Consider the following 56,956-nt stretch of genomic DNA (forward strand, 5'->3'; position numbering starts at 1 on the left):
TGAAGGTAGACCTCGTACGGCTGGTCCCCGCCGCCGTGTTCGGCGTCGTACGGCAGACCGAGCAGACCTGATGCGGACAGCAGAGTGAAGATCTCGCGCGGGAAGTGCCCGGCGTCCTCCTCGGCCGCCGCCTGGGGCGCGATCTCCCGCTGGATCATGTCTCGCACGAGTGCGAGCAGATCCCGGGACTCCTCCGTGGGCAGCTGACGTTCCACCGTCTCCGGGGCGCGGTCGGGCATTGCGGCGCTCTCCTCCCTGTCGGGCACTGCGGCGGTCGCGCGCGCAGGGTGTGGCGGCGCCGCCGGGTCTCGCTGCCGGGCCGCCTTCGCGCCCTCCGGATCACGGAAGTCGCTGGCCAGCGGCTGTGGCGGGATGAGTATGCCCGATGGAAGGGCTCCCGTCACGGGGTGGCGGGCGGCGCCGGGCAGCTTGGCTCCAGTTCCTCGATCGTACGAAGAGTGCCGCGCAGCAGCCGTATGAGCAGCTCGCGCACTTCGTCCCTTTCCAGCTCCTGATGCCCCAGCCAGTCCAGCGTGACCCCTTCGACGCCGGTCATCCAGCCGATCAGCGCCAAGCGGGCGACAAGTGGGATGTCGCGGCGGCCGTACGCCCCCTCCGCGATGGTGGCGATCAGCTCCTCGCGCACCGCGTCGCGTATCGCCTGGACCTGGCTGTCGAAGCCGACGCCGCCCGTGACGATCGTGCGGTACGCAGCCTGGTGGTGCTGGGCGTAGCGCAGGTAGCCGTCCATGGTGCGCTGGACGCGCTCGGTGCGCGGGAGGTCGGTGTCGCTGCCGGCGCGCGCGACGAGGTCGGCCACGGACTCCTCGATGATGGCGAGGTAGTAGCCGCGCTTGCTCTTGAAGTAGTAGTAGATCAAGCCCTTGGCGACGCCCGCGTGCCGGGCGATGTCGTCCATCGACAGTGCGTCGTACGACGTGTCGGCGAACAACTTCCGTCCGGTCGCGATGAGTTCGGCGCGGCGCACCTGCGAACGCTCGGTGGAACCGCGCTGTTGACTAATATTCAAATTCGGCCCTAGTCTCCAACTGCCACAGGATCTCCGCAGTATGGCAGACCTGCGCCAACTCCCTTTCTGCGCCGTCCTGAAGGTGCTCTGCCACGCACTTCCCCTGCGCACGGACGACGTACGGGAGGAACGAAAAAATGAGCGCAGCCAACAGCGCAGCCAAGAAGCCGACTGCTGGGGTCGAAGGCAGAACGGCATGGAAGAAGACCGCGGTCGTCGCGATGCCGGCGGTCCTCGCCGTCGGGATGATGGCCGCCATGATGGGCGAGGGCGCCCTGGCCGCGTCGTTCGCCGTGTCCGGCACGAGTTTCCAGGTGTCGTCGGGGAAGCTGACCAGCCAGGGCCTGTCCAGTTACGTACAGACGGACCGGTCGGCGGACGGCAAGGGCCATCCCGTCGCTCTGCTTGGCATCGGGGACGCACGGCTCAGCGACATCTGCCAGGCCGCCGAGATCGGCACCCCGGTCGGGAAGGTCGTCTTCAAGCTGACGGCGGGCGGCAAGGCCGGTGAGGTGACGGCCAGCAGTCTGGTCATCGACGCCGAGGACCTGGTCGGCGACGCCCGCTTCGGCACGGCGCAGATCGGCCGGGACGCCTCGACCCTCGACCAGGTGCCGGGCGTCAAGGGCGAGACCGGGAAGTTCGGGCTCCAGGCCGGGGACATCGAGGTCTCGGGCGTGAAGTCGCACGCCTGGTCCGCGACCGGCGGGAACTTCCGGCTGAAGGGGCTCAGCATCGATGTGAGCCTGGACGGCAAGAAGTGCTTCTGACCCATCCGGCCAGGGGATGGCTGGACGACCGGCTGCCGTACCCGGACGGGCGGCGCAGGCTTCGCGCCTGGCGGCGGACCCGCCCGTTCTGGGGCGGGCTGCTGCTGATGCTGGGCGGCGCCGAGCTGCTGCTCATCCCGCTGTCGCCGCTGACCGTGCTGGTGAGTCTCGGGCTCGGCGGGCTCGCGGCGATCGGGATCGGGCTCGCGCTGATCGCCGCGGGGCTGTTCCTGTGGTTCCTGCCGCACACCCGGCATTACGTCAGCATCAACGCGCTGATCCTGTCCGTACTGTCCTTCGCCGCGACCAACCTGGGCGGCTTCCTGGTCGGCATGGGCCTCGGGATCGCGGGCAGTGCGATGGGCTTCGGCTGGACGCCCGTACGGGACGAGGAGGCCGAGCAGGGGGTGCCGATGCGGGACGGGCACGGGCCGCGCACGCTCGCGGCCGCGCTGCCCGTGGTGCTGCTGGCCGCGACGTTCGGCGGGACGCCGGTCGGGAAGGCACCGGCGCCTGGCCCGATCGTCGCGCCCCGGACGCCGCCGACCGTGACCACCACGCTTTTCGCCCCCGAGGGCTTTCTGATCGCGGGGGTACGGGAGGTGCCGACGGCCGACGGGCCCGTGAAGGCGATGGTGCTCAAGATGCGGTCGGCGTCCCTCACCGACTACCGCCTCAGGACCCGCGACGGCCGCGACGAACTGGCCCTCGGCGCGGACACCCTGGACCTGAGCGGCAACGTCACCCTCTACCTCACCAAGTTCAGCGGTTGCCTGCAGGGGGTGCTCTGCCTCACCTTCACCCCGGACGGCCTGCCCGTGCCCCCCGTGGTGCCGCCCTTCGTCTTCATGACCGACGTCAGCGCCGAGCAGGCCCTCGTCACATCGGACGTGATCGTCACGGACGGACTGACCCTGGAGGCGTCGTGATCCAGATCCAGGCGGCGCTCTTCTGGGCGTACGCGGTCGGGGCCACCTTCGCACTGTCGGCGGGCCGCCAGCTCCAGTGGTGGGAGCGGTCGGTACAGGGCGAGGGCGTACGGACACGCAGTCGCGCGGCCGATCCGTATCTCGCACTCACGCTGCTCTTCGCGTCGGTCCTGATGGTGCCGTCCGGGCTCTTCCTGCTCTGGCAGAACCCGTCCTGGGCGACCATGCACGTGGCGCGCGGGCACGACGGCCTGTGGGCCGGCTTCGTGCTGTTCTACGCCGGCGGGATCGTCGTCGCCACGCTGCTCGGATTCCTGGCGGCCCGGGTCTTCGTGCTGGTGGGGGCGGGGTACTGGGCGTACCTGCAGGCCGTGGGCGGCTACTTCCTGCTCTTCGGCACGCTGATCCACGGCTGGGACGGGAACGGCTACCGGCGGCTGCTGACCACCGGCGCGGGCGCATACACCGACTGGCCCCGCGAGAGCGTCGTCAACAACGTCCTGGACTTCCTGACGTCGGGGACGTTCCTCGCGCTGCTGGTCCTGGGTACGGCCGTCATCGGGACCATGCTGCTCACCGAGATCGGCTGGCTGGTGGAGGGGTGGCGGCTGCCGGGCGCGGACGAGGACCGCAAGGTGCCGCGCGTCGTGGCCGTCGCCGTGGCGGCCGCCGGGGTCTACGGCCTGCCGTTCGCCGGGGCGCTGGCCGCGAGTCTGCTCGTACGTGCGCTGGGGTGGGCGGCCGGGCTGGGGCTCTTCGCAGTGCTGGCGGGTGTGGTGCTGCTGCCGGGGCGGGGGCCGGTGCGGGTGCTGTACGGCCTGGTGGGGGTCCCGGGCCGGCACTGGAGGGCCGACGCACCGTGCGTCAGCTGATGCCCACCGCTTCGAGTGCGCGTTGCTGGGTGGTTGTGGGCTGGGCGGGCCAGTAGATGTAGCAGACGCCGCCCGTTCCGGGCACCACCTTCCCGTTCGCGTTGTGGCGCTTCGTACGGAGCCAGATGTTCTCCCACTCCCGGCGCTTGTAGACGCGGCGCACTGCCTCGTTGCTCGGCGACGCCGGATCGTTCGCGATCACATCGCCCTCGGGGGTGAAGCCGATGACCGTCATGATGTGACCGGCCGTGCCGTAGCCCGCGCCCGTCAGCTCCTCCTTGAGGAAGGACTGCGACGTGATGGCAGGGATGCCCGCGCGGATCAGCGTCTCCAGGTCGTCGAGCGAGTGCAAGCGGGTGACGACAGAGCTCATGCCCTCGTACGTCGCGGCGTACGCGGCGTTGAAGGGCCAGTTCCCGCACCCCTCGTACTGGTAGTCGAACGTGAAGCGGGCAGCATGGCAGACCTGGGGGTCGTCGAAGGCCGGATTGACCCAGGCCAGGTCCTGGGCGGTGGGTTTCCGCCCCCAGTACTCGATGATCATCTGGGAGGAGGTGGGGCTGCACCAGGCCTCGCCGCCGTTGTCGTACTCCGGGTACTGACCGATGTGCGTGTTCTGCGAGTAGCGCGGAACCACGAGCTCCCTGGCCACCTGCGGCTGTGACGCCGGCACCGTGAAGCGGTCCGGCACGTCCGAGGCCATGGCGCCGAGGCGCCAGACGGTGGGGGTGAGCGTCGTGCCGGGGCTGCGGTACAGCGTCAGGCGCAGCTGGTACGAAGCCAGGCGCAGGCTGCCTGCCGAGGCATTGACGGCGACGGTGTCGGTCCAGACGGCGCTGCGGCCGTCGGTCTGCTTGTCGACGGAGGTGCGCCTGATGTCGCCGTCGCCCGCCGCCCAGCGGCCCATCACGTACCAGGGCGTCGTGCCGCCGTCCGAGTACGTGCCGGAGAGCTCGACCGCCAGCCAGGTGCCCGCCGGGGTGTCGGCGTTCCAGGACGCGATGACCTCGGACGCCGGGACCGCCGAACGGTGGACCGGCGAGGTCCAGGTCGCGTACTCCCAGGTGGAGGTCTTGCCGGTGTGCGGGTCCCGGTAGTCGGTGCGCCCGTTCGGCGCACCGATGACGAGCCCGGGCCGTTGGCCTGCCACGGCCTCGGTGCCGTCCGCGGTGCCGGAGCGCCAGTCGGTGTAGGAGGACCAGAAGCGGTTGTCGACGAACTGGGGCGCGGCAGACGTGCCGGACGCGTCCGAGGCGGCGGAGGCGGGTGCGGCAGCGGCGGCCGGAGTCGTGGCTGATGCGGCGGTCGTGCCTGCGGCTGCCGCGATCGCGGCGGTCAGGACGGTGCGGCGCGAAGCGGGTCTGGTCATGATCACGGCCCTCCAGTCGGATGCGGATGGCACAGGCAGGTACACGACGGTGCGCCAACTATGTCCGGTCCCGGCCGGCTCCTGCCAGCACTTCGGACCGCGTCGCACCGGGAATATTGGTGCAGACCACTGACGCAGACCAGGGCGTGACCTGCGGACCCTTGCGAGGGTGGGGAGCCGCGGGGATCTAGGGTTGGCGGAATGGAACGCCTCGACCTGCTCGCCGCCTCCCTCCGCGCCCTGCCGCCCTCCTGCGGCCCCGTGCGTCTGATCGCGGTCGACGGGCACGCGGGCTCCGGCAAGAGCACCTTCGCCGCACGGCTCGCAGCGGCGCTCGGCGGCGCACCCGTACTGCACCTCGACGACCTGGCGACCCACGACGAGCTCTTCGAGTGGACAGGACGGCTGCGCGAACAGGTGACGGGCCCGCTCTCCCGGGGCGAGACCGCGCAGTACGCCTCGTACGACTGGACCCTGCGCCGCTTCGGCCCGCCCCGGCCGCTGGCCCCCGCACCCGTCGTGATCATCGAGGGGGTGGGGGCCGGGCGCAGCGCCGTACGCCCCGATCTCGCGCGGCTGCTCTGGATGGACCTGGACGCGCCCCGGGCGTGGGCGCGGGGACGGCGCAGGGACGGAACGGCTCAGTCCGGTTTCTGGGACGGATGGACAACGGCGGAGATGCGCCATTTCGCCGAGGACCCCTCGCGGCCCTACGCAGATCTGCTGGTAGAGCAGTGTCAGGAGGGGTACCTGTGGCGCCCGGGGCCTGCCGCGACCTCACGGCCGGACCAATCTGTCACCGCGCGTGACCACCTGCCCCCACCCTCCGAAACGGCCTGAAAACCTCCCCCGCGAGTGCCTCAACTCCGCTTGACCCAGGGGGCGTACAGGTCTTACGTTCTCAATGTGCGGCTTACCGAAGCCGTCGCAGACGCGAAGCCCCCGGTTGTTCCCCCGTGATCGGGGGCTTCGTTCTGCCCTCGCAGCCCTCTTCCGGGCGTCCGGCGATGCCATCCGCTCACCCTCGGTCACCGTCAGGGTCAGGCCTGCAGCACCCTTAGGTCCTGACCCTCTGCACAGGTACGATGCCCTACGGTGCGGTCAATTCCCGTCCGCGACAAGACGGTTCTGCGAACTGCCGACGGGCGCACGCCCGGCGGCACATCACGGGGGGCTCGGTCTGTGGGGGACGTGACGGACTTCGGCACGAGGGGCGTGAACGCCCCGGCCGACCTCGCCTGGCTGCGCGCCGTCGACGCATACACGATGGGCGCGTATCCGCAGGCCGAAGAGGAGTTCAGGGCCGCCGTACGGATGGACCCCGGCATGGCCGACGGCTGGCTCGGGCTGCACGCGCTGCGCATCGACACGACCACCGCACTCCTGCGCATGTACCGCCACCGCGACCGCTTCGGCGAGCAGCGCGCCCGGCACCGGCGGACCCTCAACTCCTGGTACTGGCTGGGCTGGTGGGTCCAGCCCGTCCTGGAAAAGCCGCGCGACCTGCTCCTCGCGCACGCCTCCCACTGGCTCGACGGCCGCCACGTTCCCGAGCTCGACCGCGCGCTGGCCGGGCTGCCGCCGGTGGACGCCGACCCGCAGGTGCGGTTCCTGCACGCCTGCCGGGCGTACCTGGTCAAGGACTGGGAACAGCTCGTACGCCATACGGACCCGCTCGTCGACGACCCCCTGCTCGGCATCGAGACCGGGCTCTTCGGCGGCATGGCCCGGGTGCGCCTGGAGATGTACGGGCAGGCCGAGCCGCTGCTCTCCGCCTCCCTCATGCGCTGCCGCAGCGAACAGCCGCAGCGCAAAGAGCTCCGCTACTGGCTGGCCCGCGCCCATGAGGGCACCGGGCGCAGCGCCGCCGCCCTGCCGCTCTACCGGGCCGTGCACCGGGTGGATCCGGCCTTCATGGACACCGCGGCGCGACTCGCGGCGATCGCCGAGGGCGACGGGTACGAGGACTCCGCCGATTTCGCCGCCGTGTCCTTGGGCGGGCTCGGCCAGGACACCGCGGACGGTGCGGGCGACGCCGAGAGCCTGACCGGGCCCGACGCGCCGGAGGGGCGCGACCTGCGGCTCGGCGACGGCGTTCAGACCCCGCTGGGAGGCACTGTGCCGCCGGTCGCCCAGAGCGGCGTACGGGAGAAGGCGGCCGTACCGCGCAGGCCGGAGTCCCAGCCGTTTCCGGCGGGCCCCTCGGATCCCGCGCTGCTCGCCGAGGCGCTGGCGGAGCTGGAGCGGATGGTGGGCCTGGAGCCGGTGAAGCGCCAGGTCAAGGCGCTGTCCGCGCAGCTGAACATGGCCAGGTTACGAGCCGGGCAGGGCCTGCCCGTCCAGCCGCCGAAACGTCACTTTGTCTTCTCGGGCCCCTCCGGCACCGGCAAGACTACCGTCGCCCGCATTCTGGGGCGGGTCTTCTACGCACTCGGGCTGCTCGGCGGCGACCATTTGGTGGAGGCCCAACGGGCCGATCTGGTGGGTGAGTTCCTCGGTCAGACCGCGGTCAAGGCCAATGAGCTGATCGACTCGGCGATCGGCGGGGTGCTCTTCGTCGACGAGGCGTACAGCCTCTCCAACTCCGGTTACAGCAAGGGCGACGCGTACGGCGACGAGGCCCTCCAGGTGCTCCTCAAGCGCGCCGAGGACAACCGCGACCACCTGGTCGTCATCCTGGCCGGCTACCCGGAGGGCATGGACCGTCTGCTGGCCGTCAACCCCGGCCTCTCGTCCCGCTTCACCACCCGGGTCGACTTCCCCAGCTACCGGCCGCTGGAGCTCACCGCCATCGGCGAGGTGCTGGCCGCCGAGAACGGCGACGCCTGGGACGAGGAGGCCCTGGACGAGCTGCGCAGCATCAGCGGGCACGTCGTCGACCAGGGGTGGATCGACGAGCTGGGCAACGGCCGCTTCCTGCGCACGCTGTACGAGAAGAGCTGTGCGTACCGGGACCTCAGGCTCTCCGGTTACGCCGCCACTCCCACGCGCGACGACCTGGCGACGCTGCGGCTGGCAGACCTGATGCAGGCGTACGGCGAGGTCCTCTCGGGCCGCGGCCCCGCGAGCCGGGGCCCGCAGGAACCGCCCGCACTCTGACCCCGGTCACCCCACCAGCGCCGCCGTTCCCGACGCGTCGTCGGCCGCTGTCCTGCCCAGTGCCGGGGAGGCCCCACGGGGCAGCCGCGGCACCACCACCCGGTGCGCGGGGTCGCGTACCTCGCCGACCAGCATCTCCAGTACGTCCTCCAGGGCGACCAGGCCGAGCACCCGGCCGGCCCCGTCCGCGACCTGTGCCAGATGTGTCGCGGCGCGGCGCATCACGGTCAGGGCGTCGTCCAGCGGAAGCTCGGCGCTCAGCGTCGCCATCGGGCGCCAGACCTGCTGGGGCACGGCCCGCTCTCGCTCCTCCTGGTCGAGTACGTCCTTGACGTGCAGGTAGCCCATGAAGGCCCCGCCGTCGGCGCCGCACACGGGGAAGCGCGAGTAGCCGGTCTGCACCGTCAGCTCCTCGATCTCGCGCGGCGTGACCGAGGGCTTCACGGTGACCAGGGAGGCCCGGTCGAGCAGGACGTCGGTGACCGGGCGGCTGCCCAGCCCCAGCGCGTCCCCGAGGCGCTCGCGCTCCCCCGGCTCCAGCAGTCCGGCCTGGCCGGAGTCCTCGACGAGACGGTTGAGCTGCTCGCTGGTGAAGACCGCCTCGACCTCGTCCCTCGGCTCGACCCGGAACAGCCGCAGTACGAGCCGCGCACAGGCACCGAGCGCCGCCGTCACCGGGCGGCACAGCCGCGCGAAGCCGACCAGGCCCGGGCTGAGCCACAGCGCGGTCTTCTCGGGGGCGGCCATGGCGAGGTTCTTCGGCAGCATCTCGCCGACGACGAGGTGCAGGAAGACGACCACGGCGAGCGCGATCATGAACCCCAGCGGGTGGATCAGTCCCTCCGGCATGTGTACCGCGTGGAAGACGGGCTCCAGGAGATGCGCGACGGTCGGCTCCGCCACCGCGCCGAGCGTCAGCGAGCAGACGGTGATCCCGAACTGCGCCGCGGCCATCATCTGCGGCAGGTTCTCCAGTCCGTGCAGCACCTGCCTGGCCCGGGCCGAGCCGTTGGCCGCGAGCGGCTCGATCTGGCTGCGGCGTACGGAGACGAGTGCGAACTCGGCGCCGACGAAGAAGCCGTTCGCCAGCACGAGCAGCAGTGCGAAGAGAAGGTGGAGAACGCTCATCGCACGGCCTCCAGGACCTTTGCGGTACTCGCGGTACGGACAAGTCGCACCCGTTCCGCCCGGTAGCGGTCCACCTGCCGTACGCAGAGCCGCCAGCCCGGCAGCTCGGCCCGGTCGCCCGGGGCCGGAATGCGCCCCAGCAGATCCGCGACGAGCCCGGCCACCGTCTCGTACGGCCCCTCGGGCACTTCGAGGCCGATGCGGCGCAGGGCGAGGACCCGGCAGCTGCCGTCCGCCTCCCAGGCCGGATTGCCGTCCTCGGCGGGGGCCACGGCCAGCTCCGGCCGCTCGGCGCCCTCGTCGTCGTGCTCATCCCTGACCTCTCCGACGAGCTCCTCGACGATGTCCTCCAGGGTGACGACCCCGGCCGTACCGCCGTACTCGTCGACGACGACGGCGATCGGCTGCTCACTGCGCAGCCGTTCGAGGAGCTGTTGTACGGGCAGGGTCTCGGGAACCATCAGCGGCGGCACGGCGACTCTGGCCAGGGAGGTCCGGTGCCGCTCGTGCACCGGCACGGCGAGCGCGTCCTTGAGGTGGACCATGCCCACGACCTCGTCGATGCGCTCCCGGTAGACGGGAAAACGCGAGAGGCCGGTGGCCCTGGTGAGGTTGAGGACGTCCGCCGCGGTCGCCGAGGACTGCAGCGCGCTGACCTTCACGCGCGGCGTCATGACGTGCTGCGCGGTGAGGCCGCCGAGCGAGAGGGTCCGTACGAACAGGTCGGCGGTGTCCTGTTCGAGGGTGCCCGCCCGCGCCGAGTGGCGGGCGAGCGAGACGAGCTCGCCCGGGGTGCGGGCGGAGGCCAGCTCCGCGGTCGGCTCGACCCCCAGCGCCCGTACGAGGTGGTTGGCGACGGAGTTCAGCAGGGAGATCACGGGCCGGAAGACGGTCGAGAACAGTTGCTGCGGTCCCGCGACGAAACGCGCGACCTGCAACGGCCTGGAGACCGCCCAGTTCTTCGGAACGAGCTCGCCGATCACCATCTGCACGGCAGAGGCGAGCAGCATGCCGACCACGACGGAGACGCCGGGGACGGCTGCTGCGGGTATGCCGATTGCGGTGAAGGGGCCGGCCAGCAGGTGGGCGAGCGCGGGCTCGGCGAGCATGCCGACCACCAGTGAGGTGATGGTGATGCCGAGCTGCGTTCCGGATAGCTGGAAGGACAGCTCCCGCAGTGCTTCGACGACGGTGCGGGCCCGCCGGTCGCCTTCGGCGGCGGCGCGCTCGGCGTCCTGCTTCTCCACGGTGACCAGGCCGAATTCGGCGGCTACGAAGAAGCCGTTGGCGAGGATCAGGAGGAAGGCTGCGGCGAGCAGCAAAAGGGGGATGGTCATGCCGCCGCCTCTGAAGAGAGGGCGGCGCAGGTATTACCGGACGATCCGTCCATTGCTGGAGGGAGTCACTCCTCGGGTCGCAGGTGCCCCGCGAGCCGTACTGAACCGGCTGTGCAATGCGAGGCGGCGCGCTCTTGGCGCACCGGTCAACAGAGTAATCAACAGTGCGCCGCGCACGGCAGGGGCTCAGCCGGTGTGTGTGCCTGTGCCGCGGGATTCCGCCAGAGCGCGCAACGCGCGGGCGTCGCGGATGGCCTGCTCCTTGGCGATGCCGGGCTGGATGCCGAGGGCGGGCAGGCTGGTGCCGTCACTGAGGTCGAGGAAGACCCAGGCGTCGCCGGGACGCAGATTGACCTGGAGGATCTGCGCCCACTCCAGCCGGCGTGTGGTCGTGAGGTTGACCACGGTGACGCCGGTTTCGTCGGCGACGACCTTGGGGCGGCTCAGCAGCAGGAGTACGCCGAAGAGCAGCACGGCGGTGAAGATGAAGGAGACCCGCTCGCCCGCGCTGAGGGTCTCCAGCATCAGGGCGACGGCGGTGATGACAGCGAACATCGCCACCCCGACGGTCAGGAGGACGGCCCGGGTACGGGTCGGCCGGAACGTGACCGGCAGGGCGGGGAGTTCGGACTGGGACACGGCGGTCGGATTCCTTCAGGCAGGGCGGGGGCTCAGGCGCGGGCGCGTCCGGCGGTCCGTCAGAGACGGCAGGCGTGGATGGCCGTGGTGAGGATGGCGCGGGCGCCGAGCTCGTACAGGTCGTCCATGACGCGCTGGGAGTCCTTGGCCGGGACCATCGAACGTACGGCGACCCAGCCCTCGTTGTGCAGCGGCGAGATGGTCGGCGACTCCAGGCCCGGGGTGAGGGCCACGGCCGCTTCGAGGTGCTCGGCGCGGCAGTCGTAGTCCATCATCACGTAGCTGCGGGCCACCAGGACGCCCTGGAGGCGGCGCAGGAACTGCTGCACCTTGGGGTCGGCCGCCTCCTCCGTGGAGATTCCCGAGCGGCGGATCACGACCGCCTCGGACTTCATGATCGGCTCGCCGATCACTTCGAGGCCCGCGTTGCGCAGGCTGGTGCCGGTCTCCACGACGTCGGCGATGACCTGGGCGACGCCCAGCTCGATGGCGGTCTCGACCGCGCCGTCCAGGTGGACGACGGCGGCGTTGATGCCTTCGTCGGCGAGGTGCTTGGCAACGATGCCCTCGTAGGAGGTGGCCACCGTCATGCCGCCGAAGTCCTTGACACCGGTCGCGGTGCCGGGCTTGGTGGCGTAGCGGAAGGTGGAGCGGGCGAAGCCGAGCTGGAGGATCTCCTCGGCGTTCGCCCCGGAGTCCAGCAGCAGGTCGCGCCCGGTGATGCCGATGTCGAGGCGGCCGGAGCTCACGTAGATCGCGATGTCCCGGGGCCGGAGGTAGAAGAACTCGACCTCGTTCTCGGGGTCGACGAGGCGGAGTTCCTTCGACTCCTTGCGCTGCTGGTAACCGGCCTCATGGAGCATCTCCGACGCAGGTCCGGAGAGGGAGCCCTTGTTGGGGATGGCGATGCGCAGCATGAGGTCAGGTCCTTCTGTGCGATGAGAGTCGTAGTCGTACGTGCGTTGCGTTGAAGCGTGCGGAGCTCAGAGGTGGGCGTAGACGTCGTCGAGGGAGATACCGCGGGCGACCATCATCACCTGGACGTGGTACAGCAGCTGCGAGATCTCCTCTGCGGCGGCTTCCTTGCCCTCGTACTCGGCGGCCATCCAGACTTCGGCGGCCTCCTCGACGACCTTCTTGCCGATGGCATGGACACCCTTGTCCACCAGCTCGGCGGTGCGGGAGGTCGAGGGGTCGCCGTTGGCGGCCTTGAGCTGGAGCTCGGTGAAGAGCTCTTCGAAGCTCTTGGGGGGTTTGTTCGCCATGATGGTCTAAGAGTACGGGGTGGCCTGCGGCCACTCAGCGCCAGGGCTCGGCAACCGTGCGCAGCGTGGTCGCGGTGGCGACGGCCGCGGTCACCGCCTCGTGGCCCTTGTCCTCGTTGGAGCCCTCGATGCCGGCCCGGTCGAGGGCCTGCTCCTCGGTGTCGCAGGTCAGCACGCCGAAGCCGACGGGTACGCCGGTGTCGACGGAGACCTGGACGAGGCCGTTGGTGACGCCCTGGCACACGTACTCGAAGTGTGGCGTTCCGCCGCGGATGACGACGCCCAGCGCGACGATCGCGTCGTAGCCGCGGCCCGCGAGGACCTTGGCGACGACGGGGAGCTCGAAGCTGCCGGGGACCCGCAGGACGGTCGGCTCGTCGATACCGAGCTCGTGCAGGGCGCGCAGGGCGCCGTTGACGAGGCCGTCCATGACCTTCTCGTGCCACTGGGCCGCGATCACCGCCACCCGCAGGTCGCCGCAGTTCTTCACGCTCAGTTCGGGTGCGCCCTTGCCGCTCACGCGTCTCTCCTGAAAGTTGTATTGGTGACTTTTTACTGGTTGCCGCAGGTGGAGGCGGGGGTGCCGTCCAGCCAGGGCAGGTCGTGTCCCATCCGGTCCCGCTTGGTCCGCAGGTACCGGAGATTGTGCTCGCCCGCCTTGACGGGCATGGGCTCGCGTCCGCTGACCTTCAGGCCGTGCCGTACGAGCGCCGCGGTCTTCTCGGGGTTGTTGGTCATCAGCCTGAGGCTGTGCACGCCGAGGTCTTCGAGGATCTGCGCCCCCGCCGCGTAGTCCCGCGCGTCGGCGGGCAGTCCCAGTTCCAGGTTGGCGTCGAGGGTGTCGCGGCCGAGCTCCTGGAGTTCGTACGCGCGCAGCTTGGACAGCAGCCCGATGCCGCGTCCCTCGTGGCCGCGCAGATACACGACGACGCCGCGGCCCGCGTCCGTGATGGCCTGCATGGACGCTTCCAGCTGGGGGCCGCAGTCGCAGCGCAGCGAGTGGAAGATGTCGCCGGTCAGGCACTCGGAGTGCATCCGCACGAGGACGTCTTCGCCGTCGCCGATCTCGCCGTGGACCAGGGCGACGTGTTCGACGCCGTCCACGGTGGAGCGGTAGCCGTACGCCGTGAACTCCCCGAAGGACGTGGGGAGATTGACGGTGGCCTCGCGGCGGACAGTGGGGTCGGAGGTGCGGCGGTAGGCGATCAGGTCCTCGATGGAGATGATCGTCAGGCCGTGCTTGCGGGCGAAGGGGATCAGCTCGGGCAGCCGCAGCATCACTCCGTCCTCGCCGGCGATCTCGACGATCGCGCCGGCCGGGCGCAGGCCCGCGAGCCTGGCGAGGTCCACGGCGGCCTCGGTGTGGCCGTTGCGGACGAGCACGCCGCCGGGCTTGGCGCGCAGCGGGAAGATGTGGCCGGGCCGGACGAAGTCGCCCGCCGTGGACCCGCCGCTCGCCAGGAGCCGGAGGGTGGTGGCGCGGTCGGCGGCCGAGATGCCGGTGGTGACGCCGTGGGCCGCCGAGGCGTCGACGGAGACGGTGAAGGCCGTGCTCATCGACTCGGTGTTGTTCTCGACCATCTGGGGAAGGTCGAGCCGCTCCAGTTCGTCGCCCTCCATCGGGGCGCAGATCAGGCCGCGGCATTCGCTCATCATGAAGGCGACGATTTCGGGGGTCGCCTTCTCGGCGGCGATGACGAGGTCGCCCTCGTTCTCCCGGTTCTCGTCGTCGACGACGACGACGGGCCGCCCGGCCGCGATGTCGCGGATGGCTTGTTCGACGGGGTCGAGGGCGAGGTCCTCGACGTTGTCGGTGCTGTACCACGTGGGCAGGGCGCTCATGCTGCTGCTCCTTCCATGGCCGGCTTCACGCTCGTACGCGAGCGCTGCCACCAGTCGTAGGCACCCCAGAGGACGAGGGCGAAGTAGACGACGTACACAAGACCGGAGAAGGCCAGGCCGCTGCCGAAGGCGAGCGGTACGCCCACCAGGTCGACCAGCAGCCAGGCGAACCAGAACTCGACCAGGCCCCTGGCCTGGGCGACCATCGCGACGAGCGTGCCGACGAAGATGTACGCGTCGGCCCAGGGGCTCCAGGACAGCGACGGGTACAGCGTGAACAGCCCGCCGACGGCCAGCGTGCCCACCACGGCTCCGGCCAGCAGCAGTCCGCGCTCGCTCCAGGTGGCGAAGCGGACGGCGATCGAACCGTCCTGGGCCTGCTGCCTGCCGCGCTGCCACTGCCGCCAGCCCCACACCGCGACGCCGATGACCAGCAGCTGCTTGCCGACGCCGCCGCTCAGGTTCGCGGAGTAGTACGCGGCGACGAGGATGACGCCGGACAGGAGCTGGGCGGGCCACGTCCATATGGAGCGGCGCCAGCCGAGCGCGAGTGCGGCGAGACCGATGGTGTTGCCGATCATGTCCGACCACATGATGTGCTGGTCGAAGGCGGTGAAGGCCTCGCTGTTCAGCCAGGACACGGCGCTCACTTGGCGGACTCCTCGGCATTGGCGCCGAGCAGCCGCTCGACGTACTTGGCGATGACATCGACCTCAAGGTTGACCGGGTCGCCGGGCTGCTTGATGCCGAGCGTGGTCAGGGCGAGCGTGGTGGGGATGAGGCTGATGGTGAAGTAGTCGGGGCCCGCGTCGACGACCGTGAGGCTGACGCCGTCGACGGTGATGGAGCCCTTTTCGACGACGTACCGGGTGAGGGCTGCGGGGAGCGAGATCTTGACGATCTCCCAGTTCTCGGAGGGCTTGCGCTCGACGATGGTGCCGGTGCCGTCGACATGGCCCTGGACAATGTGTCCGCCGAGCCGTCCGCCGACCGCCATCGGTCGCTCCAGGTTGACCCGGGAGCCGGTGGTGAGGGCGCCGAGGCTGGAGCGGTCGAGCGTCTCGGCCATCACATCGGCGGTGAACTCGCCGTCGCCGAAGTCGACGACGGTGAGGCAGACGCCGTTGACGGCGATCGAGTCGCCGTGCTTCGCGCCTTCGGTGACGACGGGGCCGCGCAGTCGGAAGCGGGAGGAGTCGCCGAGGTTCTCGACGGCGGTGACTTCACCCAGTTCTTCGACGATTCCGGTGAACACTCAGTCCTCCTGCTGGACGTGCTGGACGGGTCGGACGTGCTGGACGGTGGCGGTGATGCGCAGATCGGGGCCGATACGGACGGCCTCGGTCATGTCGAGGCGCAACGCCCCGGACATGGTGGGGATTCCGGCGTCGGCGAGGGCATGGGGGCCTGCGCCGAGCAGTGCGGGGGCCAGGTAGCCGACGACGGTGTCGACGGCGCCTGCCGCGACGAAGGCTCCCGCGAGGGTCGGGCCGCCTTCGAGGAGCACGGAGCGGACGCCGCGTCCGTGCAGGTCGGCGAGGAGCGCGGGGATGTCGAGACCGCGCCCGGTCCTTGGCAGCCGTACGACATCGGTCCCGGGAAGGCTGGTCTCGGCGTCCTCGGCGACCGCGATCAGTGTGGGCGCGGCGTCGTCGAGGACGCGGGCGCCGGGCTTGACGGCGGTGGCCTCGGTGTCGACGACCACGCGCAGCGGCTGGACGACGCCTTCGATGCCGCGTACGGCGAGGTGCGGGTCGTCGGCGCGGGCGGTGCCCGAGCCGACCACGACCGCGTCCGCCTCGGCGCGCAGCCGGTGGACGTCGGCGCGGGACTCGGGCGAGGTGATCCAGCGGCTGGTGCCGTCGGCGGCGGCGATCCTGCCGTCGAGGGTGGCGGCGTACTTCCACAGGACGTACGGGCGTCCGAGGCGTACGGAGGTCAGCCAGGCGATGTTGCCCGCCTCGGCCTCGTCGGCCAGGAGCCCCTGCCCGATGTCGATCCCGGCTGACCGGAGGGTGTCCGCACCACCGGTGGCCTGCGGGTTCGGGTCGGCGACCGCGTACACGACACGGGCGATCCCGGCCTCGACGAGCGCCTGGGCGCAGGGGCCCGTACGGCCGGTGTGGTTGCAGGGTTCGAGGGTGACGTACGCCGTGCCGCCCCGGGCTTTTTCGCCCGCATCGCGCAGGGCGTGGACCTCGGCGTGCGGGCCGCCGGCGCGCTGGTGCCAGCCCTCGCCGACGGTCTGTCCGGAGGCGTCGCTGATGACGCACCCGACGACCGGGTTGGGGCTGGTGGAGCCGAGTCCGCGTGCGGCGAGCAGAATGGCTCGGCGCATGGCGTTTGCGTCGGCTGCGGTGGCCACCGGGTCCTCCTGCCTCTTCGGGCACGGACTCCGGGGCCTGTCAATGACGACAGAGAGCGGGGAAACACACCACGAGCACTGGGAACGCCGGGGCCGAAAGAGGGGTCGCCCAAGGGGGCGAGCCGGACTGCCGACAGCGGCGTACCAATGACCTGTGACGGCCCGCCGCGCACTGCCTCCCATCCGGACTTTCACCGTCGGTACAGGAATTTCACCTGTTCAACCGGCCACTGGAGGTGACCGGGTCGCGGACTATAACCGCCGGTTCGGAATTACACCGACCCCGGAGTGCGCTGCTGCTGGTACACGGTCAGTGTGCCACGCCTGATCGACGGTCATGCATGCGAGGCCTTGTGGTCCGGCTCACAAGAGGTTGGTCCATACCTATTGACGCTCTGATCTGGTCCTCTTAGCGTCTGCTCGCAACGCGAACCCAATCCCCAGTTCGCGGCCAGGCCGACCCTCCCCAGGAGGAACACACATCGGCGGGCCCTGGCAGGGGACTTGGCACGCGACACGACGGTGGTGGACGAAGAGAGAGGAGCCGGGTACCAACCGGTGAGTGGGGCGTCTGGCAGGACCTCGGAGCCTGCTGAGCCCAGTTGAACGCCCGGCGGCGGAGACCGGCCCTTCCCGCCGCCGGGTCCCTCTTTGTCAGTTCCGGGCTTTGTCAGTTCCGGGGTGCGGAAGGTGCGGACCTTCTCAGTTCCGAGGTGCGAATACGTCGTCCTGAGCCGCGTCCCGCGCGGTGAGCAGCGCACCCTGGAGCACCGCCCCGTCGCCCAGTTCCCCCGCACGTACCTCCGTGCGCAGCGGTGACAGGGCGGCCAGTCGGCCGGCGACGCGCTCGGCGAGGGCGGCGCCGCCGGTGTGGCCGGTTTCGCCGCCCAGGAGGACGCAGCCCGGGTCGAGGACCGCGGTGACGGCCGCCGCGCCTACGGCCAGATGCGTGGCCAGGGTGTCCAGGAAGGGTTCGCCGCGACGGCCCGCCGCAAGGGCCGCCCGTACACCGGCGGCGGCGGACGTGTCTCCGGCCGTCGCTATGCCGTGCCGGGCGGCGAGTTGGGTGATGGCCGCTCCGCCCACCAGCGAATGGAAGCCGCCGTCGCAGGCGGTCGCCGACGGCAGTCCCACGGTGCCGGGCACGGGCAGGAAGCCGATCTCGCCCGCGCCGCCCGACGCCCCCCGGCGCAGCTTGCCGTCGAGAACGAGCGCCGCGCCCACGCCGTGGCCGAGCCAGAGCAGCACGAAGGTGTCACGGTCGCGGGCCGCGCCGAGCCGCTGTTCCGCGACGGCGGCGAGGTTCGTCTCGTTCTCCACGAGCACTGTGGCGGGAAGACGTTCCTGCAGGGCGGCGACCAGTCGGCGGTGCCAGGCGGGCAGCCCTGTGGTCTGGCGGAGTTCGCCGGTGGCGGGGTCGATCAGGCCGGGTGCGCCGATCCCGACGCTGTGCAGCCGCTTTGCCCCGGCCTGGCGGGCGGTGCGTTCCAGCAGTGCCACCGCCTGCTCCACGGCGGGCTCGGTGCCCGTCGCGTCGCCGTCGATCGGCAGGGTCGCCTCGGCCAGGGTCGTACCGAGCAGGTCGGCCACGACGACGGAGACGCCCTGGGTACGTACGTCGAGCGCGGCGAGGTGTGCCCGGTCCGCGACGATCCCGTAGAGCCGGGCGTTGGGGCCGCGGCGCTGTGCCCCGGCCTCTCCGACCACGGTGATCAGCCCTGCTCCCTGCAGTCGTTCGACCAGGTCGGCGACGGAGGGCCGGGAGAGTCCGGTCAGCGTTTTCAGCTGCCCTGCCGTCAACGGGCCCTCTTCCTGAAGCAGCTTCAGAGCGAACCGGTCGTTGATGGCCCGGGCGGTGCTCGGTGATGCGGGCATGCCGCGGATCCTCTCAGATCTATTTATCAGGCAGGGTTCCTGATAGTTTACTCGGCACGTTGGACGCAGACCGAGGGTCCGGGGATCCGGGGAGGACGCGACGCATGTCGGGCGAAATGGTCTTCAGTCAGGGGCAATTGAGGCGAGCGCGCTACGCCGTGGCCGCCGTCTTCTGTGTGCACGGCGCGGTGACGGGCAGCTTCGCCACCCGCATCCCGTGGATCGCGGACCACGCCTCGGTCGGCGCGGGACAGCTCGGCCTCGCGCTGGCTTTCCCGGCGATCGGCGCTTCGGTGGCGATGCCGCTGGCCGGCGCGATCAGCCACCGTTTCGGCGCGCGGGGCGCGCTGCGGGGGCTGCTGACGCTGTGGACGCTCGCTCTCACACTGCCCGCCCTGGCGACGAATCTGGGCACTCTGTGCGCCGCGCTCTTCGTGTACGGCGCCACCGCGGGCATGTCGGACGTCGCAATGAACGCCCTTGGCGTCGAGACCGAGAACCGGCTCGACAAGTCGATCATGTCCGGGCTGCACGGCATGTGGAGCGCGGGCGCACTGATCGGCTCGGCCGCGGGAACGCTCGCCGCACACCTCGGCAGCGACGCCCGCCTGCACCACATGCTCGCCGCGGCCGCGCTCACCGTGCTCGGCCTGGCCGCATACCAGGGCGTACTCGACCTGCGCAGCGCCCCCGACGCGCAGGCCCCGCCGCGGTTCGCTCTGCCGCCCAAGTCGGCGCTGGTGATCGGCGCGATCGGGTTCTGCGCGGTGTTCGCGGAGGGGGCGAGCCTGGACTGGTCGGCGGTGTATCTGCGGGACGTACTGGATACGTCGCCGGGCCTCGCCGCGGCTTCAACCACCGCCTTCGCGCTGACGATGGCCGTGGCGCGGCTCGCCGGGGACAAGGTGGTCGACCGATTCGGTGCCGTGCGTACGGTCCGGGTGGGCGGGGTGGCGGCGACGGCCGGTGGCGTGCTGGTCGTGGTGGCGCCGCATCCGGCTGTCGCGATGGGCGGGTTCGCGCTGATCGGGCTCGGCGTCGCGGTCGTCGTCCCGCTGGCCTTCGCTGCGGCGGGCCGCAGCGGCCCGAACCCGAGCCAGGCGATCGCGGGCGTCGCGACCATTACGTACACCTCGGGCCTGATCGCCCCGTCGGCAATCGGCGCGGTCGCCGACGCTACGTCGCTGGTGGTGTCGTTCGGCCTGGTGACGGCGCTGGCGTTCGGGCTGGTGGCGGGGGCGGGCGTGCTGCGCGGGGCGGGCCGGGTGCCGGTGAGCGGGGGGAGTGGGGCGGTGGTGGGGGTGCGGGGGGTGGAGGAGTGACGCGGGGCTGCGGTGCGGGTGCGGTGCGGTGCGGTGCGGGCACGCTGCGCGGTGCGGGCACGGGCACGGTGCCGATGCGGCGGGTGCGGTGGGGCGCGGACACGGTGCCGGTGCGGCGCTTTGCGGGCACAGTGCGGTGCGGTGCGGGCACGGTGCAGTGCCGGCGCGGTGCCAGTGCCGGTGCGGCGGACGCGGCGCTGTACGGGTGCGGTGGGGTGCGGTGTGGTGTGGGTTGCCTGCGGCGCTTTCCCCTCCCCGCCCCTTCCCGATGCTCGTAAGTACGTGTTTTGAGGGAGCCCCGCCCGGTGTCTGGCCGAACGGGGCGTCTTGCTGACTACGGGGTGTGGATCACGTCGGGTGTGGGTCCAGCGCCGAGCTTTGCAGCGTCCTCGGGGCAGGCGTCGAGCGTCGTTCCGGGGCCGCTGGTGCTCTCGATCCAGCGGACGGCAACGGGGGCACCGGTGAGGTTGTGGCAGTGGCAGCAGAGCGCAATGGGACCGGGCGGGACTTCGGGGAACAGCTCGTCGGGGCTCATGCCGAGACCGCAGGGGGGAACGCGGACTGGGGGAACGGGGCTCCGTCGTAGGCGTAAGGGAGATCGACGCCCCGAGTGGCGAAGTAGAGCGCCCTGCGCCGCTCCTTCTGCTTCCAGCGGAGTTCTAGAGTGTCTTCCGATTGCTGACGGAGCAGCGCTCGGGCCTCTTCTTGGGTCGGGCTCGTCCACGGGCGGGACCAGGGGTTCACGGGGGCGGGCTCGGGCTGGTCGGCGATCGGAGTGGCGTCCGGGGCGGCGAGGGGCGAGGACGGAGAGCACCCGGGAAAGGGCGCGGGCGATACGATCACGCATAAGTCGGTCAGCTCCTTTGCAAGCTGTCTCGGCGAGCCCCGGCGGACCGGTCCTAAGCGGTCTTCCGGGGCGCTTTGCGTTGTTGAAGGTAGTAGGTCTGTACACCCCTGTCCGCCCCGAGGGGTCGACATGGGCCGCTGTGCGGCTGTGCTGAGGTGTGGGTAATGTCCGCTTGTGGAGTTCAACCCGAGGCGCCCAAAGTGGCAGCAGATTGTCGAAGAGATCACCCGCCGAATCGAGAGCGGGCAGTACCCGGCTGACTTTCAGCTCTCGGAAGTCCGGCTAGCGGATGAGTTCGGGGTGAACCGGGACACGCTGCGGAAGGCAACGCGGGAACTTCGGGAAACGGGCTGGATCACAACGACCCCCGGCATGGGGTCATTCGTCGCAGCGGGCAAAGCCGCCGATGATGAGCACCAGGACGGCGAGTAGCCCCGGCCAGCACACGGGGGAACGTGGCGACCGGGGCCCATGGCCCGCCGTGGTGGAAACAGCGGGAGTACCCCGCCCCTCCCGTGCGATCCGCCGTCAGCGCGGAAGGGGCGGAACCTGCCCGCTCCCGGTGCCCTGAGTCCCCACTGAGCACACCGGGAGCGGAGCCAGACCCGAACCCCGCTGGGGACCACTGCCGATCAGCGCAGCGGGGCCGGGAACCTACAAAGACGCGGACAGCACGAAGCCCACCACGGCTCACACTAGGAACTCAGCGGCATCGTCCCGAGGGCCAGCGCCACGGCGCGCAGACGGCTCACTGCCGCCCCTTCGCCGTGCACTCCGCGCCGGGGAACGCGCACGGGGGACGTGCGGCCCCCGGAGGTAGGTAGACAACTCCCGAGCGCGAGTCCAGCGCGCCGCCGTACTCGGTCCACCAGCCCTCGGGAGAGTCCGCGTACGGCCCATCAGGGTCATCTATCAACGAGACCAACTCCAGGGCGGGTAACTCCGCCTCGCGCCGTCTGCGGACCCGTGCGGGGGCACTCAACGCGGGCACTTGTCGGCGTGCCGGTACACGACTACGGGCCCGCCCGACTGACGTTCCAGTTGCCCCCTGCGCACACATTCAAGAGCCTTGATCGGCTTCATGCACGCGGGGCACGTCTCGCCAGCGGGAGCGTAGGTCGTGTACTCCCACTGGCTTGCATCCGTCTCGGTCTTCGTCGCCATCGCTGCCGTCCCCTCGGTGCTGTCGCGGTGATGACGACGCTAGGAGGCAGCTCGCTCAGGGCTCCACAATCTTGCATGAGCTTGCACGTCAATTTGCATGGCTTGATAGCGGTATTGACGCTGTCTCTGCTGTTCAGTGAAGCTCGTGCAAGCCCGAGCAAGCACCTAGACCAGGGAGCCAGCCATGGCCGTAGAGTTCGTCGGCATCGACCCCGACACCGACCGGGATCACTGCCCCACAGTGTGGGCGGACGCGGAAGCTCAGGAGATCTTGTTGCAGGGGTGGAAGCCAGACGCCGAAACTCAGGCGCAGTGCGAGGTAAGCAGCCCCGCGAACGGCCCGGTTCCCGACAGCGAAGCCATTGTCAGGATTCCAGCCCGGATGATTCCGTTGATCAGGGAGGCATGTGATGCCATCGAGCGTGCCCAGCTTCGCTGAGCTGCTTGGCCAGTGTGAGCGGTCCGCCGTCCACCTGGAGTTGCGCGACTCCTACGCCCCTACAGACCGGTTCGAGGCCTGGAAGCGTGGCGAACGGATCAACTGGGAGGACCGCAATACCTGGTGGCATCCCTACGACCAGTTGATCACGGACACCGTGGCTCGGGGTGTGGCGATCCGCCGGGCCCGAGTCGTCTCCGAGCCTGTATCGGAGTACATCCGGTGGGAGCACTACGTCACCCGCGCCAACATCATCGCGGGTGAGGAAGTTCGATGGCTGCCACGGCGACGGACCACGAATATCCCTCTGCCGGGGAACGACTTCTGGCTGTTCGATGGCGCGCTGCTCCGGGTGCACCACTTCTCGGGTGACGGCGCGGTGGTCGAGGACGAGATCACGGCGGACCCGGAGACCGTGAAACTGTGCTCCACTGCGTTCGAAGCGGTCTGGGAACAAGCGGTCCCGCATCATCTGTACGAGATCTGACGAAGGCCAGCTCCATGCCCCCACACCCCTCTTCGAGCGTTCAGAAGGCCCGCGAAGACCTAGCCGGCCGTCTGCGCGAAATCCGGAAAGACGCGGGGATCAGCGGGCGGGAGCTGGCCGTCAGGTGCGGTTGGTCGGAGTCGAAATCGTCCCGGATCGAGAACGCCAAGACGCCACCATCTGACGCCGACATCAGAGCATGGTGCCGAACTTGCGACGCCGACGATCAAGCCCCCGACTTGATCGCGGCGAACAGACAGTCCGCCGATGCTCATGTCCAGTGGAGGCGACTCCAGCGGAGCGGCCTCCGTCGCCTGCAAGAGTCCACAGGGAGCCTGTATCAGCGGACCCGCGTGTTCCGGGTCTACGTCTCCGACGTGATCCCCGGGTTCCTCCAGACGCCTGGATACGCCGCCGCTCTCCTGTCAGCCATCGCAGACTTCAGAGGAACCCCGGACGACGTGAGTGACGCCGTGACAGCCCGCATAAGGCGCAACGCGGTGCTGAGCAACGGAGCACACCGGTTCTCGTTCGTTCTAGAGGAGTCGGTCTTGCGGCACCGGCTGTGCAGCGCCGAGACCATGGCAGCACAGCTTGGCCACCTGCTCGGGGTTATGGATCTCCAGAACGTTGCCCTGGGTATCGTCCCGTTCTCGGCACAGCGGACCGTGTGGCCCATGCCAACCTTCACGATCTTCGACGACACCAGAGTGCACGCGGACACGCTGGATGCCGCTTCCACGCTTACCCAGCCCAGCCAAGTCGAGCTGTACGCCCGAGCCTTTGAACGGCTTTCGCAGGGAGCCGCACGGGGAGCTGCCGCACGTTCTCTTGTGGCTGGTGCGTTGGCGTCCCTGGACTAAGTGGCTGAGCAGAGTCGCAAGCCGGGATCGCACCCGGACTCGCCAATGCCCCCGATAGTGCGCAGAAATGACGAAGCCCCCGCACCCGTCGCCCTGGTGAGGGTGACGAGCACGGGGGCTCTGTGATGCGGTCAGCCGTTCAGTACGCCGGTAAGCCGTGCGGCAGCCTTGCCGCCAAACAGCGCGATACCGCAGTAGAAATCGATGCGAGTGCGATAGACCGGCTTGTCGTGCGCCTCGCCCAAGTCGGTTGCCTGCACACCTCCATTGGTCAGACCGGATACGCCTGCGTCCGCTTCGGAAGAGCCGTAGCGAACGGCATAGATGTCGCCGGTCGCCTTGCCGCCTGCGTCGGTCGTGAGCGGCAGAACATCCGTGCCGTCGAGCCTCTGTCCAGCATCCAGCAGCGGGATTCCGTTCCACATCGTGGCGCGCTTACCGGCGATTTCGCTGGTAAGGAGCTCTCCGCCACCGAGTCGGCGGAAGCCAGAAATTATCTTGGCTCGAATAGCGCCGTTCATGTAAAGCGCTCCATTCGACCCACTGATCCCCCGCACCTGCGCAGTCAGTACGTCCATGGCGTCGTAGAAGTCGTAGCCGCTCGCGACAGGGCCGACACCCTTCGCGTCGATCACCTGACTTCCGACAAGCCGCTTACGCAGACCGTCGAAACCCTTCGGGTTCACCCCGACGTCACCATTGAAGAACTGATCAGAAAAGTGGACTGAAGCAGCCTTGATCTTCATATGCGTCTGCACAGCCCGCTGATCGTTCAAGTTGCCTCGCGTCTGGACAATGAACTTGTCCAGGTCCGCGTCTCCGCCGAGAATGGCGAGTGTTTCCACGCGCTGATTCAGTGCACCGACGCTTTCCGGGTATGCCTCGTTCACGGCACGGAAGGCAACACCAGGCAAGGTGGATTCTTCGTTGTACTTGTATGCGCTGCCCTCAACGTGGATAAGCGGTAGGCGATCAAGGATCGGAGACTCCTGAATGAACGTCTCCACTACGCCACGCTGCAGCTGGTCAAGGGTGAGCTTCGCCGATTCGGCAAGGGTAAGAGCCATGGGTGTTCCTCCTGTTAATTCATTGAGTTACTGCGGTCCGGGGTTCAGTCCCAGATATCTGAGTCGCTGTCCTCGGATTCCGACTGGGTGATGGCACTGCGGGCACTCGGTGAGAGACCGAGTTCGCGGATGTAACGGGCCAGTTGGCTCCTGTATTGGGATGCAATGGTCGCGACACCGTTCTTGACCGTCCCGCGCTCGGCGGTCACCATCAGCCCGCGCTCGGACAGGTCGCGCTCCGCCTGGTCGATGCGGGCGACGCACACGCAGAGGTCTTTCACGGTGGTGTGGTCCACTTCGCCGATCCCGGCGGCAACTTCCAGAATGGGGGATGCGCCGCCACTCCTCGGAAGCGACTTCCCGGCAACGGGCATTCGCAGACTCAACAGCGGGATCGGGTGAGGACTTGAACACCTCTGACCAATCCGGCTCGGCGAGGACCGCGCGCGGCACGATCACCCCTTCTCGGATTTCGGTCTTTGAGGGATTACCCTCGCGTGCCCGCTGGATAGCGGCTTTGGGCCTGTATCTGTCGGCCATGCATTCTCACTTCCTGGCATCGAGCCCTTCCCGGGACTCCCAAAAACGTCCACAGCCCCGGCGCGAGTTTTTTGCCTCCCTGCCGTTCAATCTCGGGAGGGGGAGGGGGTCACCGCCTGGGGGGTGTCAGAACCGGCGAGGCTTGACGCGCTCGGAAGCCCATCCGCCCGGTTGATGCTTCGCGGTCTCTCGGTTGTGGCAGCTCGTACACAGCGGACGTAGATGCTCGAATGCGTCCGGATTGGCAACGCTGCGAGCGACCAACTGCCTGCGACTCAAAGGGAAGTGGTCTGCAACTGTCGCTGTAGCGCTGCACAGCAGACACCACGGATGCGCGTACAGGTAGCGCTTACGGATGCGCTGCCACTTGGTCCCGTATCCCTTGGCCGTGGTCGTCCCACGCTGTAGCTCCGCCTCACGCTCATGGACCGGACAGCGTCCACCCGTGGTGAGTTCCGGGCACCCGGGTACCGAGCAAGGGGGGCGGGGTCTGCGGGGCATAGGGGATCACCTCCCGGTCTGTCAAGGGGACTAGAGGCATGGCGCTTTGTCATGACAAGATCACCAGGCGTCGCTCGCTGACGGGTGCACGTGTCAACTCCTCTTCCATGAAGGGCATTTCATGCTTCTTTCAGTCACCGTCCCGCTCGGCCTTGGCATCGCCAGCGTCCTGGGCAGCCTCCTGGGCGCAATCCCCATCGGCTGACCGAGCACCCGCACGCCTGCCCCGTACGTGCCTCTCTCGGCCGTGCGGGGCATCGTGCTGTCTGGGCTCACAACGGTCACCAGGGGTCAGCTCCGGGGGCATCCGGGTACCGAGCAAGGGGGCGGGGCTTACGGGGCATGGGGGCACCTCAGAACAAGGGAGCGGGGGATCGTTTCTGTGCTCACGAACGGGTGAATCGCTGCGTATCGAAAGTAGGCATGGGCAGCCATGGCGGGGTCGACCAGCTTTAGGGAAAGGGATGTTCATGCGTCGCATCGCTACTGCACTGGGAACCATTGCTGCCGCCGCCACTCTCGCGCTCACTGTTCCCTGTTCCGCCTACGCAGCGGATGGAGTTTTGGTCGTCAACGACACGGCGTACGAGCAACCAAGCGGCTGCTACGACTCGGACCGTTGGCCGCTCTCTGTCAGCAACCACACCGACGCCGTTGCCTTCGTGTTTTCGGGGCCGGGATGTTCGGGAGAGGTCATCGAACTCGTGAACCCGGGAGACTCCGCCGTGTCGGAGTTCGGCGCCTCCGTTTACATCGACTGAGCAGTCTTCACCAAGGGGCGTGGGTTGCGTCAGGTCCCCACGGGTCTCACTGAGGAGATGGCCCCTATGCCCCGAACTCTGTCCGCGTCTTGAGCACGTGGCAGCTCCGGCATAGCGGCATAGCACTTGGATTGCTGTCTATGTCCTCGCCACCGAGGGTAAGCGGGACAGGCGGAATCGAACCGCCGCTACCGCCGTGTTCGGCCCTGGTGACTAGCAGGGCCTACTAGGGCAGGGTGCGCGCCTACACTGCGCCCCTTCCGTCCCCAGCGGCATGACCAGAGTTCATCGAGCGGACGATCGAATCGTCATCCTGTATGGGTGACGCTTGCATACCCGTTAGCGGGCTGGGGAAGATCGTCGGGCGACACTAGTCGACACACACGGTGTCCCAACTCAGCTTCAATCAAGGGGATTCTATGCTTGCTCCGCTCCAGACCGCAGTCGTGACCGCCCTCACCAGTGGACTCACCTCTGTCGTGACCGCACTCCTCGGCGGCTGATCGACCACCCGCATACCTGCCCCGTACGTGCCTTTCTCGGCCGTGCGGGGCATCGTGCTGTCTGGGCACACAACGGCGGTCCCGCCAAGGACTAGAACGGCGTGTTCACCGCCCCGAAATCCTCGCGCGTCTTGAGCTTGTGGCACGGACGGCAGAGCTGTTGAACGTTGCCGTCTGTGTCCTCGCCCCCTTGGGCAATGGGCGTGATGTGGTCCACGTCGATACCCGACGCGAGGACGTGCCGACCGCAGCGAGCGCACTTCCAGCGCCCCGACTTCCAGATGATCCGGCGGAGCCGAGCGGCAGCCGAGTTGCCCCGTGCGATCACTTCCCGACGATTCCGCCGAGCCCGGACCGAAGCCCGGTTCTCGTAAGCCTGGTGGCAGCCTTCGCAGCGTCCGCGGTGTGTGGCGGGCTCCGGGCAGTCGATACAGCGCATGGTCACCCCCTGGTGGTCGTCCTGGTGCTCGTCGTTGCGTGCCCACCCCCGGACTCGAACCGGGGAACACTGCCGATTGGTTACGGCGCACCTCTTGCCGTTGGGTCAGTGGGCCGGACACCCTCGCCGACGAACCGGACCGGGCAACGTGGGGGCCGTACGGGCTTCCAACCCCGTTCGGCGCACTCGCGGACGAGTGGGTTACTGATGGGCGATACAGCCCCCCTGGGTGCTCTGCGCTCACGTCGACACCAGGCCACCCCGAGTAACGCGGGGTGCGGTGCAGCACGGGCAGAGCCGGTGAGAGTCGGGCACTCGGTCCGCCGTGTTCCCCCTTGGGGTGGGTGCGCGGTAACCCCGCTCTCACTGTGTTGTAGAGAGCAGTGAATTCCCGGCACCCGCTCCCGGCGTGCTCAGGGTCCGTTCCGCTCCCTCACTGTGTAATGGGGAGCAACGAATTCCCGCACCCGTGGCGAAGCCGAGCCCGCCCCGGTCCGGTCACATGACGGGATGACGGTTCGGATGCCGGTTTGGTTTTCTCTCTATTTTTCTATGTGCATTCAAAAAAGTAGGTCTATCCGTCATACCGTCATGGGCTGCCCGCTGGTCCTGCTGCCGCTCGCAGAGCCCCCGAGCGTCCGTGTGCGGGCACAGGAACGCCCCGGCGGTCACGTGGACTGCCGGGGCTGTGCGGGTCGTACAGGGCTATGCGAGGACTAGCACCCGCTCGACGGCGGACTCGGGCTTTTCGCGTCCCGCTTCGGCGAGTACGTGCACCTGCTCGGGAACGGTCTCGTCGAGCCTGATCGTGCTGCCCGGTGCGGGGGGGGTACGTCGTTGCGTGCTTCCGCCGCGACGTCGTCGGTCACGGTGGCGGCTGCTGCGATAGCGGGGTCAAGGTCACCGACGATGGTGAACTCAACTCGGCGCATGTCGAGCGTTCGCCACCCGCCCTTGGTCCCGCGCTTCACTGTCAGACGGGCCCCGGTGTCCACCAGCATGGTTCGCTTCCCGGTTGTGTCGGCTGCGTTCCAGTCGTCGGCATAGGTACGTCCCGTGGGCACGACTTCCCGGCGCGGCTCGGTCTTCTCCCGCGTCTCCAGCTCGGCCAGTCGTGCGTCTAATGCGTCTGCGTGGCGCTGCCATGCGGCCATGCCCGCTTTGGACTTGCGCCGGTCCTTCTGCTTATCGTGCTCTTCCAACTCCGCTTCCGTCGCAGCGATTTCCGGGGCGGGGTCATAGCCGGGTATCTCGGTGACGCGAGTGATCTGCACCGATCCCGCAGCCCGCATGAACTCATCCGTTACATAGTCGTCCACCCATGAGCCCCGAACGGTGGCAGGGGCAGCGCAGTACGTCCCGTACTTGTAGGACGAACACCCGTAGCTACCAGTCGACTTGTTCAGGTACATACGACTTCCGCAACCGGCGCAGTGGATGACCCGCAGCAGCAGCGCAGTGGAATCCTTGCGCTCGGGTGCTTTCTCCGCAGCGGGCTTGGGGGCGAGCAGCGCGCCGACCTGGTCGAACTCCTCGCGCGTGAGAATCGGGGTCTCACTGGCCATGACCGGTGCGCCCTGGACGTCCCGGACCGGGTTGCCCTTGTGCATCTTCCACCCCATGAGAGCGGGGTTCGTCAGCATCTTCGTAATGGTCTGCGCACGCCACTGGGCACGGCGCCTCACCGACTCGGCAGGCTCGGCCGTGCTGTCGGCAATCTTGTTCTTCAAACGAGCCTTGAGGGCTGTCCAGTGCGCGGAAGGGGACAGCACCTTGTCCGTGTTGAGCATCTTGGCTATGCCGTGCGGGCTCATCCCGGACGCCAGCGCCGCAATGAGCCGCTCAATGAGGCGTACCGCGATGGGATCGGGGACGAGCGTCCAGCCAACCCCGCCATGCTCGACGGGCATGGGGGCGGGCATGTAGCCGAAGGGAGGAGCGCCGCCGCCCCGCCACCGAAGCGCCATCTTCCGCATAGCCGCTTGCGCCCCGATCACACGGTCGCTGATGCTCTGCGACTCCACCTGAGCGGCGAACGCCAACATGAGCATCATCAGCTCTGACATGGGGTCCATGGGATTGCGGAAGTCGAACACGAGCCGACCCCCGCCGACCCCCTCGGCGAACACCAACATTTTCCGGTGCTCGCGCGCCCACTCAGCGAGCTTGTGCATGTCGCCCATGGACCGGATAGCACGGTCAAACCGCCACCACACCAGCACATCGAACTCATCCGGACGCGCGAGCCACCCCCCGAGCTGCGGACGGTCAAACGGACCGATCTTCGACGCCGACACGTCCAGATCTACGGCTTCCCGCAGCGCATCGCCCTCACCGAAATCAATGCCGAGCGCTGCCGCCGCGATGTCGTCAGACTCACGCTGCCGCTCCGGGCTAGTGGTCTCATCCGTACGAACCGACAGTCGGACACACCGCACGCCCCGCAGAGTCTCGACAACCCCTGTACCGGCCGTGCTTGATCTTGCTGGTTTCGTCGTCATACAGGTTGTAGGGAGCGACGAATTCCCACGCGCCGTTAAGTATCTCTTGACCTGCGCAGATGCCACCATGGGCCGACCACTCCAGAACTGTCAGTCTGGAGCACCGGGGCTTCCCGAAACTGGGGCTCCGCCCCAGACCCCGGCCCTCGAATACCGGACGGCTGGAAGACCAGCCCGTCCGGCATTTGAGGACTTCGGGAAGGGGCGGGTAGCGGGTAGGGGACAGCCCGAGCCCGGGTCCCTAGCCGCCGGTCACCACGTCCGCCCACCGCCGCGCCACACCGCCCCACACCGACCGCAACGCCCCCTCCTCCCCCTCCACCTCGCGCATGATCTCGCCCGCGTCCAGGCCAAGTTCGCGCAACGGGACCGCGTCCTCGCGGCCCCAGTGCGCGATGTCCTCGGCCAGCACCTCCGGATGGAACTGCACCGCCCACACCCGGCGGCCCATCCGGTACGCCTGATGCGCGCAGCGCTCGCTCGTGAGGAGCGGTACCGCGCCGTCCGGCAGGACCGCGCTCTCCTCCCAGTGCCACTGCACCGCACACAGCGCCGCCCCGGAAGCCGCCGAAGGGCCGAACACGGCATCCTCCGCGCACTCCTGAAGTGGCGTCAGTCCGCAAAGCCCGACCTCCGGACGCGCGGCCCGCCCCGCCTTGCCGCCGCAGGCGACGGTGAGCAACTCCGCGCCCAGGCAGATCGCGAGGGTCGGCAGATCACGCGCCACGGCCTGCCGCAGCAGCCCCCGCACGCCCTCAAGCCACGGCGCCCGCTCATCCTCGTACGGGCCCATGGAGCCACCGAGGACCAGCAGCCCGTCGTACGCGTCGAGAGAGACGGGCACTTCCTCGCCCCGCCAGGGTCGGCACAGCTCCAGCGCCGGCCCCCGCTCCTCGATCCACTCCACCATCCTGGCGGGCCCGGTCCCGTCCTCGTGCTCGACGACGAGGATCACTTTGCCCGGCACACTCGACACCCCGGCACCTCCCGGCGCAGACCATTCGGCGGCCGCTCTTCGCGGCGAGGGAGCGACTCTATTCGCCCTTATCATTGCTCCGATCATTTCTGACCGAATCTGTACGGGAGCCACCATGAATCACGGGGTGCGCTGGACCCTGCACGGCGACGGGCGAACCCCCGCCCCCGGAGCCGTGGTACGCCCCGACGAGCGGCTGTCCTGGCCGCGTACGGCCGGCCTCGGCGCCCAGCACGTGGTGGCAATGTTCGGTGCGTCGTTCGTCGCACCGGTGCTCATGGGCCTGGATCCCAATCTGGCCATCATGATGTCGTGACGGCTACCACGTGCTCCGCGCCCTGGCTCCTGCCCACCTCAAGGACCAGGAGCCGCTGCTGGACGCGGGGACGTCGACGTACGACGCGGAGGAGACGCCCGCCGGGCGCTGAGCGCTGAGCCTAATCGCCCCGCGCCAGCTGATACGCGTAGTCCGGCGTAAACGTCCCCGCCGCTCCCTTGCAGCCGTCCGACTCCCCCGGCAGCTTGATCCACAAGTAGGCGTCCACCCGTGCCACCCCGGTACGGGTCGTCGGCGCCCGGCCGAGTGCGCGGCCCGCCGGGTCGCACCACTCCCCTGCCGGCGGCGGCCCGTTTCCGTTCCTGCTGGTGTCGATGACCGCGCCGAGCCGCGACGGGCCGCCCAGGGCCGCGAGTACGCGCCGGGCGTAGGCCGTCTCGTCGGCGGTGCGGTGGAAGTTCGAGACGTTGGTGAAGATGCCGTCGCCGCTCGTCGCGGCGCCCGCCGCCCGCAGCGCCGCGGCCTGCTTCCGGGCGGAGTGCCAGCCGGAATGGCCCGCATCGAAGTAGACCCTGGCCTTGGGGTTCGCGGCGTGCAGCGTACGGCCCGCGCGGGCCAACGATGCGAAACGGGCGGCCCTTTCGCCTCCCGACAGGCAGTCGGCGAGTGCGATCGAATCGGGCTCCAGAATCACGATCACCTGGCCACTGCCGAGCCCCGCGGCGAACTCCCCGATCCATTCGTCGTACGCGTCGAAGTCCGGCGCACCTCCCTGCGACGCCCCTCCGCAGTCCCGGTCGGGTGTCGCGTACGGCACCAGGACCGGCACCCGCCCCGCCGCCGCGGCTGCCGAAGTCACCGAGGCGACCTGCGCGGTGACGGCTCCCGGGTTGTACGCCGCGAACCAGACGGCGGCGGGCCGGTCGGCGATCCGCGACTCGATGAGCGCCTGCCTCGGGTCGCCGCGGTTCGCCCGTACCCAGTCCAGCACCTGGGACTCGGAGTGCCGGTAGAGCGCGCCGTTCACGGGAGCGACAGGAGCGGTCGGCGGCTGCGGCGTGGCCTTCTTCGTGGGCTTGGCCGACGGCTCCGGCAGCTGCGACGGCGACAGCGAGGCACTCGGTGAAGGTGCGGGTAAGGGCGACGGAGCAGAAGGCGTCGCCGTCGGGCTCGGCCGCGCCGGCAGCGGCGGTTGCAGCGTAGGCGTTCTCGTCAGCCGCGGCTCGGCGGTCGTCCTGTCCCGGCCGCCCTCGACCGCGGACATCATGCCCGTGACCGTACCGACGGCGACGACGGCCGAAGCCGCGACGACCATGACGGCCCGGCGCTTGGCACGCCTGCGCTCGATGCGTGCGATACGGCGCTGCGCACGAAAGCCCGACACCGTGAACTCCCCCCAGGCAAGCGGTCCCCCGGTGCCGCCGGGGCCGTTCTTTCCCCCGTTCTGGGGAAGCCCCGGCCGACGGCACCCGTCCGGAAGCCTAAGGCTGGGACGCTGCCCATATGGCGCAGATCGAGCACTTCCCAGCTCAGGCCGACCACTCCCGGACCTCGGTCGACACCATCGTGGCGCGGATGCGTGCCTTCCGCTCCGACTGGCCGACGGCCGACGGCCTCGCGGTCTTCAACCGGGTCTATCTGGCCGTCACTGAGGAGATCCGCCTGCGCATCGAGTGCGGCATCTTCCCCGACGCCCGCACCGCGGCCACCCTCGACGTGCTCTTCGCGGAGCGCTATCTGGCCGCGGTCGACGCCACGTCGGCGGGGCGGCGGCCGCCGGACTGCTGGCGGCCGCTTTTCCAGTACCGGCGCCATCCGGGCGTACGGCCACTGCAGTTCGCACTGGCCGGGATCAACGCACACATCGGGCACGATCTGGCGCTGGCGGTTGTCGACACCTGTCACGCGCTCGGCTGCCGGCCTGCCGACCTGGAGGGCGACTTCGACCGGGTGGGCGACACACTCGTGGCGCTGGAGGAGCGCATCCGCGAGGAGCTGATGCCGGGGCCCGATCTGCTGGAGATCGCCGATCCGCTGACCCATCTGCTCGGCTCGTGGAGCCTGGAGCGGGCCCGCGACACCGCCTGGTCGGCTGCCAGGCTGCTCTGGGGGCTGCGTCAACTGCCCGAATACGCGGAGGAGTTCAGGGAGCGCATGGACGCCGGAGTGGGGCTCGTCGGGCGGATGCTGCTGACTCCGCTGCCCGGTCGGCGACACGACCGATGAATCCCCGGTGAACAGCGTCCGTCGGACCGCCGGAGGCCTCTCCTCCGCCATGCACCCCGCCTACCCTGACCCGCACAAGTGCACGATCAAGGAGTGCACCGGCCGCTGGGCGAGGACACACGTGAAGTGGTTGAACCCCGAGAACGTGGTGGCGCTGCTCACCGCGGTGGTAGGTGTGGCGGCCGCTGTCGGCCCGTTCTGGTACGAGCGGCGGGTGCCCCGCCGCAAGCGGATCGGCTACCGCGTACAGATGGACACGCCGATAGGCGGCGACGCGCGCAACGGTCACGGCACCGTGAGGCTCGGCCTGTTCGACGACTCCCCGGACATGTCCGACGCCACGCTCGTGCTCATCCGTATCGAGAACGACGGCGCGCAGGGCATTTCGGCCGCCGACTACACCGGACCCGACACCCACGGCCTCACTGTCCACTTCACCGACCGTACGGTCCGCGGCCTGGCGGTCACCCAGACCAATCCCGAACACGCCCATCTGATGGCGCACTTCACCCCTGCCGCCGGGATGCGGCACGACCTGAACCGGATCCATCTCCCGAAGGTGCCCCTCAACCGGGGACAGCACTACAAACTCCTGGTCCTGCTCGGTGAGGGCGGCGTGGGCAGTCCGGTCCGGGTGACCGGCGGCCTCCAGGACGGCGACGTGATGCCCAACGAGAGCACCACCCCGGACGACAAGCCGCCCCTCTTCAGCAGACCGGCCCGCATGATCACCGTGGCGCTCGCCGTCTGCGTCGTCGCCCTGGCCACCCTCACCGTCCTGCGCGACAACGCGGCACCGCCGCCCATGGGCTGCGCCACCGGGAAGCTGACCGTCACGGGCTCCACCGCGTTCACCCCGGTCGCCGAGGAACTGGCCGAGAAGTACCAGCAGCAGTGCCCCGGTTCGGAGGTCACCGTGGACACGCACGGCAGCACGGCCGGGATCCGCGGCCTGGACGAGGAGGGCCGGGCCGCCCAGGGCGGATCGCCGCCGCTGATCGCCCTCTCCGACGGCCCCAAGTCGAACGGATACCCCGCGTTGCGCGAGAGCCGGGTGGCCGTTTCCGCCTTCGCCCTGGTGCTCAATGACCGCGTGCCGCTGAAGGGCCTGACCACCACGCAGGTACGGAGGCTGTACGCGGGCGACATCCGCAACTGGAAACAGCTCGGCGGCCCCAACCTGCCCGTCCGCCTGGTCAGCCGGGACGCCAACTCCGGGACCCGCCAGGTCTTCCAGCGCCGGATCCTGGGGCGGGGCGAGCCCGCCAACTCCTCCCAGGACTGTGTGGGCCCGGACGACTCCAGCAGCACGGTCATCCGCTGCGAACTGGACTCCACCGAACAGGTCCTGGCCAGAGTGGCCGCCCTCCCCGGCGCCATCGGCTACAGCGAACTCCGCTCCGGCACAGGCCCCCAAGGCCTGCACCGCCTGCGCCTGGACGGCCGGGAGCCGAGCATCGAGCACATCGGCGCCGACGGCTACCCGTACCACGAGATCGAGTACGCCTACACGTACGGCAGCCCGCCTGCCGACTCCCTGGTCTCCAGCTTCCTCGCGTACATGACGCGCGGCAGCGGCCAGGACATCATGCGCACCCACGGCCATCTGCCGTGCGCGGCGCCGGAGGCGGCGAAGCCCTGCGCGGGAGAGTGAGCGGGGCGGTTGAAGGCTGTCCGGGGCCGGCCGGATCGCGGCCGGCCCCGGACAGCACGTTTAGGGCGTGTCCGGCGGATCAGGCCTGGGCCGCGGGGTCTGGCACGCACATCTGCGGCGTTGTCGTCAGTCGGCGACGCTCCGCGTCGCCTCCCTCCTCCGCCTTGCAGCTGCACGCACCAGACCCCGCTCACCAGCTCTGAGATGGCGCCGCACCCTGAAGCCGGCCTGATCCGCCGGACACGCCCTAGTCCTCCGGCAGCTCGACCGGGGCGATCTCGTCGTAGAGGTCGCCGGGACCCGGGTTCGTCGGGTCGGTCGTACCGCCGAAGTGGTGCATCACGCCCCACACCGCGTTGAGCGCGGTCTGCACGGCGCCTTCGGCCCACCCGGCCGTCCAGGAGATGTCGTCGCCCGCGAGGAAGATTCCGCGCTTGTCCTCGGGGAGGCTGTCCTGCATGAAGTGGGTGAACAGGCGGCGCTGGTAGCGGTAGTGGCCGGGCAGGTTCGCCTTGAAGGCGCCCATGAAGTACGGCTCGTTCTCCCACGACACCGTGACCGGGTTGCCGATGATGTGCTTCCGGATGTCGACCTTCGGGTAGATCTCGCCGAGGGACTTGAGCATGACCTCCATCCGCTCGTTCGCGGACAGCGGCAGCCACTTGAGGCTGTCGTCGCACCAGGTGTACGAGAGGCAGATGGTGGCCGGCTTGTCCGGACCGTCGTCCAGCAGATACGTCCCGCGGGTCATCCGGTCGGTCAGCGTCATCGACATGACGTCCCGGCCCGTCTCCTCGTCCTTGTCCAGCCAGAACGGCCGGTCGACGGGCACGAACAGCTTGGACGACTCCATGTAGTGGGTGCGCTCCATCGCCGTCCAGTGGTCGATGGGGAACAGCGAGTCGTCGCACGCGATCTTGGAGAGCAGCATCCAGGACTGGGCGGTGAAGATCGCCGCCGGGTACGTCCGGATGTCGCCCGAGGCGTCGGTGACCGTGATCCGGTTGCCCGCGGTGCGGTGCAGCCGCGTCACGGCGGGCTTCGGCTCCCCGTCGTGGAGGGACTTCAGCGACGTACCGAGCGGCCAGTGCACGATCTTCTGCGGCTCGCGCTCCCAGAGCCTGACCGGGAGCTGCTGGCTGCCGCCGACGATGCCGCGGTGGTGGTCGTCCGCCTCGGTGTAGACGACACGCAGGATCTCCAGGATGGAGTTCGGGAAGTCGGTGTCCCAGCCGCCGGTGCCGAAGCCGACCTGGCCGAAGATCTCGCGGTGACGGAAGGACTTGAAGGCCTCCGACTCGCACAGGAAGCCGTAGAAGGTCTGGTTGTCGAGCTTCTCTACGAGCGTCGCCCAGATCTCGCGGATGCGCGGAACGTCGCGCTCGCGCATCGCCTGGTTCATGTCGGAGAAGTCGGCGCCCTCCTCCAGGCAGGCGTTCCACGCGTTCATGACGTCGCGGTAGACCTGCGGGAGGTCGTCGACGGTCACGGCGTAGTGGGACTCGCCCTTGAGGTCGACGATCGTCGAGGGGGTCTCGGGAGCCAGCGGGTTGGGGAACGCCTTCGTCTCCAGGCCCACCAGGTCGATGTAGTGCTGGAGCGCCGTGGAGGACGGCGGGAAGCGCATCGCGCCCATCTCGGCGGTCAGGGACTCGTCGCAGCCCTCGAAGCCGACGGTACGCAGCCGGCCGCCGATCTGGTCGGCCTCGTAGACAACGGGCTTGAGGCCCATCTTCATCAGCTCGTACGCGGCGATGATGCCGGAGAGTCCGCCGCCGATGACCGCGACCTCGGTGCCGTGCTCGGTCGCGGGTATCTGGCCGAGCCCTGCCGGGTTCGCGAGGAAGTCGTCGTACGCGTACGGGAAGTCCGGACCGAACATGGTGATCGGCGGCTGCGCGTCGGTGTGCTGGACAGCGGTGGGCACCGTTGACGTCATGGGGTACGGACTCCTTGCAAAGCGGCAGAAAGGTGTGAGGCGGGGAGGGCTCAGACCAGGGACGTGTACAGGGCGGGGCGGCGGCCCTGCAGATACGGATTGTTCTCGCGCGAGGCCCGCAGGAGCTCGGGGTCGGCGTCGCCGATGACCAGCTCGGGGTCGCGGCCGGCGCGGGCGCGGGCGACGCCGTCGGGTCCGGCGAGGCAGCTCAGGCCGACGAACTCGAACTCGCCCTCGGGGCCGGTCCTGTTGACGTACGCGATGTACATCTGGTTCTCGAAGGCCCGGACGGGGACGACCGATTCGGCGACGAACTCGGCCGGGTGCATCAGGGCGGTCGGCACCAGGAGAAGGTCGGTGCCCGCGAGCGCGTGGGCGCGGACGTTCTCCGGGAACTCCACGTCGTAACAGATCATGATGCCGACGCGGAGGCCGCCGAGCTCGGCCTGGACGACGGTGTCGTCGCCGGGCGTGAACCACTTCTCCTCGAAGCAGCCGAAGAGGTGGGTCTTGCGGTAGTTCCCGAGCCGCGCGCCGTCGGGGCCGATCAGCTGGGCGGAGTTGTAGACGACCTCGCCGTCGCGCTCCGGGTAGCCGTAGAGGACGGCGAGTCCGTGGCGTACGGCGATGTCGGCGACGGTGTCGGCCGCGTCGCCGTCGGCGGGCTCGGCCAGCCGGTGCACGTCCGCGTCGATGGCGTAGCCGGTCAGGAACATCTCGGGGCAGACCAGCAGCCCGGCACCTGCGGCCGCCGCACGGCCGGCGGCCGCGTCGAGAGCCCTGAGATTGTCGTCGACGGAGCCAGGACGGCCGGAGCTCTGGAGCAGGGCGGTGCGCAGCGGCGGCATGGCAGTCCTCGGGCAGGTGGGGCGGGGTGAGGGAGACGTTTAAAACGGTACGTTCCGCGCTCGTGCTCGGACAAGGCGCGACCGTTGCGGACCGACCGTCGATCTGTTGCGCAGTTCGGCGGAGCGGCGGTGATTCATTGCGCGAGCTCTCCTGCTGGGGAACGAGCCCGCCCCGCCGTGCGGCGGAGAGCCGTACCCGACTCTCGTGCGATGTGGCGGAAGGGGCGCCGGCGGAACAGTGGTGGGCGTCGGAACACCTGCTCGGAACACCTGCTCGGAACACCTACGGAGGGGCTGTCATGAACCGTCGTCTCACGCACCGCCGTACGAAGATCGCCGCGATCGCCGCCGTGCTCCTGATCACCACCGCCACGGCGGCAGGTTCCGCGGTGGCCGACGGAAAGGGCGGCCCGGCGAAGGAGCGCGAGGCAGCCGCCCTGACCGGCACGGCCAAGCTCCAGCGGCAGGCGGGCGACGACGTGACGATGTCCTTCGACGCCCACCTGGACGCGAAGGACAAGCAGAACCCGCTGGCCGCGCACGGCACCTTCCGCTTCAGCCACTACATGGGCGACTGGGGCGGCGCGACCGAGGCGAAGGTGGACTGCCTCATAACCGGCGGCAAGGTGGCCGTGGTGTCGGGCGTCATCACCAAGGCCGACCGGGACCTCAAGGACGCGGTGGGCAAGCGGGTCGGCATCACGGTCCACGACACGGGCAAGGTGGACGGGCTGGGCTACAGCTGGGCCGCACTCGGCCTGCCGCAGGAGTCGCCGGACGACTTCCCGAAGTGCGTGAGTTCGGCGCCGTTCGAGAAGACGAAGGCGGGCACGGGTGACCTGAAGGTCCTGCCGTGGAAGTTCGACCGCCCGGCGAACTAGCTCCGTCCGGGGATCTGGGGCTTGCCCCCTCACGCGGCGGAGCCGCAAATGTCACAGCCGGGAAGGGGCGGGGAGGGGAAACCGCCGCAGGCACCCGCACCCGCACCTACCGCCTACGCCGGCGCCCCCGAAGAGAACCGCCGCAACAGCGGCGAAAGCACCAGCACCGACTTCGTCCGCTCGACGAACGGCTCCCCCGCGATCCGCTCCAGCACCCGCTCGAAGTGCCGCATGTCGGAGGCGAAGATCTGGACGACGGCGTCCGCGTCGCCGGTGACGGTCGACGCGGACACCACCTCCGGGTAGCGCGACAGGCCACGACGGATGTCCTCGGGGGACGTGTTGTGACGGCAGTACATCTCGATGAAGCCCTCGGTCTCCCAGCCGAGCGCCGCCGGGTCCACCCGTACGGTGAACCCGGTGATCGCTCCCTCGGCGCGCAGCCGGTCCACCCGCCGTTTGACGGCGGGGGCGGAGAGTCCGACCTCGGATCCGATGTCCGCGTACGAGCGGCGGGCATCCTCAGCGAGGGCGTGGACGATGCGTTCGTCGAGATCGTTCAGTCGCACGGGCGGTGGATCACTTCTCTGTCGTGGCCTCTACGGCGGCGGCCTCTGCGGTGGCCAGGCTGGAGCGGCGCATGCCGTACAAGAAGTAGATCACGAGTCCGCCCACCATCCAGGCGGCGAAGACCGCCCAGGTGACGCCGGGCAGCTCGAACATCAGGTAACCGCAGAAGAGGAAGCCGAGGATCGGCGTGACCGGGAACAGCGCCACCTTGAAGGTGCGGTTCATGTCGGGGCGCTTGTAGCGCAGGATCACGACGGCCACGTTGACCAGGGCGAAGGCGAACAGCGTGCCGATGCTGGTGGCGTTGGCGAGCTGACCCAGCGGGATGCTGGCGGCCAGCACTCCGCAGAAGACGCAGACGATGATCGTGTTGATACGCGGGGTGCCGGTCTTCTTGTCGACCTTGGCGAAGACCTTGGGGATGAGCCCGTCTCGGGACATCGCGAAGAGGATGCGGGTCTGGCCGTAGAGCACGGCGAAGACGACGCTCGCGATGGCGACGACGGCACCGGCCGCGAGGACGACGCTCCAGAAGCTGTGCCCGGTGACGTCCTGCATGATCTGGGCGAGGGCGGCTTCGGTGCCCTCGAAGTCCTGCCACGGCATGGCGCCGACGGCGACGAACGCGACGAGGCAGTACAGCACGGTGACGATCAGCAGGGACAGCATGATCGCGCGCGGCAGGTCCCGCTTCGGGTTCTTCGCTTCCTCACCTGCGGTGGAGGCCGCGTCGAAGCCGATGTACGAGAAGAAGAGCAGGGACGCTGCGGAGCTGATGGCGGTGACGCCCAGCGGGGCGAGCGGGGTGTAGTTGCCGGCCTTGATGCCCATGAAGCCGATCACGATGAACAGCACCAGCGTCACGATCTTGACGCCCACCATGATCGAGTTCACGCGGGCGCTTTCCTTGGCGCCGCGGACCAGGAAGATCATGCAGAGCATCACCACGACGAGCGCGGGAAGGTTGATGTATCCGCCCTCGCCCATCGGCGCGGAGAAGGTCTCGGGGATGGTGAGCCCGACGGTCCCGTCGAGCAGTTCGTTGAGGTACTGGCCCCAGCCGACGGCGACGGCCGCGACGGAGACGCCGTACTCGAGGATCAGACACCAGCCGCAGATCCAGGCGACCAGCTCTCCCATGGTGGCGTAGGAGTACGAGTACGAGGAGCCGGAGACCGGAATGGATCCGGCCAGCTCCGCGTAGGAGAGCGCGGAGAAGAGGGCGGTCAGGCCCGCGACTATGAAGGCGATCCAGACGGCGGGGCCGGCGATCGGGGTGGCCTCGCCGAGCACGACGAAGATTCCGGTGCCGAGGGTCGCGCCGATGCTGAGCATCGTCAGCTGCCACATGCTGAGCGAGCGCTTGAGCGCGCCGCCGTCGCCCTGGCCGCCCTCGGCGACGAGCTGTTCGACGGGCTTGCGCCGCATCAGCCGGTTGCCGAGATGCGGACGCTCGGATTCCGGTTGGGGGGTGACGGGTGCCGCTGCGTCCAACACTGGGGTGGCTCCTTATCGCTGCCGATCGGGAAGGCGGCGACCGCGGCGGGCCCGCTCCGGGGGTGACTTGAAACACCCCGGAGCTCGGGAACCGCCGAGCAGGCGGTCCCCGCCACTCCACGTACAGCGTTGAACCCTACGAGCTGTGTGTTCAGATCCGTAATGCAGCAACCTTGCGCATCGGCGAACGATCATTGCGCACAAGCGCGACGGATGGCTCTTTGTTGCGCCTCACCTTTCGATTTCCCTTTTGTCCGGTTGACGTGCCGTCAGCTCTGGCGCATCCTGCGGCGCCCGTACGTCGGACAAAATGCGGAGGCAACCGATGCGGAGCCAACCGATGCGGAGGCCAGCAATGGGGAGGCAAGCGATGACGTGGCTCGACCCGAAGCCCTACCTGCGCGGCGTCGCCTGGTTCGACGGCGGACGAGCGGTCCGCGCGGACCCCGCCGACCTCGACCGGCTGCCGTGGGACATCCGGGAACGCTCCCGCGTCCCCGTCGGCGTCCGGCTGGAGTTCACCGCCCGGGGCGCCACCGCCGTCGACATCCACTACCGCGCCGCCCTGCCCGGCCCCACCAACGCGCTGCACGGCCTCGCCCACACCTTCGCCCTGTGGCACGACGACGCTCTCGTCCAGGAATTCACCCCGGACCCGGCGGAGGAGGCCGTCGTACGGATCCAACTCCCCGCCCTCCAGGGCAGTTTCACCGTCCATCCGCCCGAGAGCGTGTCCCCCGAGATCCTCGGCCTGCGCGCGGCCGGCGGCGCCATCGCCCCGGCCCCCCGCCGGCCGCGCTGGCTGGTCCACGGCGACTCGATCACCGAAGGCTGGTGGTCCACCCGCCCCGCCCACGCCTGGCCCGCACGGGCCGGCCGCGCGCTCGGCCTGGACGCCGTCAACCTCGGCTACGCGGGCGCCGCCAGGGGCGAGCTCGCCACCGCCGAGCAGCTCGCGGCCCTCCCGGCGGACCTCCTGACCCTCGCCTTCGGCACCAACTGCTGGTCCGGCGCCCCGTTCTCCGCGCCCCTGCTGTACGAGACGGTGCGGGCCTTCATCGGCCTCGTACGCCGGGGCCATCCCGATACCCCGCTACTCGTCCTCTCGCCCGTCCTGCGCCCGGACGCGGAGCGGACGGCCAACGCAGGGCCCGCCACCCTCGGCGACCTCCGTACGGCCCTGGAGGAGGCCACCAGGGCCCGTATCGCCGAGGGTGACACCCGGCTCGCCCTGCTCCCGGGCCGCGGCCTCCTGACCCCGGAACACCTGGCCGACGGCCTGCACCCGAACGACACGGGCCACGCCCTCATGGCGGATGCCGTCGCGGCCGCCTTGCGGGAGGCGGACTTCGTCGCCCGCTCCGGCCGGGACGCGTGTTCGCCCACGGCGTGACACCTGACGGGTCGTGAGGGGCCATGGGTTCGCGATGGCCGGGTATGCGAGCACGTGATGACTGAGGAACCGCCCATGGTGGTCCTGGATTCGCCTGTCCAGGATTCACCGCAGGGAGACAGCGCGAAGGCCCGGGAAGCCGCCGCCCATTACCTGGCGCAGCACTGCCCCTGGGCCGACCTCGACGCCGTGCTGCTCGTCGTCAGCGAGCTGGTGACCAACGCCGTCAGGCACACCCCGGGCTGGTGGCGGCTCAGGCTGCTCGCGGGCCTGGAGGAGCTGGTGGTCGAGATGGACGACTCCAGCGCACAGCCGCCCGTGCCCCGCGAGCCGGACTTCTCCGGCGGCGGCGGATTCGGCTGGCCCATGGTGCTCAGGCTGGCGGGCCGGGTCGAGATCCGGCCGCTGCCGCAGGGCAAGCGGGTACGGGCGACCTGGCCGCGACCGGCCCAGGCGTACTAGAGCATGTACAGAGCACCGCGGCCGGTCCCCGCGAAGCGGGAACCGGCCGGGGGTGACGGACGGCGGAGCGTCAGCTCCAGCTGGCGTGCAGCGGCTTGCCCTCGGCGTAACCGGCGGCGCTCTGCACACCGATGATCGCCTTCTCGGCGAACTCCTCCAGCGAGCTCGCACCGGCGTACGTGCACGAGGAACGGACGCCCGCGATGATCGAGTCGATCAGGTCCTCGACACCCGGACGGGCCGGGTCGAGGAACATGCGCGAGGTGGAGATGCCCTCCTCGAACAGCCCCTTGCGGGCCCTGTCGTACGCCGACTCCTCGCTCGTACGGTTACGGACGGCGCGCGCGGACGCCATGCCGAAGGACTCCTTGTAGGCGCGGCCGTCGGCGGAGTGCTGAAGGTCGCCGGGCGACTCGTACGTACCGGCGAACCAGGAGCCGACCATCACATTGGACGCACCGGCGGCGAGCGCCATGGCGACGTCGCGCGGGTGGCGGACACCGCCGTCGGCCCAGACGTGCTTGCCGAACTTCTTCGCCTCGGCGGCGCACTCCATCACGGCGGAGAACTGCGGGCGGCCCACGCCGGTCATCATGCGGGTGGTGCACATGGCGCCGGGGCCCACACCGACCTTGATGATGTCCGCGCCGGCCTCGATGAGGTCGCGCACACCCTCGGCGGCGACGATGTTGCCCGCGACGATCGGGACCTGCGGGTCGAGCGTGCGCACGGCCTTGACCGCGGCGATCATCGACTCCTGGTGGCCGTGCGCGGTGTCCACGACGAGCACGTCCACACCGGCGTCCAGCAGCTGCTTCGCCTTGCCCGCGACGTCGCCGTTGATGCCGACGGCGGCCGCGATGCGCAGCTTGCCGTCCGCGTCGGTGGCGGGCGTGTAGAGGGTCGCGCGCAGGGCGCCCTTGCGGGTCAGGACACCGGCGAGGCGGCCGTCCTTGTCGACGGCGGGCGCGTACTTGTGGTTGGCGGCGTCGAGCCGGTTGAAGGCCTCGCGCGGGTCGATGTCGGCGTCCAGGAGAACCAGGTCCCTGGTCATGACCTCGGACAGCTGCGTGAAGCGGTCGACGCCGGTCAGGTCGTGGTCGGTGACGACACCGATGGGACGGCGGTCCGCGTCCACGACGACGCCCGCGCCGTGTGCCCGCTTGGAGAGCAGCGACAGCGCGTCGGCGACGGTCTGCGTGGGGGCCAGGACGATCGGGGTGTCGAGCACCAGGTGGCGGGACTTCACCCAGGAGACGACATCGGTGACGACGTCTATCGGGATGTCCTGCGGAATGACGACGAGCCCGCCGCGACGGGCCACGGTCTCGGCCATCCGGCGGCCGGCGATCGCGGTCATGTTCGCGACGACCAGCGGGATGGTGGTGCCGGTTCCGTCGGGCGCTGCGAGGTCCACGCCCTGGCGGGAACCGACGGCCGAGCGGCTCGGCACCATGAATACGTCGTCGTACGTCAGGTCGTACGGCGGCTTCAGATCGTTGAGGAAACGCACGTGCTGAACATCCCAGTCGTTCGGAGTTGGCCCCCGGGCATTTCAGCCGGGGAAAAACGCACGTACTTCAGTGTCCCACGACCGCACGGGTACACCCTCCGGGTCAATCCTCCAGGTCACAGTGGGTGCCCTGGTCGGATCCTCCAATCACCGCGTCGCGTCGTCGGGGTCTGCCCGGTCCAGCGCGGGCCGAGGCGCCGTTCCCGTCTCCCCCAGCAGGTAGTCCGCCGCCGCGGTGTCCGTGACCAGGCTGGTGACCAGACCGGAGCGCAGTACGGCGTCGATGGCGGACGCCTTGCGCAGTCCGCCCGCGATCGCCACAACCTCGGGGATACGCCGCAACCGGTCGGCCTCGACGGTGATGCACCGCTCGCCCAGGTCGCGCCCGACCCGGCGGCCCTGCGCGTCGAAGAGGTGCGCGGACATCTCGGCCGCGACGCCCAGCGAGGCGTAGTGGGCCCGCTCCTCGTCGCTGAGCATGTCGTGGACCGTGGAGATTCCCGGCTCCCAGGAGCCGATGGAGACGGCCGCGACCGTCACCTTGTCGAAGTACTCGAAGGCGCGCGCGATGCCGGTCTGGTTGCGCAGCGCCGCCGCGGTGGCCGGGTCGGGCAGCAGCATCGGCGCGTAGATCGGGTGCGCCTCGCCCCCCGACACCTGGGCGGCACGCCGTACGGCCTCGACCGAGCCGCGCTCCGCCGTCCCGGCGTCGTACACACCCGTCAGCTGGACGACCGTGCACGGCGGCAGCTGGTGCAGTGCGGCCGCCATGTGGATGGTGGACCGGCCCCAGGCCAGGCCCAGCACATCGCCTTCCGTCACCAGCTCGCCGAGCAGGTCGGCCGCGACCTCGCCCAGGTTCTCCGGGTCGGTGGGGGCGCTGCCGGTGGTCGTCTCGTCGACGGCGTCCGCCGGGGACTCGACGACGACCGCGTGCCGCAGGCCGTAGCGCGCCCGGAGCGCGTCGGAGCGCTCCGCGTCCAGCTCGGCGGGTACGCGGATTTCGATGCGTACGAGATCACGTTCGAGCGCCGTCTCCAGGACCCGGGCCACCTTGAAGCGGCTGACGCCGAACTCCTCGGCAATCTGGATCTTGGACTTGCCCTCCAGGTAGAAGCGGCGGGCCATGGCCGCCGCCTGCACCAGCTCAGCGGGTCCCATCCGCAGGGCTGACCGACCCGCCGACATAGCAGACACCGCGTTCTCCTCACTGCTGTTCACACTCTGGACTCGCCGTTCATCCTGTCAGACCGCGAGTTGTTGATCAGCCCCGAAGGGCGGGCGTTCACCGAGCTGTGGCTCAGTGGTTGCATGCCCAGGCGGCGGAGGCCGTCGCCTCGGTCGCCTGGTTGCGCAGCATGCGCACCGCTGCGGCAGGGTCCTCCGCCCCGTACACGGCGGAACCGGCGACGAAGACATCCGCGCCCGCCTCGGCGCAGCGCTCGATGGTCAAGGCCGATACGCCGCCGTCGACCTGGAGCCACATCTCCAGGCCGTGCTTGGAGATCAGCTCCCGGGTGCGGCGGATCTTCGGCAGCATGATGTCCAGGAACGCCTGGCCGCCGAAGCCGGGCTCCACGGTCATGATCAGCAGCATGTCGAGCTCGGGGAGCAGGTCCTCGTACGGCTCGATCGGCGTGGCGGGCTTGAGGGCCATGGAGGCGCGGGCGCCCTTGGCGCGGATCTCGCGCGCCGTCCGTACGGGCGCGGCGGCGGCCTCGGCGTGGAAGGTGACCGATCGCGCGCCCGCCTCGACGTACTGCGGGGCCCAGCGGTCGGCGTCCTCGATCATCAGGTGACAGTCCAGCGGGATGTCCGTCGCCCGGCTGAGAGATTCCACGATCGGCACACCCAGCGTGAGGTTGGGCACGAAGTGGTTGTCCATCACGTCGACATGCAGCCAGTCGGCGCCTTCGACTGCCTTCGCCTCCTCCGCCAGGCGAGAGAAGTCGGCGGAGAGGATACTGGGATTGATCTGAACGGCCATGGGCCAAGCCTGCCACGTTCCGGGGCACTTCCCCTCCCCGGTACGTCCCCAGTAGGTCTTCGGTACGGACCAGAGGCTCCCGGGATCAGCCCGGTCAGTGCAAATCCCGGCGATTCGGCCCACCGCGAGCGGCTATGAGGGGCTTGTTGGGGGCGCCATGCCGGACGTACAGGAGCTTCGACCGCCGTCGCGAAAAGGCGTGGCCCACCTGGTCTGCGGACGCCGCAGCAAGTGGGTCGTGGTGGTTCTGTGGCTGTTGGTGATGATGCTGGCCTTCCCGCTGGCGTCGAAGCTGACGGACGCCCAGGACAACGACGCCGCGTCGTGGCTGCCCGGCAAGGCCGAGTCCACCCAAGTCCTTGAGGAATCCGAGGAGTTCAGGCCCGAGGTCATCACCGCGATCGTCGTGTACGCACGGGAGAGCGGCCTCACGGCGGCCGATCGCGCGCGCATCGCGGACGACGTGGCCGCCGCAAAGGGGCTGCGGGACCACGGGCTGCGCGGCGACGAGACCCGCGGCCCCGTCTTCGACCGGCCCGACGACCCACGGGCCGCCCAGGTCTTCGTACCGATCACGATGGACGAGAAGGGCTGGGAGCGGATCGCGCCCGCCGTCGACTCCATCCGCGCGGAAACCGGCGCGGGCGATTCCGGACTCGCTGTGCACATCACCGGGCCCGGCGGCACCGCGGCCGACTTCTCCGAGGCCTTCGAGGGCATCGACTCGACGCTGCTGCTCTCGGCGCTCGGTGTGGTGATCGTGATGCTGCTGATCACCTACCGCAGTCCGTCGCTGCTGATCGTCCCGGTGATCTCGGTCATCGGCGCACTGTCCGCCGCGCAGGCGCTGATCTATCTGCTGGCGGAGCACGCCGACCTGACCGTCAACGGGCAGAGCGCGGGCATCCTCACGGTCCTCGTCTTCGGAGCGGGTACGGATTACGCCCTGCTGCTGGTCGCCCGCTACCGCGAGGAGCTGCGCCGCCACGAGGACCGGCACGAGGCGATGGCCCTGGCGCTGCACCGCGCGGGCCCTGCGGTGCTGGCCAGTGGCGCGACCGTGGTGCTGGGCATGCTGGTGCTGATCTTCGCGGAGATGAACTCCACCAGCGGACTCGGTCCCGTCGCCGCGATCGGCGTGGCGGTCGCCCTGCTGGCCATGCTGACGCTCTTCCCCGCCCTGCTGGTGATCTTCGGCCGCTGGATCTTCTGGCCGGTGATCCCGCACTTCGGCTCGCCGGAGCCCACCGAGCGCGGCATCTGGGCACGCTCCGGCGGGCGCATCGCCCGCCGTCCGCGCGCGATCTGGGCCGCCACCACTCTCGTGCTCGCCGTTTTCGCCCTGGGGCTGACGCAGCTGCGCGCCGCGGGCATCAGCAATGCCGACGCCTTCACCGGCACACCCGATTCGATCACCGGGCAGGAGGTCCAGGCCAGATACTTCCCGGCGGGCAGCGGCGATCCGCTGGTGATCATCACCAACGTGGCGCAGGCCCGGCAGGTCGGCGAGACGGTTGCGCAGACCCGGGGCGTACTGCCGCAGTCCATCGCCGTACCGCCGGGTACGAAGCCCGTGCACGAGGGCCGTGTGCTCGTCGAAGCGACGATGACGGATCCCGCCGACAGCGCGGCGGCCAAGGACACGGTGGAGCGGACACGGGACGCGGTGCACGCCGTCCCGGACGCCGACGCCCAGGTGGGCGGCGGTACGGCCGCCCTGCTCGACGCGGAGGAGGCCACCACCCACGACAACGTCCTGATCATCCCGCTGGTGCTGGCCGTGGTGATGCTGGTGCTGATGGTGCTGCTGCGGGCGGTCATCGCCCCGCTGCTGCTGATCGGGACCGTCGTGCTCTCGTTCGCCGCCGCGCTGGGCGTGAGCGCGCTCGCGTTCCGGTACATCTTCGACTACGCGGGCGAGTCGACGGACTTCCCACTCTTCGTCTTCGTGTTCCTCGTGGCCCTGGGCATCGACTACAACATCTTCCTGTCCACGCGGATCCGCGAGGAGGCCCGCCGCCAGGGCACCAGGCCGGGCGTGGTGACCGGCCTGGCGGCCACAGGCGCGGTCATCACCTCGGCCGGCCTGGTCCTCGCGGGCACGTTCGCGGCTCTGGGCACACTGCCGATGGTCGCCTTCGCGGAGATCGGCTTCGCGGTCGCGCTGGGCGTGCTGCTGGACACCTTCGTCGTACGGTCCGTGCTGGTCACAGCACTGTTCCTGGACGTCGGACCGAAGGTGTGGTGGCCGAGCCGACTCGCCCGCGAGGACGCCCCGCCGGACACAGGCGGGCCGCCCCCGCGGGAACGGGTACGGAGCGGTGCCCCCTAGGCCGTACGGCGCAGCAGCGCGAGATACATCGCGTCCGTACCGTGCATGTGCGGCCACAGCTGTACGTCGGGTCCGTCGCCCAGCGCCGGAACACCCGGCATCAGCGGTCGGGCGTCGATCCACTCCGCCTCGACCGGCCGGTGCCCGCCGCGCCCCTTGAGCACGTCATCCACGACGATCCGCGTCTCGGCGAGGTGCGGTGAGCACGTCGCGTACCCCACGACGCCGCCCACGCGCACCGCTTTCAGCGCCTCGCGCAGCAACCCGCGCTGGAGCGGAGCGAAGCTCTCCAGGTCCTCCGGGCGGCGACGCCAACGCGCCTCGGGACGGCGGCGCAGCGCGCCCAGCCCCGAGCACGGAACGTCCATCAGGACGCGGTCGAAGGTGCCCGGGAACCACGGCGGGTTCAGGCCGTCGGCGGCGATGACCTGGTACGGGCCGGGGTTGCCCGCGAGCGCGCGCTCGACGAGGCGGGCGCGGTGCGGCTGCTTCTCGGAGGCCAGCAGCGCGGCGCCACGCTGGGCGGCCAGTGCGCCGAGCACGGCCGCCTTGCCGCCGGGACCCGCGCAGCCGTCGAGCCAGCGCTCGTCCGGGCCTTCGACGGGCGCGTTGGCGAGGGCGACGGCGACGAGCTGGCTGCCCTCGTCCTGGACGCCGGCCCGGCCGTCCTGCACGGCCTCGATGGCTCCGGGCTCGCCGCCCTCGGCCAGCCGCACGGCGTACGGCGACCAGCGGCCGGGCAGCCCGGAGTCCTCGCCCAGTACGTCCAGCAGTTCGTCGGGCGTGGAGCGGCCCGGGCGGGCGACGAGTGTCACCTCGGGCCGCTCGTTGTCGGCTTCGAGGAGGTCCTCGATACCGGCCCGGCCGCCGCCCAGCGCGTCCCACAGGGCGGTGACGATCCAGCGCGGGTGGGAGTGGACGACGGCGAGGTGGGCCTCGGCGTCGTCGTCGTACGGCGGCGCGACCTGCTTCACCCAGGCGTCGAGCTCCTGAGCGGCGATCTTGCGCAGAACGGCGTTGACGAACTTGGCCCGCCCCTCGCCGAGCACCACCCGCGCCAGCTCCACGCTCGACGAGACGGCGGCGTGCGTGGGGATGCGGGTGCCGAGCAACTGGTGCGCGCCGAGCGCCAGTACGTCGAGAACCGGCGGGTCCACCTCGCGCAGCGGCCGGTCGATGCACGCCGCGATGACCGCGTCGTACGTGCCCTGGCGGCGCAGCGTCCCGTACACCAGCTCGGTGGCGAGCGCCGCGTCGCGCGCGTCGAAGTCGCCCTTGGCGCGGGCCTTCTTGAGCAGCGGCGGCAGGACGAGGTTCGCGTACGCGTCGCGCTCGTCGACGGCGCGCAGCGCCTCGAAGGCGAGGAACCGGACCGGGTCCTTCTGGGGACGCCGGTGCGGCTTGGCCGGACGCTTGGCAGGACGGCTACGAGGCTGGTCGTTCACGTAAAAGGTGCTCCGCTTGAGAGGGGGACGAACCCTCTCAGCGTACGTCCGCCACGCCCAGGTGCTCTCCCGGGGCGATCCGCACGCCGCGCGCCCAGTCGGCGGCGAGCATCGGCTTCTTGCCCTGCGGCTGGACCCAGAGCAGCTCGACGGCGTGCGATCCGGTTCCGGCGTACACATTCTTCTTGGCCGCGGACAGCTCGCCGGGGGCCAGGTCCGCGCGGTCGGGCAGCGGCTTCACGGCGACCAGCTTGAGCCGCTCACCGCGGAACAGCGTCCACGCCCCAGGTGCGGGCGTGCAGCCGCGCACCAGCCGGTCGACGCGCAGCGCGGGCGCCGTCCAGTCCACCTGCGCGTCCTCGACGGTGAGCTTGGGTGCGAGCGAGATGCCTTCCGCGGGCTGCGGCACGGCGTGCAGCGTGCCGTCCTCGATGCCGTCCATGGTGGCGGCGAGCAGCCCGGAACCGGCGAAGGCGAGCCGCGTGAGCAGGTCGCCGCTGGTGTCGGTGGGCCGTACCTGCTCGGTGAGTACGCCGAACACGGGCCCGGAGTCGAGCCCCTGCTCGATCAGGAACGTCGAGGCGCCCGTGACCTCGTCGCCCGCGAGGATCGCGTGCTGGACGGGGGCCGCGCCGCGCCAGGCGGGCAGCAGGGAGAAGTGCAGATTGACCCAGCCCCTGGCCGGGATGTCGAGGGCGGCCTTGGGCAGCAGCGCGCCGTACGCGACGACGGGGCAGCAGTCGGGCGCGATCTCGCGCAGCCGCGCGAGGAAGTCCTCGTCACGCGGGCTGACCGGCTTGAGCACCTCGATACCTGCCTCCGCCGCCCGCTCGGCGACGGGGCTGGCGACCAGCCTGCGGCCGCGGCCCGCGGGGGCGTCGGGCCGGGTGACGACGGCGGAAACTTCGTGCCGGTCGGAGGCGATCAGGGCGTCCAGGGCGGGTACGGCGACCTCGGGGGTGCCTGCGAAGACGAGCTTCATCGGTGGCGCGGGCCTCTCGGGCGGGAAGGTATCGGCAGCGTACGGACGATGGCGGAATCGGAAGGCGCACCAGTCTATGGGCCGGGCCGGCAGGGGGCGTACGCGCATCCGTGCGCCCCGCGCATATACGGGTACGCCCCATCAGCGTGACCCCGGTGCCGGTGGCGCGTTGTCAAGAGAGATTGACCGAACGGCCCGACAGCGGCCCCGACCTTCCTTTCCTCCCTCCCTTCTTCTACGCCGGTTCGAGAGGCTTGTTCATGGCCGACCACGCCACCCACGACGCCCAAGCACGGGCCAGCCTGCATCTGTTGGTACGGGACATCGAGCGGGTCCGGCGGCAGGTGGACGCACTGCGCACCCTCACCGCCCAACTCGGCAACGTCTACCGCCCGCGTCGTTCCGGCCCGTCCACGGGCTTCGTCGTCTACGGCAGGGCGCCCGCCCCGACCGTCCGCCTCGCGCAGGAACTGCGGGACAGCGTCGAGACGCTGGTGACAGCCGCCGTGGACTTCGACCGTTCGCTCGGTTTCTCCTGGGACGCGGTGGGCTCGGCCCTCGGGGTCACGAAGCAGGCGGTGCACCGGCGTTACGGCGCCCGGCGGGCGGCGGCGCAGACCGGTGCCTCCACCGAGGGCGAGCTCGCCGTCGAAACGCCGGCAGCGACCACGACACGCACACTGCCGGCCCCGCCGGTCCTGCCCGCGGTGCCCGCAGCCCGCTCGATGCCACCGCAGCCGACACCGGCCGGCCACGCCCTGCGCGAGGACGCCCGCCCCAACGCCTTCCCGGGCCCCCGCAACGGCTGACGTTTCCTACCCCCCGCCCGGCCGCCCCGCGAGTACGCCGACACGGCGCGTACACCGGGGCGGCCGAAGTCTGCGGCGCGGGCGGGGGCCGCGACCGCCCGCTGTCGGCGGCCGCGCCGACCGTGCCCCTGGAGCCCGTGGCCCCATAGGCGATAAGCCGGTGGGCCACTGGCCGCAGGCCTCGGGCCTTGGCCGCAGCCCGTGCCACCTTCCCGCCTCGGCCGCGAGCAGCGCCATGGGGTCTGGTGTCTTGCCCCACGCGGCGGAGCCGCACATGTCACAGCCGGGAAGGGGCGGGTAGGAGAACAGCGCCGCGCCGCAGGCAACCCGCATTGACGCTCCCCTCCGCACCAGCCCGGGCCACCCCTATCCAGCCGCCCGTACGGCGGGGCACACTCACGGGCGAGGCCGCCCGCTCACCCAATGTCTAGCTCACCCGATGTCGAGCGGATCGATCCTGATCCGCACCGGATCCCCGCCCCCGCGAACCAGCCGCGCCACCTGCGCAGACTTCAGCGCCGCAGCCAGCGCCGCCCCGCTGCCCGGCGGCACCCTGAGCAGTGCGCGCTCCCACACCTCGCCCACCGGAGGATCCCCGGGCCTGCGCGGCCGGCCCGGTTCCGCCACGGGCAGCGGCACCGGCCCCAGCACCTCGGCGTCTCCCGGCAATTCGGCAGCCGCCAGAAACGCGGCGACCGCCTCGGGGCGCCCACTCACCGCGGCCATCCGGGACACCGGCGGAAAGCCAAGCTCCGCACGCTCCGCGAGCTCGCGCTGCGCATGCCCCACCGGGTCCCACCGCACCAGCGCCTGCACCGGCCGCAGCGTCGGCTCGGCCACCACGACCACGGTGCCGCCCTCGCCATGCCCCCTGACCAGCGCCGCAGCGCTGATCCAGCGCCGCAGTGCCTCCTCCCCGGCCCGCAGATCCGGCCGCCCGAGCATCGCCCAGCCGTCCAGCAGCAGCGCAGCGGCGTATCCGCCCTCGGCCACCGGCTCCGCCCCCGGCGTGCTCACGACGAGCGCGGGCGCACCCGGCACCGAATCCAGCACATGATCACGCCCGGACGTACGCACCGGCACCGCCGGAAACGCCCGCCCCAGCTCCTCCGCCGTGCGCTTGGCGCCGACCATCTGGGCCCGCAGCCGCACGCTCCCGCACTCGCCGCAGCGCCACCCGGCCGCGTCCCGGCCGCACCATCCGCAATGGAGTTCCTGCTGGTCGGCCGCTTCGAGCGGCCCAGCACAGTGCCGGCACCTGGCGGGCGTACGGCACCGCTCGCAGGCGAGGCTCGGCACGTACCCGCGCCGCGGCACCTGCACAAGCACCGGACCTGACTTGAGCCCGTCCCGCACGGTCTGCCAGGCCAGACTGGGCAGCCGTGCGGCCCGCGCCGCCCCGTCCCGCGCCAGCTCCACGTCACCGACGGTGCGTATCAGCGGGGCCGCGGCGCGCACCTGCTCGCGCCCCGCGCGCAGCGGCGCCGCCCACTTCCCCTCGACGAGCTGAGCCGCCTCCACCGTGCAACTGACGGCGCCCAGCAGAAACGCGCACTTGCTGTGCTGCGCGCGCAGCTCCAGCACCTCCCGCACATGCGGAAACGGCGCGTTGTCGTCGCTGTGGCTCGAATCCCCGTCGTCCCACACCACGACGAGCCCCAGGTCCGCCACGGGAGCGAACATCGCGGCCCGCGTCCCGACAACCGCCCGCACCGACCCGCGCCGCACGGCCAGCCACTGCCGGTATCTCTTCTGGGGCCCGGCATCGGCGGTCAGCAGAACATGCTGCCCCTTCCCCACCAGCGCGGTGAGCGCGGCATCCACCCGCGCCGCACTGCGCCCGTCCGGCAGGACGACCAGCGCGCCCCGCCCCGAAGCGAGCGTAGCCGCCACCGCACGGGCCAGCTCGTCCGGCCAGTGCGGCCCCGGCAACGCGGTCCACACGGCCCGCGGCGCGCCACCGCCCGCCAACTCCCGCAAAAAAGCAGGCCCTTGGGCATACCGCTCCCACGTCCCCGCCTCCGCCACAGCGGGCGGCGGCAACGGCTCCGGCGACGGCTTCGCCTCGGCAGGCCCGTTCCTCGGCGGGATCGCCAGCTGCAGTACGTCGGCGAGGCTCCCGGCGTAACGGTCGGCGATCGCCCGCGACAGCTCCAGCAGCTCCGGGCTGAGCACCGGCTCCGGTGACACCACATAGGCGAGCGCCGCGAGAGGCCCGGCGTAGTCCGACTCGGCCCGCCGCTCTATGAGGAAGCCGTCGATCATCCCGCCGCCCTCACGACGCCCCTCACGCACGTTGTGCGCCCCGGCCCCGAACCGCACCCGCACCCGCACCCCGGGCTGCGCGACGGCGTCCAGCTCCTCCGTCACGGCATAGTCGAAGTACTTGTCGAGGTGCAGCACCCCCTTGTCGACCATGACCCGCGCAACGGGCAGCTCCTTGGCCAGAGGAGCCCCCCGCCACGTCCGCGGCTTGGCCTTCGGAACCTTCGCCTTCCGCACGGTCTCCCGAATGAGCGCAAGCTGCTCCGGCGCCCCTGCCCGGGGCTCTTCGGACCGCTCGTTCTCCCTGCTCACAACCAAATTCCTACCAGACACCACTGACAGCCCGAACGCACAGCCAGTACGCACAGCCAGTACGCACGACGACCCCGGACCATCCCGGTCCGGGGCCGTCGCTGCCGAGCAGTGTGCGGGTTACAGCCCCGCGGCCTTGCGCAGTGCCTCCACGCGGTCCGTGCGCTCCCACGTGAAGTCGGGCAGCTCGCGGCCGAAGTGGCCGTACGCCGCCGTCTGGGCGTAGATCGGGCGCAGCAGGTCGAGATCGCGGATGATCGCGGCCGGGCGGAGGTCGAAGACCTCACCGATGGCCGTCTCGATCTTCTCGGTGCCGACCGTCGCCGTTCCGAAGGTCTCGACGAAGAGCCCGACCGGCTCCGCCTTGCCGATCGCGTAGGCGACCTGGACCTCGCAGCGCGCGGCGAGGCCCGCGGCGACGACGTTCTTGGCAACCCAGCGCATCGCGTACGCCGCCGAGCGGTCGACCTTGGACGGGTCCTTGCCGGAGAAGGCGCCGCCGCCGTGGCGGGCCATGCCGCCGTACGTGTCGATGATGATCTTGCGGCCGGTGAGGCCGGCATCGCCCATCGGGCCGCCGATCTCGAAGCGTCCGGTCGGGTTGACCAGCAGGCGATAGCCCTCGGTGTCCAGCTTGATGCCGTCGTCGAGGAGCCCCTTGAGGACGTGCTCGACGACGAACTCGCGGATGTCGGGAGCGAGCAGCGAGTCCAGGTCGATGTCACTCGCGTGCTGCGAGGAGACCACGACCGTGTCGAGGCGGACAGCCTTGTCGCCGTCGTACTCGATGGTGACCTGGGTCTTGCCGTCGGGACGCAGGTAGGGGATGGTCCCGTTCTTGCGCACCTCGGACAGGCGGCGGGAGAGGCGGTGCGCGAGGTGGATCGGGAGCGGCATGAGCTCCGGGGTCTCGTCGCACGCGTAGCCGAACATCAGGCCCTGGTCGCCGGCGCCCTGCTTGTCGAGCTCGTCCTCATCGCCCTCGACCCGGGTCTCGTACGCCGTGTCGACACCCTGCGCGATGTCGGGGGACTGCGCGCCGATGGACACCGACACGCCGCAGGAGGCGCCGTCGAAGCCCTTCTTCGAGGAGTCGTACCCGATGTCGAGGATCTTGTTGCGTACGAGCGTGGGAATGTCGGCGTAGGCCTTGGTGGTCACCTCGCCGGCCACGTGCACGAGGCCGGTGGTGATCAAGGTCTCCACGGCGACCCGGGAGGACGGGTCTTCCCGCAGGAGCGCGTCGAGGATCGTGTCGCTGATCTGGTCAGCGATCTTGTCGGGGTGGCCCTCGGTCACGGACTCCGAGGTGAACAGGCGGCGGGACACATCGCTCCCTGGGGTTGCAGCGGCTGCTGGCTGATCATTGATGGAACGGGCCGGGAGCTGCGCCCGGCGTCGTTCCGGCATCAGTTTATCGGTCGCATCCGGTCGGCGGGCCACGCGTCTCGCTTCGTGGGAGCCGTGTGACCAGCGGCACTGCATTGTGCAGCACCTCCAACACCCGCCGCCAGAGGGCACAACGCCGGGATTTCCCCGGTTTGGGACGGCCCGTGAAGCGGCCAAGAATTAACCCAGTCGACGTGTCACAAGGTCCCAGACCGTGTCGGCGAGGGCTTCCTTGGGTCCGTACGGAACCGGGGTCTCGTCCCCGTCGGCGGCGAGCACCACGGCTTCGTTCTCCTCGGAGCCGAACGTCTTGCGCTCCCCCACCTCATTGACGACCAGCAGGTCACAGCCCTTGCGCCGGAGCTTGTCCCGGCCGTTGGCGAGGACGTTGTCGGTCTCGGCGGCGAAGCCGACGACCACCTGGCCGGGCTTGCTCCGCTCGGCTGCGATCTTGGCGAGCTCGGCGAGGATGTCGGGATTACGGACCAGCTCGACGGCCGCGGGCTCCTGGCCGTCCTTCTTCTTGATCTTTCCCGAGGCGTACGCCGCCGGGCGGAAGTCGGCGACGGCCGCCGCCATCACCACCGCGTCGGCGTCGGCGGCCGCCTTGAGCACGGCCTCGCGCAGCTGCACCGCGGTCCCCACGCGGACGACGTCGGCGCCGGCCGGGTCCGGCAGGCCGGTGTTGGCCTCGATGAGCGTGACCCGGGCGCCGCGCGCGACGGCGGTGCGGGCCAGGGCGTAGCCCTGCTTGCCGGAGGAACGGTTGCCCAGGTACCGCACGGGGTCGAGCGGTTCGCGCGTACCGCCCGCGCTGATCACGACATGGCGGCCCGCGAGGTCCGGTTCGCTGACGCCGCGCGCGAGGACCCGGCGGCAGAGCTCGAAGATCTCGTCCGGGTCGGGCAGCCGCCCCTTGCCCGTGTCGACACCGGTCAGCCGGCCCACCGCGGGCTCGACGACGACCGCCCCGCGGCGGCGCAGCGTCGCGACGTTCTCCTGGGTGGCCGGGTGCTCCCACATCTCGGTGTGCATGGCGGGTGCGAAGATCACCGGACAGCGGGCGGTGAGGAGCGTATTGGTGAGGAGGTCGTCTGCGAGGCCGTGCGCCGCCTTGGCCAGCATGTCGGCGGTGGCGGGGGCGACGACGACGAGGTCGGCGTGCTGACCGATGCGTACGTGCGGGACCTCGTGGACGTCGGACCAGACCTCGGTCGAGACGGGGTTGCCGGAAAGCGCCGACCA

The 56,956-nt window shown here is 70.1% G+C and carries 51 protein-coding genes, 1 tRNA gene, 1 pseudogene and 1 riboswitch (2 of these 54 running past the window's edge); of the genes and pseudogenes, 19 read left to right on the top strand and 34 right to left on the bottom strand.

The window, feature by feature from the left end:
• Together PXH83_RS01860 and PXH83_RS01865 are read right to left on the bottom strand one after the other, a co-directional pair.
• A protein-coding gene (locus PXH83_RS01860; protein WP_274555902.1) for an acyl-CoA dehydrogenase family protein crosses the window boundary here: on the bottom strand, window positions 1-239 show its 5' end (the start). 934 nt of this gene lie to the left of the window's left edge; only the first 239 of its 1,173 coding nucleotides appear in the window; the start codon lies at window positions 237-239; its stop codon lies off the left edge, out of view.
• A gap of 161 nt (window positions 240-400) precedes the next feature.
• A complete protein-coding gene (locus PXH83_RS01865; protein ID WP_274555904.1) occupies window positions 401-1,030 on the bottom strand; it encodes a TetR/AcrR family transcriptional regulator in 630 nt (209 codons plus the stop codon).
• A gap of 221 nt (window positions 1,031-1,251) precedes the next feature.
• On the opposite strand from PXH83_RS01865, the gene PXH83_RS01870 reads away from it, so the two are divergent.
• The 3 genes from PXH83_RS01870 to PXH83_RS01880 are packed head-to-tail and all read left to right on the top strand — an operon-like array spanning window position 1,252 to window position 3,601.
• A complete protein-coding gene (locus PXH83_RS01870; protein ID WP_274562630.1) occupies window positions 1,252-1,800 on the top strand; it encodes a DUF6230 family protein in 549 nt (182 codons plus the stop codon).
• Entirely contained in the window at window positions 1,791-2,729 is a 939-nt protein-coding gene (locus PXH83_RS01875) for a DUF6114 domain-containing protein (RefSeq protein ID WP_274555907.1), read from the top strand. The genes PXH83_RS01870 and PXH83_RS01875 overlap by 10 nt, the downstream gene beginning before the upstream one ends.
• On the top strand, window positions 2,726-3,601 hold the full coding sequence (locus PXH83_RS01880; RefSeq protein WP_274555910.1) for a hypothetical protein: 876 nt from the start codon (window positions 2,726-2,728) through the stop codon (window positions 3,599-3,601). Before PXH83_RS01875 ends, PXH83_RS01880 begins: the two co-directional genes overlap by 4 nt.
• Here PXH83_RS01880 and PXH83_RS01885 read toward each other — a convergent pair.
• The gene (locus PXH83_RS01885; RefSeq protein ID WP_274555912.1) at window positions 3,594-4,970 is read right to left on the bottom strand and encodes a peptidase C39 family protein; all 1,377 of its coding nucleotides are present in this window, start codon (window positions 4,968-4,970) and stop codon (window positions 3,594-3,596) included. The genes PXH83_RS01880 and PXH83_RS01885 overlap by 8 nt on opposite strands.
• A gap of 201 nt (window positions 4,971-5,171) precedes the next feature.
• On the opposite strand from PXH83_RS01885, the gene PXH83_RS01890 reads away from it, so the two are divergent.
• Together PXH83_RS01890 and PXH83_RS01895 are read left to right on the top strand one after the other, a co-directional pair.
• Complete coding sequence (locus PXH83_RS01890; protein WP_274555914.1) at window positions 5,172-5,810, top strand: uridine kinase family protein; 639 nt, start codon at window positions 5,172-5,174, stop codon at window positions 5,808-5,810.
• 342 nt (window positions 5,811-6,152) lie between these two features.
• Window positions 6,153-8,069 carry an AAA family ATPase gene (locus tag PXH83_RS01895; RefSeq protein ID WP_274555916.1) on the top strand — a complete coding sequence of 639 codons (1,917 nt, stop codon included), beginning with the start codon at window positions 6,153-6,155 and terminating at the stop codon, window positions 8,067-8,069.
• 6 nt (window positions 8,070-8,075) lie between these two features.
• On the opposite strand, the gene PXH83_RS01900 is transcribed toward PXH83_RS01895, so the two are convergent.
• The 11 genes from PXH83_RS01900 to PXH83_RS01950 form a co-directional block, all read right to left on the bottom strand.
• Complete coding sequence (locus tag PXH83_RS01900; RefSeq protein ID WP_274555918.1) at window positions 8,076-9,197, bottom strand: hemolysin family protein; 1,122 nt, start codon at window positions 9,195-9,197, stop codon at window positions 8,076-8,078.
• Window positions 9,194-10,534 (bottom strand): hemolysin family protein, encoded by a 1,341-nt coding sequence (locus tag PXH83_RS01905; RefSeq protein ID WP_274555921.1) that lies wholly within the window; start codon window positions 10,532-10,534, stop codon window positions 9,194-9,196. Before PXH83_RS01905 ends, PXH83_RS01900 begins: the two co-directional genes overlap by 4 nt.
• A gap of 186 nt (window positions 10,535-10,720) precedes the next feature.
• On the bottom strand, window positions 10,721-11,173 hold the full coding sequence (locus tag PXH83_RS01910; protein ID WP_274555923.1) for a PH domain-containing protein: 453 nt from the start codon (window positions 11,171-11,173) through the stop codon (window positions 10,721-10,723).
• A gap of 59 nt (window positions 11,174-11,232) precedes the next feature.
• Complete coding sequence (gene hisG / locus PXH83_RS01915; protein WP_274555926.1) at window positions 11,233-12,090, bottom strand: ATP phosphoribosyltransferase; 858 nt, start codon at window positions 12,088-12,090, stop codon at window positions 11,233-11,235.
• Between the two features lie 66 nt (window positions 12,091-12,156).
• Complete coding sequence (locus PXH83_RS01920; protein ID WP_214916175.1) at window positions 12,157-12,438, bottom strand: phosphoribosyl-ATP diphosphatase; 282 nt, start codon at window positions 12,436-12,438, stop codon at window positions 12,157-12,159.
• Between the two features lie 34 nt (window positions 12,439-12,472).
• Entirely contained in the window at window positions 12,473-12,958 is a 486-nt protein-coding gene (gene ribH / locus PXH83_RS01925; RefSeq protein ID WP_214916160.1) for a 6,7-dimethyl-8-ribityllumazine synthase, read from the bottom strand.
• Window positions 12,959-12,990: 32 nt separating this feature from the next.
• Complete coding sequence (locus PXH83_RS01930) at window positions 12,991-14,280, bottom strand: bifunctional 3,4-dihydroxy-2-butanone-4-phosphate synthase/GTP cyclohydrolase II (RefSeq protein WP_274555938.1); 1,290 nt, start codon at window positions 14,278-14,280, stop codon at window positions 12,991-12,993.
• Window positions 14,277-14,930 (bottom strand): nicotinamide mononucleotide transporter family protein, encoded by a 654-nt coding sequence (locus PXH83_RS01935; RefSeq protein WP_274555940.1) that lies wholly within the window; start codon window positions 14,928-14,930, stop codon window positions 14,277-14,279. The genes PXH83_RS01930 and PXH83_RS01935 overlap by 4 nt, the downstream gene beginning before the upstream one ends.
• Complete coding sequence (locus PXH83_RS01940) at window positions 14,927-15,535, bottom strand: riboflavin synthase (RefSeq protein ID WP_274555942.1); 609 nt, start codon at window positions 15,533-15,535, stop codon at window positions 14,927-14,929. Before PXH83_RS01940 ends, PXH83_RS01935 begins: the two co-directional genes overlap by 4 nt.
• The gene (ribD, locus tag PXH83_RS01945; RefSeq protein ID WP_274555944.1) at window positions 15,536-16,645 is read right to left on the bottom strand and encodes a bifunctional diaminohydroxyphosphoribosylaminopyrimidine deaminase/5-amino-6-(5-phosphoribosylamino)uracil reductase RibD; all 1,110 of its coding nucleotides are present in this window, start codon (window positions 16,643-16,645) and stop codon (window positions 15,536-15,538) included.
• 165 nt (window positions 16,646-16,810) lie between these two features.
• Window positions 16,811-16,941: riboswitch (FMN riboswitch) on the bottom strand.
• A gap of 406 nt (window positions 16,942-17,347) precedes the next feature.
• Window positions 17,348-18,520 carry an ROK family transcriptional regulator gene (locus PXH83_RS01950; protein ID WP_274555946.1) on the bottom strand — a complete coding sequence of 391 codons (1,173 nt, stop codon included), beginning with the start codon at window positions 18,518-18,520 and terminating at the stop codon, window positions 17,348-17,350.
• A gap of 104 nt (window positions 18,521-18,624) precedes the next feature.
• Here PXH83_RS01950 and PXH83_RS01955 point away from each other — a divergent pair, with 104 nt between their 5' ends.
• Window positions 18,625-19,842 carry an MFS transporter gene (locus PXH83_RS01955; protein WP_274555949.1) on the top strand — a complete coding sequence of 406 codons (1,218 nt, stop codon included), beginning with the start codon at window positions 18,625-18,627 and terminating at the stop codon, window positions 19,840-19,842.
• A 334-nt stretch (window positions 19,843-20,176) separates the two neighbouring features.
• On the opposite strand, the gene PXH83_RS01960 is transcribed toward PXH83_RS01955, so the two are convergent.
• Window positions 20,177-20,377, bottom strand: coding sequence for a hypothetical protein (locus PXH83_RS01960; RefSeq protein WP_274555951.1), 201 nt, complete (start codon window positions 20,375-20,377; stop codon window positions 20,177-20,179).
• 486 nt (window positions 20,378-20,863) lie between these two features.
• On the opposite strand from PXH83_RS01960, the gene PXH83_RS01965 reads away from it, so the two are divergent.
• The 4 genes from PXH83_RS01965 (at window position 20,864) to PXH83_RS01980 (ending at window position 23,642) form a co-directional block, all read left to right on the top strand.
• On the top strand, window positions 20,864-21,121 hold the full coding sequence (locus tag PXH83_RS01965) for a GntR family transcriptional regulator (RefSeq protein WP_274555953.1): 258 nt from the start codon (window positions 20,864-20,866) through the stop codon (window positions 21,119-21,121).
• Between the two features lie 916 nt (window positions 21,122-22,037).
• Complete coding sequence (locus PXH83_RS01970; protein ID WP_274555956.1) at window positions 22,038-22,292, top strand: hypothetical protein; 255 nt, start codon at window positions 22,038-22,040, stop codon at window positions 22,290-22,292.
• Window positions 22,264-22,779 carry a DUF6879 family protein gene (locus PXH83_RS01975; RefSeq protein ID WP_274555958.1) on the top strand — a complete coding sequence of 172 codons (516 nt, stop codon included), beginning with the start codon at window positions 22,264-22,266 and terminating at the stop codon, window positions 22,777-22,779. Before PXH83_RS01970 ends, PXH83_RS01975 begins: the two co-directional genes overlap by 29 nt.
• Window positions 22,780-22,793: 14 nt before the next feature.
• Window positions 22,794-23,642, top strand: a complete 849-nt coding sequence (locus tag PXH83_RS01980) for a helix-turn-helix domain-containing protein (RefSeq protein WP_274555960.1) — start codon at window positions 22,794-22,796, stop codon at window positions 23,640-23,642.
• A 131-nt stretch (window positions 23,643-23,773) separates the two neighbouring features.
• Here the strand turns inward: PXH83_RS01980 and PXH83_RS01985 are convergent, their stop codons facing one another.
• Window positions 23,774-24,709, bottom strand: a complete 936-nt coding sequence (locus tag PXH83_RS01985; RefSeq protein WP_274555963.1) for a major capsid protein — start codon at window positions 24,707-24,709, stop codon at window positions 23,774-23,776.
• A 44-nt stretch (window positions 24,710-24,753) separates the two neighbouring features.
• Entirely contained in the window at window positions 24,754-25,005 is a 252-nt protein-coding gene (locus PXH83_RS01990; RefSeq protein ID WP_274555965.1) for a P27 family phage terminase small subunit, read from the bottom strand.
• Window positions 25,006-26,220: 1,215 nt separating this feature from the next.
• Between PXH83_RS01990 and PXH83_RS01995 the strand changes: the two genes are divergently transcribed.
• Complete coding sequence (locus PXH83_RS01995) at window positions 26,221-26,511, top strand: hypothetical protein (protein WP_274555967.1); 291 nt, start codon at window positions 26,221-26,223, stop codon at window positions 26,509-26,511.
• Window positions 26,512-26,674: 163 nt separating this feature from the next.
• On the opposite strand, the gene PXH83_RS02000 is transcribed toward PXH83_RS01995, so the two are convergent.
• The 4 genes from PXH83_RS02000 to PXH83_RS02015 form a co-directional block, all read right to left on the bottom strand.
• Window positions 26,675-26,769, bottom strand: a tRNA-OTHER gene (locus PXH83_RS02000).
• 336 nt (window positions 26,770-27,105) lie between these two features.
• Entirely contained in the window at window positions 27,106-27,453 is a 348-nt protein-coding gene (locus tag PXH83_RS02005) for an HNH endonuclease (RefSeq protein WP_274555969.1), read from the bottom strand.
• Window positions 27,454-28,169: 716 nt separating this feature from the next.
• Window positions 28,170-29,954, bottom strand: coding sequence for a recombinase family protein (locus tag PXH83_RS02010; RefSeq protein ID WP_274555970.1), 1,785 nt, complete (start codon window positions 29,952-29,954; stop codon window positions 28,170-28,172).
• A gap of 241 nt (window positions 29,955-30,195) precedes the next feature.
• Window positions 30,196-30,930, bottom strand: coding sequence for a type 1 glutamine amidotransferase (locus PXH83_RS02015; RefSeq protein WP_274555972.1), 735 nt, complete (start codon window positions 30,928-30,930; stop codon window positions 30,196-30,198).
• Between the two features lie 115 nt (window positions 30,931-31,045).
• Here PXH83_RS02015 and PXH83_RS02020 point away from each other — a divergent pair.
• Window positions 31,046-31,243: pseudogene (locus PXH83_RS02020) on the top strand (nitrate reductase); the annotation flags it as partial.
• 124 nt (window positions 31,244-31,367) lie between these two features.
• On the opposite strand, the gene PXH83_RS02025 reads toward PXH83_RS02020, so the two are convergent.
• Window positions 31,368-32,591, bottom strand: coding sequence for a glycoside hydrolase family 6 protein (locus PXH83_RS02025; RefSeq protein ID WP_274555974.1), 1,224 nt, complete (start codon window positions 32,589-32,591; stop codon window positions 31,368-31,370).
• Between the two features lie 119 nt (window positions 32,592-32,710).
• On the opposite strand from PXH83_RS02025, the gene PXH83_RS02030 reads away from it, so the two are divergent.
• Together PXH83_RS02030 and PXH83_RS02035 are read left to right on the top strand one after the other, a co-directional pair.
• On the top strand, window positions 32,711-33,433 hold the full coding sequence (locus PXH83_RS02030) for a DUF5995 family protein (protein WP_274555977.1): 723 nt from the start codon (window positions 32,711-32,713) through the stop codon (window positions 33,431-33,433).
• A 121-nt stretch (window positions 33,434-33,554) separates the two neighbouring features.
• The gene (locus PXH83_RS02035) at window positions 33,555-35,087 is read left to right on the top strand and encodes a substrate-binding domain-containing protein (RefSeq protein ID WP_274562631.1); all 1,533 of its coding nucleotides are present in this window, start codon (window positions 33,555-33,557) and stop codon (window positions 35,085-35,087) included.
• A 247-nt stretch (window positions 35,088-35,334) separates the two neighbouring features.
• Here PXH83_RS02035 and PXH83_RS02040 read toward each other — a convergent pair whose 3' ends face one another.
• Window positions 35,335-37,026: a flavin monoamine oxidase family protein gene (locus PXH83_RS02040; RefSeq protein ID WP_274555979.1), complete on the bottom strand. Its 1,692-nt coding sequence runs from the start codon at window positions 37,024-37,026 to the stop codon at window positions 35,335-35,337.
• Between the two features lie 50 nt (window positions 37,027-37,076).
• Window positions 37,077-37,874, bottom strand: coding sequence for a carbon-nitrogen hydrolase family protein (locus PXH83_RS02045; RefSeq protein ID WP_274555980.1), 798 nt, complete (start codon window positions 37,872-37,874; stop codon window positions 37,077-37,079).
• Window positions 37,875-38,173: 299 nt separating this feature from the next.
• Between PXH83_RS02045 and PXH83_RS02050 the strand changes: the two genes are divergently transcribed.
• Window positions 38,174-38,755: a Repetin gene (locus PXH83_RS02050; protein WP_274555982.1), complete on the top strand. Its 582-nt coding sequence runs from the start codon at window positions 38,174-38,176 to the stop codon at window positions 38,753-38,755.
• Between the two features lie 113 nt (window positions 38,756-38,868).
• Here the strand turns inward: PXH83_RS02050 and PXH83_RS02055 are convergent, their stop codons facing one another.
• Both PXH83_RS02055 and PXH83_RS02060 read right to left on the bottom strand, forming a co-directional pair.
• On the bottom strand, window positions 38,869-39,324 hold the full coding sequence (locus PXH83_RS02055; protein WP_214926112.1) for an Lrp/AsnC family transcriptional regulator: 456 nt from the start codon (window positions 39,322-39,324) through the stop codon (window positions 38,869-38,871).
• A 10-nt stretch (window positions 39,325-39,334) separates the two neighbouring features.
• Window positions 39,335-40,822 carry an amino acid permease gene (locus PXH83_RS02060; RefSeq protein ID WP_274555988.1) on the bottom strand — a complete coding sequence of 496 codons (1,488 nt, stop codon included), beginning with the start codon at window positions 40,820-40,822 and terminating at the stop codon, window positions 39,335-39,337.
• A gap of 370 nt (window positions 40,823-41,192) precedes the next feature.
• Between PXH83_RS02060 and PXH83_RS02065 the strand changes: the two genes are divergently transcribed.
• A complete protein-coding gene (locus tag PXH83_RS02065; RefSeq protein WP_274555990.1) occupies window positions 41,193-42,215 on the top strand; it encodes a GDSL-type esterase/lipase family protein in 1,023 nt (340 codons plus the stop codon).
• A gap of 75 nt (window positions 42,216-42,290) precedes the next feature.
• Window positions 42,291-42,677 (top strand): ATP-binding protein, encoded by a 387-nt coding sequence (locus PXH83_RS02070; RefSeq protein ID WP_274555993.1) that lies wholly within the window; start codon window positions 42,291-42,293, stop codon window positions 42,675-42,677.
• A gap of 70 nt (window positions 42,678-42,747) precedes the next feature.
• On the opposite strand, the gene PXH83_RS02075 is transcribed toward PXH83_RS02070, so the two are convergent.
• The 3 genes from PXH83_RS02075 to rpe all read right to left on the bottom strand — a co-directional run bounded on the left by PXH83_RS02075 (window position 42,748) and on the right by rpe (window position 46,177).
• The gene (locus PXH83_RS02075; RefSeq protein ID WP_274555995.1) at window positions 42,748-44,190 is read right to left on the bottom strand and encodes a GuaB1 family IMP dehydrogenase-related protein; all 1,443 of its coding nucleotides are present in this window, start codon (window positions 44,188-44,190) and stop codon (window positions 42,748-42,750) included.
• Between the two features lie 147 nt (window positions 44,191-44,337).
• The gene (locus PXH83_RS02080) at window positions 44,338-45,411 is read right to left on the bottom strand and encodes a sugar-binding transcriptional regulator (protein ID WP_274555997.1); all 1,074 of its coding nucleotides are present in this window, start codon (window positions 45,409-45,411) and stop codon (window positions 44,338-44,340) included.
• 79 nt (window positions 45,412-45,490) lie between these two features.
• Window positions 45,491-46,177, bottom strand: a complete 687-nt coding sequence (rpe, locus tag PXH83_RS02085) for a ribulose-phosphate 3-epimerase (RefSeq protein WP_274555999.1) — start codon at window positions 46,175-46,177, stop codon at window positions 45,491-45,493.
• Between the two features lie 157 nt (window positions 46,178-46,334).
• Between rpe and PXH83_RS02090 the strand changes: the two genes are divergently transcribed.
• Window positions 46,335-48,509, top strand: a complete 2,175-nt coding sequence (locus PXH83_RS02090; protein ID WP_274556001.1) for an MMPL family transporter — start codon at window positions 46,335-46,337, stop codon at window positions 48,507-48,509.
• On the opposite strand, the gene PXH83_RS02095 is transcribed toward PXH83_RS02090, so the two are convergent.
• Together PXH83_RS02095 and fmt are read right to left on the bottom strand one after the other, a co-directional pair.
• Entirely contained in the window at window positions 48,506-49,954 is a 1,449-nt protein-coding gene (locus tag PXH83_RS02095) for an RsmB/NOP family class I SAM-dependent RNA methyltransferase (protein WP_274556004.1), read from the bottom strand. The two genes, PXH83_RS02090 and PXH83_RS02095, sit on opposite strands and share 4 nt — an antisense overlap.
• A 37-nt stretch (window positions 49,955-49,991) precedes the next feature.
• A complete protein-coding gene (fmt, locus tag PXH83_RS02100; RefSeq protein WP_274556006.1) occupies window positions 49,992-50,936 on the bottom strand; it encodes a methionyl-tRNA formyltransferase in 945 nt (314 codons plus the stop codon).
• Window positions 50,937-51,196: 260 nt separating this feature from the next.
• On the opposite strand from fmt, the gene PXH83_RS02105 reads away from it, so the two are divergent.
• Entirely contained in the window at window positions 51,197-51,745 is a 549-nt protein-coding gene (locus tag PXH83_RS02105) for a hypothetical protein (RefSeq protein WP_274556009.1), read from the top strand.
• A gap of 432 nt (window positions 51,746-52,177) precedes the next feature.
• On the opposite strand, the gene PXH83_RS02110 is transcribed toward PXH83_RS02105, so the two are convergent.
• The 3 genes from PXH83_RS02110 to coaBC form a co-directional block, all read right to left on the bottom strand.
• Window positions 52,178-54,322, bottom strand: coding sequence for a primosomal protein N' (locus PXH83_RS02110; protein WP_274556011.1), 2,145 nt, complete (start codon window positions 54,320-54,322; stop codon window positions 52,178-52,180).
• Window positions 54,323-54,442: 120 nt separating this feature from the next.
• Window positions 54,443-55,651 (bottom strand): methionine adenosyltransferase, encoded by a 1,209-nt coding sequence (gene metK / locus PXH83_RS02115; protein WP_214925816.1) that lies wholly within the window; start codon window positions 55,649-55,651, stop codon window positions 54,443-54,445.
• Window positions 55,652-55,891: 240 nt separating this feature from the next.
• On the bottom strand, window positions 55,892-56,956 hold the 3' portion of the coding sequence (gene coaBC / locus PXH83_RS02120; protein ID WP_274556017.1) for a bifunctional phosphopantothenoylcysteine decarboxylase/phosphopantothenate--cysteine ligase CoaBC. Its footprint extends 156 nt past the window's final position; 1,065 of the gene's 1,221 nt are visible here — the last part of the coding sequence; the start codon falls outside the window, past its right edge; its stop codon occupies window positions 55,892-55,894.

The organism is Streptomyces spiramyceticus (assembly GCF_028807635.1).
Classification (GTDB): domain Bacteria; phylum Actinomycetota; class Actinomycetes; order Streptomycetales; family Streptomycetaceae; genus Streptomyces; species Streptomyces spiramyceticus.

Excerpts from the sequence above, each read along its gene's own strand:
- PXH83_RS01870 (WP_274562630.1), top strand. The coding sequence starts at position 1,252 with ATGCCGGCGGTCCTCGCCGTCGGGATGATGGCCGCCATGATGGGCGAG.
- PXH83_RS01885 (WP_274555912.1), bottom strand. The coding sequence starts at position 4,970 with ATGACCAGACCCGCTTCGCGCCGCACCGTCCTGACCGCCGCGATCGCG.
- PXH83_RS01890 (WP_274555914.1), top strand. The coding sequence starts at position 5,172 with ATGGAACGCCTCGACCTGCTCGCCGCCTCCCTCCGCGCCCTGCCGCCC.
- PXH83_RS01900 (WP_274555918.1), bottom strand. The coding sequence starts at position 9,197 with ATGAGCGTTCTCCACCTTCTCTTCGCACTGCTGCTCGTGCTGGCGAAC.
- PXH83_RS01905 (WP_274555921.1), bottom strand. The coding sequence starts at position 10,534 with ATGACCATCCCCCTTTTGCTGCTCGCCGCAGCCTTCCTCCTGATCCTC.
- hisG (WP_274555926.1), bottom strand. The coding sequence starts at position 12,090 with ATGCTGCGCATCGCCATCCCCAACAAGGGCTCCCTCTCCGGACCTGCG.
- PXH83_RS01920 (WP_214916175.1), bottom strand. The coding sequence starts at position 12,438 with ATGGCGAACAAACCCCCCAAGAGCTTCGAAGAGCTCTTCACCGAGCTC.
- PXH83_RS01930 (WP_274555938.1), bottom strand. The coding sequence starts at position 14,280 with ATGAGCGCCCTGCCCACGTGGTACAGCACCGACAACGTCGAGGACCTC.
- PXH83_RS01950 (WP_274555946.1), bottom strand. The coding sequence starts at position 18,520 with ATGCCCGCATCACCGAGCACCGCCCGGGCCATCAACGACCGGTTCGCT.
- PXH83_RS01955 (WP_274555949.1), top strand. The coding sequence starts at position 18,625 with ATGTCGGGCGAAATGGTCTTCAGTCAGGGGCAATTGAGGCGAGCGCGC.
- PXH83_RS01960 (WP_274555951.1), bottom strand. The coding sequence starts at position 20,377 with ATGAGCCCCGACGAGCTGTTCCCCGAAGTCCCGCCCGGTCCCATTGCG.
- PXH83_RS01970 (WP_274555956.1), top strand. The coding sequence starts at position 22,038 with ATGGCCGTAGAGTTCGTCGGCATCGACCCCGACACCGACCGGGATCAC.
- PXH83_RS01975 (WP_274555958.1), top strand. The coding sequence starts at position 22,264 with ATGCCATCGAGCGTGCCCAGCTTCGCTGAGCTGCTTGGCCAGTGTGAG.
- PXH83_RS01980 (WP_274555960.1), top strand. The coding sequence starts at position 22,794 with ATGCCCCCACACCCCTCTTCGAGCGTTCAGAAGGCCCGCGAAGACCTA.
- PXH83_RS01985 (WP_274555963.1), bottom strand. The coding sequence starts at position 24,709 with ATGGCTCTTACCCTTGCCGAATCGGCGAAGCTCACCCTTGACCAGCTG.
- PXH83_RS01995 (WP_274555967.1), top strand. The coding sequence starts at position 26,221 with ATGCGTCGCATCGCTACTGCACTGGGAACCATTGCTGCCGCCGCCACT.
- PXH83_RS02005 (WP_274555969.1), bottom strand. The coding sequence starts at position 27,453 with ATGCGCTGTATCGACTGCCCGGAGCCCGCCACACACCGCGGACGCTGC.
- PXH83_RS02010 (WP_274555970.1), bottom strand. The coding sequence starts at position 29,954 with ATGACGACGAAACCAGCAAGATCAAGCACGGCCGGTACAGGGGTTGTC.
- PXH83_RS02030 (WP_274555977.1), top strand. The coding sequence starts at position 32,711 with ATGGCGCAGATCGAGCACTTCCCAGCTCAGGCCGACCACTCCCGGACC.
- PXH83_RS02040 (WP_274555979.1), bottom strand. The coding sequence starts at position 37,026 with ATGACGTCAACGGTGCCCACCGCTGTCCAGCACACCGACGCGCAGCCG.
- PXH83_RS02045 (WP_274555980.1), bottom strand. The coding sequence starts at position 37,874 with ATGCCGCCGCTGCGCACCGCCCTGCTCCAGAGCTCCGGCCGTCCTGGC.
- PXH83_RS02050 (WP_274555982.1), top strand. The coding sequence starts at position 38,174 with ATGAACCGTCGTCTCACGCACCGCCGTACGAAGATCGCCGCGATCGCC.
- PXH83_RS02065 (WP_274555990.1), top strand. The coding sequence starts at position 41,193 with ATGACGTGGCTCGACCCGAAGCCCTACCTGCGCGGCGTCGCCTGGTTC.
- PXH83_RS02070 (WP_274555993.1), top strand. The coding sequence starts at position 42,291 with ATGGTGGTCCTGGATTCGCCTGTCCAGGATTCACCGCAGGGAGACAGC.
- rpe (WP_274555999.1), bottom strand. The coding sequence starts at position 46,177 with ATGGCCGTTCAGATCAATCCCAGTATCCTCTCCGCCGACTTCTCTCGC.
- PXH83_RS02090 (WP_274556001.1), top strand. The coding sequence starts at position 46,335 with ATGCCGGACGTACAGGAGCTTCGACCGCCGTCGCGAAAAGGCGTGGCC.
- fmt (WP_274556006.1), bottom strand. The coding sequence starts at position 50,936 with ATGAAGCTCGTCTTCGCAGGCACCCCCGAGGTCGCCGTACCCGCCCTG.
- PXH83_RS02105 (WP_274556009.1), top strand. The coding sequence starts at position 51,197 with ATGGCCGACCACGCCACCCACGACGCCCAAGCACGGGCCAGCCTGCAT.